Source organism: Pseudomonas sp. M5 (assembly GCF_016907075.1).
Classification (GTDB): domain Bacteria; phylum Pseudomonadota; class Gammaproteobacteria; order Pseudomonadales; family Pseudomonadaceae; genus Aquipseudomonas; species Aquipseudomonas putida_E.
Map to the genome: position 1 here is coordinate 4,597,924 of NZ_JAFBBH010000001.1, position 56,770 is coordinate 4,654,693.

The window sequence follows — 56,770 nt, forward strand, 5'->3', positions numbered from 1 at the left end:
TTAGGAATGTACGCCGGGCAGTGTAATGCAAGATCTGGGCGCGGCGTAGCGGAATGCGCCCACAACTACAAGAGAGCCTGCCTATTGCAGTTGCTTGCTCAGCCAGTCGTGGATATCGCTCAGCTCTGCCACCACCACCTCGTGTTCCATTGGGTATTCCTGCCACCGCGCGGCCACGCCCCAGGTGTTCAGGTACTCGAAGGCGGTGCGGCCCATGGAGGGGATCACCACCGGGTCGTGCACGCCGTGCAGGCACAGGGCGGGGGTACGTTGCTGGCAGGCGCTCAACTGATGGCCGTCGTTGAAGGTTGGTGCATAGGTAGACAGTGCGATCACGCCGCCCAGTGCTTCTTGCCACTTTATATAAGCAGTGTGCAGCACCACGGCGCCGCCCTGGGAGAACCCGGCCAGGATGATCCGTGCCAGGTCGATGCCTTTGGCCCGCTCGGCCTCGATCAGGGCAATGATCTGGTCAGCCGATTCTTCCAGCTGCGCTTCGTCTATGGCGCGGGCCGGGGTCATGGCCTTGATGTCGTACCAACTGGGCATTGCATAGCCGCCGTTGATGGTGACAGGCCGGGTCGGCGCCTGGGGCATGACGAACCGTGTGCTGAGCAGACGCTCCTGCATGAATTCGGCAACCGGTAGGAAGTCGTAACGGTCGGCGCCCAGGCCGTGCAACCAGATCACACAGGCGTCTGCGGTTTTCTGGGGTTCGAGAATCAACGGGTGGGTCATGACTGCTCCGAAAGTGTGCGAATCGTATGAAGGCATGCGCAAAAAGAAGGCGCTGGAAATGATTGTCGGAAAAAGAATGTCGCAACGATACAACTTTCCCTACTTGACGAGCGCTTAAACGCTTTAGCCGCCAACTGTGGTACGCCCCTTGCTATGAAACCTTCGATGCAAGGGTCGGGCCGGTACGGTAACACCCTTGTCACGCGAAGGCTGTCATAGAACAGCCCATTGCGCCATTGACCCAATAACAAGCCAACAAGGGTCGGATGCGCCTCATAAGGGTGCGGTGCAATTCCGGCTCGTACAACAAGAGCGATTTGGAGGTTGTGAATGAAGATGTTGAAAACCACCCTGGCAGTCCTCACCGCTGCCGCCGCGCTGGGCGCCGTGAGCAATGCCCAGGCCGGCGCCACCCTCGATGCGGTCAAGAAGAAGGGCTTCGTCCAGTGTGGCGTGAGCGACGGTCTTCCAGGCTTCTCGGTACCTGATGCGCAGGGCAAGATCGTCGGTATCGACGCTGATGTCTGCCGCGCCGTGGCCGCCGCCGTGTTCGGCGATGCCACCAAGGTCAAGTTCAGCCAGCTCAACGCCAAGGAACGCTTCACTGCGCTGCAGTCCGGCGAAGTCGACGTGCTGTCGCGCAACACCACCTGGACCAGCTCGCGCGATGCCGGCATGGGCCTGGTGTTCGCAGGCGTCACTTACTATGACGGCGTCGGCTTCCTGGTCAACAAGAAGCTGGGTGTTTCCAGTGCCAAGGAACTCGATGGCGCGACCATCTGCATCCAGGCAGGCACCACCACCGAGCTGAACGTGTCCGACTACTTCCGCGCCAACGGCCTGAAGTACACCCCGATCACCTTCGATACCTCCGACGAGAGCGCCAAATCGCTGGAGTCGGGCCGTTGCGACGTGCTGACCTCGGACAAGTCGCAGCTGTTCGCCCAGCGTTCCAAGCTGGCCGGGCCAACCGACTACGTGGTGCTGCCGGAAACCATCTCCAAGGAACCGCTGGGCCCGGTGGTACGCAAGGGCGACGAGGAGTGGTTCAGCATCGTCAAGTGGACCCTGTTCGCCATGCTCAATGCCGAAGAGGCGGGCGTCACTTCGAAGAACGTCGAAGCCGAGGCCAAGTCCACCAAGAACCCGGACACCGCCCGCCTGCTCGGCGCTGACGGTGAGTACGGCAAGGACCTGAAGCTGCCCAAGGACTGGGTAGTGCAGATCGTCAAGCAAGTGGGTAACTATGGCGAGGTGTTCGAGAAGAACCTGGGCCAGAGCACTGACCTGAAGATCGACCGTGGCATGAACGCCCTGTGGAACAACGGCGGCATCCAGTACGCGCCACCTGTGCGCTGATGGCTGCACCCTGCGGCGGCATTCCGCCGCCGCAGGCTGTTCGAATCCCTACTGTCCGGGGCACTTCATGCAAAATCGAATCGGCGCACAAAAGGGGCTGACCCTGAGCGATCCACGTGTGCGCGCGTGGTTGTTCCAGATTCTCACGATCATCTTCGTGGTGGGTCTGGGCTGGTACCTGTTCCACAATACTCAAACCAACCTGCAACACCGGGGCATTACGTCCGGTTTCGACTTCCTCGACCGCAGTGCCGGCTTCGGCATCGCCCAGCATCTGATTCCCTATGTGGAGTCCGACAGCTATGCGCGGGTGTTCGTGATCGGCTTGCTCAATACCCTGCTGGTCACCTTCATCGGCGTTATCCTGGCAACGATCCTGGGGTTCATCATCGGTGTGGCTCGCCTGTCACCGAACTGGATGATCAACAAGCTGGCGACCGTGTATGTCGAGACGTTCCGCAACATCCCGCCGCTGCTGCAGATCCTCTTCTGGTATTTCGCCGTGTTCCTGACCCTGCCGGGGCCACGGGGCAGCATCAGCTTCGACGATGCCTTCTTCATCAGCAACCGTGGCCTGAACATGCCCGGCGCCCTGATGGCCGACGGCTTCTGGCCGTTCGTCGCTGCCGTAGCCCTGGCGATCGTAGCCATCATGGCGATGGTGCGTTACGCCAACAAGCGCTTCAACGAAACCGGCGAGCCGTTCCATAAGTTCTGGGCAGGGCTTGCCCTGTTGGTGGTGATTCCAGGCCTCTGTGCATTGCTGTTCGGCAGCCCTGTGCAGTGGGAAGTCCCGCAGCTCAAAGGTTTCAACTTCGTTGGCGGCTGGGTACTGATCCCGGAACTGCTGGCGCTGACCTTGGCGCTGACCATCTACACCGCCGCGTTCATCGCCGAAATCGTGCGTTCGGGCATCCGTTCGGTCAGCCATGGCCAGACCGAAGCCGCCCGTTCGCTCGGGCTGCGCGAAGGCCCGACGCTGCGCAAGGTGATCATCCCCCAGGCACTGCGGGTGATCATTCCGCCACTGACCAGCCAGTACCTGAACCTGGCGAAGAACTCGTCGCTGGCGGCCGGTATCGGCTACCCGGAGATGGTCTCGCTGTTCGCCGGTACCGTACTCAATCAGACCGGCCAGGCCATCGAGGTGATCGCCATCACCATGAGTGTCTATCTCGCCATCAGCATCAGCATCTCGCTGCTGATGAACTGGTACAACAAGCGCATTGCGCTGATCGAGCGGTGAGGATACGCCCGTGAATGCTCATGTTTTCAAACCTGACATGCCGCCACCGGTCAAGACCGTCGGCGTGCTCGCATGGATGCGGGCAAACCTGTTCTCCAGCTGGCTCAACACCCTGTTGACCCTGTTCGCCGTGTACCTGGTATGGCTGATCGTGCCGCCGCTGCTGCAGTGGGCGTTGATCGACGCCAACTGGGTCGGCACCACGCGCGCCGACTGCACCAAGGAGGGTGCCTGCTGGGTGTTCATCCAGCAGCGCTTTGGCCAGTTCATGTACGGCTATTACCCGGCTGAGTTGCGCTGGCGCGTGGACCTGACCGTATGGCTTGCCGTGCTTGGCGCTGCGCCGCTGTTCATCAAGCGCTTCCCGCGCAAGGCCGTTTACGGCCTGGGCTTTCTGGTGGTGTACCCGTTCCTGGCCTACACGCTGCTGCATGGCGGCTACCTGGGCCTGGAAAGCGTGCCGACCAGCCAGTGGGGCGGGCTGATGCTGACCCTGGTGATCGCCACGGTGGGTATCGTCGGTGCCTTGCCGCTGGGCATCTTGCTGGCCCTGGGGCGGCGTTCAAACATGCCTGCGGTGAAGGTGGTCTGCGTGACCTTCATCGAGTTCTGGCGTGGCGTGCCGTTGATCACGGTGCTGTTCATGTCGTCGGTGATGCTGCCGTTGTTCCTGCCCGAAGGCATGAGCTTCGACAAGCTGCTGCGGGCCATGATCGGCGTGATCCTGTTCCAGTCGGCGTACATCGCCGAGGTGGTGCGCGGCGGCCTGCAGGCCATCCCCAAGGGGCAATATGAAGCCGCTGCGGCGATGGGCCTGGGCTACTGGCGCTCGATGGGCCTGGTGATCCTGCCGCAGGCCTTGAAGCTGGTGATCCCTGGCATCGTCAATACCTTCATCGCCCTGTTCAAGGACACCAGCCTGGTCATCATCATCGGCCTGTTCGACCTGCTCAACAGCGTCAAGCAGGCTGCCGCCGACCCGGCCTGGCTGGGCATGGCCACCGAGGGCTATGTGTTCGCAGCCCTGGTGTTCTGGATCTTCTGTTTCGGTATGTCCCGCTACTCCATGCACCTGGAGCGCAAGCTGGACACTGGCCACAAGCGTTAGGAGTTTCGAAATGAGTGAAGCGATCAAGCAGCCTGCCGGCCCCGAAGGCATCATCCAGATGCAGGGCGTCAACAAGTGGTACGGCCAGTTCCATGTACTGAAGGACATCAACCTGAACGTGCGCCAGGGTGAGCGTATCGTGCTGTGCGGGCCTTCCGGTTCGGGCAAGTCCACCACCATCCGCTGCCTCAACCGCCTGGAAGAACACCAGCAGGGGCGCATCGTGGTCGATGGTGTGGAGTTGACCAACGATCTCAAGCAGATCGAGGCGATCCGTCGTGAGGTGGGTATGGTGTTCCAGCACTTCAACCTGTTCCCGCACCTGACCATCCTTGAAAACTGCACCCTGGCGCCCATGTGGGTACGCAAGATGCCGCGGCGCAAGGCCGAGGAAATCGCCATGCACTATCTGGAGCGGGTACGTATCCCGGAGCAGGCGCACAAGTACCCTGGGCAGTTGTCCGGTGGCCAGCAGCAGCGCGTGGCGATTGCCCGGGCGCTGTGCATGAAGCCGAAAATCATGCTGTTCGACGAGCCGACGTCGGCGCTCGACCCGGAAATGGTCAAGGAAGTGCTCGACACCATGGTTGGCCTGGCCGAGGACGGCATGACCATGCTCTGCGTGACCCACGAAATGGGCTTTGCCCGCACTGTGGCGAACCGGGTGATCTTCATGGATAAGGGGGAGATCGTGGAGCAGGCTGCGCCGGATGACTTCTTCGACCGGCCACGCAGTGACCGGACAAAGCTGTTCCTAAGCCAGATCCTGCACTGATGCTGTAGGGGCACAAGGCCGCTCCTGCAGGGTCACGCGTTTTGCCTGCAGGAGCGGCCTTGTGTCGCGAAAGGGCTGCAAAGCAGCCCCGGATCTTGAAGCCTTACTTCTCTTCCTGAGCCGCAGCCGGCGCAGGCGGCGGCCGTAGCCCCACTTCGGCGATCAGCTTCAACTGCTGCCCGTTGCGCATCACCTCGATGGTGATCTTCTCGTTGGGCTTGATCCGCGCCACCTGGTTCATCGACTTGCGCCCGTCACCGGCCGGCTCGCCATTGATGCTCAGGATCACGTCACCCAGTTGCAACCCGGCCTTCTGCGCCGGGCCATCGCGGAAAATGCCCGCTACAACGATGCCTGGGCGCCCTTGCATGCCGAACGATTCGGCCAGTTCCTGGCTCAGCGGCTGAACTTCGATACCCAGCCAGCCACGAATCACCTGGCCATGCTCGACGATCGACTTCATCACTTCCAGCGCCAGTTTGACCGGTATGGCGAAGCCGATGCCCTGCGAGCCGCCCGATTTGGAGAAGATCGCCGTATTGATGCCGACCAGGTTGCCGTTGGCATCGACCAGCGCGCCGCCGGAGTTGCCCGGGTTGATTGCGGCGTCGGTCTGGATGAAGTCTTCGTAGTTGTTCAGGCCCAGCTGGTTGCGGCCAGTGGCGCTGATGATGCCCATGGTAACGGTCTGGCCGACGCCGAAGGGGTTGCCGATGGCCAGGGTGACGTCACCGATGTGGATGGTGTCGGAGCGGCCGATGGTGATGGCCGGCAGGTTCTTGAGGTCGATCTTCAATACCGCCAGATCGGTTTCGGGGTCGCTGCCGATCACCCGTGCCAGGGTTTCGCGGCCGTCTTTGAGCGCCACGACGATCTGGTCGGCGCCGCTGGTGACGTGGTTGTTGGTCAGCAGATAGCCCTCGGGGCTCATGATCACCGCCGAGCCGAGGCTCGACTCCCAGCGCCGTTGCTTGGGCAGGTTGTCGCCGAAGAAGCGGCGGAACTGCGGGTCTTCGAACAGCGGGTGGGCGCTCTTGTTCACCACCTTGGTGGTGTACAGGTTGACCACGGCAGGGGCGGCGAGCGTGACGGCATCGGCATAGGACACCGGGCCTTGCATGATCTGCGTGGTCTGTGGCGCTTGTTGCAGGTTTACATCCTGGCTGGGCAGGCCGACCCACTGCGGGAAGCGCTGGATGATCAGCATGGCGATCAGTATGCCGGTAAGCAGGGGCCAGCCAAAATAACGCAAAGCCTTGAACATGAACGAATCCTGGGAGTGGGCGAGGGCCATGGTGGCGCGGCGGGGCGCGAACGCGCGCGATCATACACCGGTTTCCCCAACGCCGGCGACGGCCCATAATGGCGGCCATTATACGGGCGTTGTTCCCGTTGAACGTGCAGATTTCGAGGAGATTTTCCATGGCCGTCGCCCTTGACACCCTGGTTGAAGAAGCCGAGCGTTACCTGGGTAGCGCGAAAATCCAGGATTACTGCCCCAACGGCCTGCAGGTCGAAGGCCGCCCGCAGGTCAGCCGCATCGTCAGCGGCGTCACCGCCAGCCAGGCATTGCTGGATGCGGCGGTCGAGGCACAGGCCGACCTGGTGCTGGTACACCACGGTTATTTCTGGAAGGGCGAGAACCCGTGCATTACCGGGATCAAGCAGCGGCGCTTGAAAACCCTGCTCAAGCACGACATCAGCCTGCTGGCCTTCCACTTGCCGCTGGATGTGCACCCTGAGGTCGGCAACAACGTGCAACTGGCCCGCCAGCTGGACATCACCGTCGAAGGGCCGCTGGACCCAAGCGACCCCAAGGTGGTCGGGCTGGTCGGCTCGTTGGCCGAGCCTGTGACGGCGCGCGATTTCGCCCGCCGTGTTCAGGAGGTCATGGGGCGCGAACCCCTGCTGGTCGAAGGTGACCAGGTGATCCGTCGCGTCGGCTGGTGTACGGGCGGTGGGCAGGGCTATATCGATACGGCGATTGCTGCCGGGGTGGACTTGTTCATCAGTGGTGAAGCGTCCGAACAGACCTACCACAGTGCCCGCGAGAATGGCGTGAGCTTCATTGCCGCCGGGCATCATGCCACCGAGCGCTATGGTGTGCAGGCGCTGGGCGACTACCTGGCGCGGCGCTTTGCTCTGGAGCACCTGTTCATCGACTGCCCGAACCCTATCTGAGGCCATCTTCGGCCTCATCGCCGGCAAGCTGGCTCCCATGGGGCGGTGGGGCCGGCTTGCCGGCGATTGGGCCGCAGAGCGGCCCTTTGATAGCCAAACCCCCAGTCATATCGTTAGACCTTTTCGATCTAGTCCGGCGCCTAAATAGAATCAGCCGCTGTGATAAAGTGGCTCGCTCGAACACGGCCCGAAGGCCGTCCATAAGATCGTTTTACGTGAGTAGCCATGGTCGACAAACTGACGCACTTGAAACAGCTGGAGGCGGAAAGCATCCACATCATCCGCGAGGTGGCCGCCGAGTTCGACAACCCGGTGATGCTGTACTCGATCGGCAAGGATTCCGCCGTGATGCTGCACCTGGCGCGCAAAGCCTTCTTCCCAGGCAAACTGCCGTTCCCGGTGATGCACGTCGACACCCAGTGGAAATTCCAGGAGATGTACCGCTTCCGCGACAAGATGGTCGAGGAAATGGGCCTGGAGCTGATCACCCACGTCAACCCCGAAGGTGTGGCGCAGGGCATCAACCCGTTCACCCATGGCAGCTCCAAGCACACCGACATCATGAAAACCCAGGGCCTCAAGCAGGCACTGGACAAGCATGGTTTCGACGCCGCTTTCGGTGGTGCCCGCCGCGATGAAGAGAAGTCACGTGCCAAAGAGCGCGTCTACTCGTTCCGTGACAGCAAGCACCGCTGGGACCCGAAGAACCAGCGCCCGGAACTGTGGAACGTCTATAACGGCAAGGTCAACAAGGGCGAGTCGATCCGCGTGTTCCCCCTGTCGAACTGGACCGAGCTGGACATCTGGCAGTACATCTACCTTGAAGGCATCCCGATCGTGCCGTTGTACTTCGCCGCCGAGCGTGAAGTCATCGAGAAGAACGGCACCCTGATCATGATCGACGACGAGCGCATCCTCGAGCACCTCTCCGAGGAAGAGAAAGCACGCATCGTCAAGAAGAAGGTGCGTTTCCGTACCCTGGGCTGCTACCCGTTGACGGGTGCTGTCGAGTCGGAAGCCGAGACCCTGACGGACATCATTCAGGAAATGCTCCTGACCCGAACGTCCGAACGCCAGGGCCGTGTCATCGACCACGATGGCGCCGGTTCCATGGAAGACAAGAAACGCCAAGGCTACTTCTAATTTCAGGGTTACTCCATGTCGCACCAATCTGATCTGATCAGCGAGGACATCCTCGCCTACCTGGCCCAGCACGAGCGCAAGGAACTGCTGCGTTTCCTGACCTGCGGCAACGTCGACGACGGCAAGAGCACCCTGATCGGGCGCCTGCTGCACGACTCCAAGATGATCTACGAGGACCACCTCGAGGCCATCACCCGTGATTCGAAGAAGTCCGGCACCACCGGTGAGGAAGTCGACCTGGCGCTGCTGGTCGATGGCCTGCAGGCCGAGCGTGAGCAGGGCATCACCATCGATGTCGCCTACCGCTACTTCTCCACTGCCAAGCGCAAGTTCATCATCGCCGACACCCCGGGCCACGAGCAGTACACCCGCAACATGGCCACCGGCGCGTCCACCTGCGACCTGGCGATCATTCTGGTGGATGCCCGCTACGGCGTGCAGACCCAGACCCGCCGCCACAGCTACATCGCTTCGTTGCTGGGCATCAAGCACATCGTCGTCGCGGTCAACAAGATGGACCTCAAAGGCTTCGATGAAGGCGTCTTCGAGGAAATCAAGGCCGACTACCTGAAGTTCGCCGATGCCATCAACCTGACCCCGAGCAGCCTGCACTTCGTGCCGATGTCGGCGCTCAAGGGCGACAACGTGGTCAACCGCAGCGAGCGTTCGCCGTGGTACACCGGCCCTGCGCTGATGGAAATCCTCGAAACCGTCGAGGTCGCGGCCGACCGCAACTTCACCGACCTGCGTTTCCCGGTGCAGTACGTCAACCGCCCGAACCTGAACTTCCGCGGCTTCGCCGGTACCCTTGCCAGCGGCGTTGTGCACAAAGGTGACGAAATCGTCGTACTGCCCTCGGGCAAGAGCAGCCGGGTCAAGTCCATCGTCACCTACGAAGGTGAGCTGGAGAACGCCGGCCCAGGCCAGGCTGTGACCCTGACCATGGAAGACGAGATCGACATCTCCCGTGGCGACCTGCTGGTGCATGCCGACAACGTCCCGCCAGTGACCGACCAGTTCGACGCCATGCTGGTATGGATGGCCGAAGAACCGATGCTGCCGGGCAAGAAATACGACATCAAGCGCGCCACCAGCTACGTGCCAGGCTCGATTGCCAGCATCACCCACAAGGTCGATGTGAACACCCTCGAAAAAGATGCAGCCAGCGCGCTGCAACTGAACGAGATCGGTCGCGTCAAGGTGTCGCTGGACAGCGCCATCGCCCTGGACGGCTACGACAGCAACCGCACCACCGGTGCGTTCATCGTCATCGACCGCCTGACCAACGGCACCGTCGGCGCCGGCATGATCATCGCTCCGCCTGTTCTGCCGCACGGCAGCACCGGCCAGCATGGCAAGCAGGCCCACGTGTCCACCGAAGAGCGCGCCCTGCGCTTCGGCCAGCAGCCAGCCACCGTGCTGTTCAGCGGCCTGTCCGGCGCTGGCAAGAGCACCTTGGCCTATGCCGTGGAGCGCAAGCTGTTCGACATGGGCCGTGCAGTTTACGTGCTCGACGGCCAGAACCTGCGCCACGACCTGAACAAGGGCCTGCCGCAAGACCGCGCCGGTCGCACCGAAAACTGGCGCCGCGCCGCCCATGTGGCGCGCCAGTTCAACGAAGCCGGCCTGCTGACCCTGGCCGCGTTCGTGGCCCCGGATGCCGAAGGCCGCGAGCAGGCCAAGGCGCTGATCGGCAAGGAGCGCCTGGTGACCGTTTACGTCCAGGCCTCGCCATTGGCCTGCCGTGAGCGCGACCCGCAAGGCCTGTACGCTGCCGGTGGAGACAACATCCCGGGTGAAAGCTTCCCGTTCGATGTGCCGCTGGATGCTGACCTTGTTATCGACACCCAGGACACTAGCGTGGACGAAGGTGTGAAACAGGTGCTGGACGTGCTGCGTCAGCGCGGCGCGATCTAAGCGCTGGCTGCTGCATCAAAAAACCCGCTTCGGCGGGTTTTTTGTTTATTGGAGGGCGCATGGCTAATCCGCTACATCCGGTGGAAAAGATGATGGCCAAGGCGCCGAAAGTGCCAAGAAGGCTTGGGTCTGGAGAGTGGGGTGCTGACAAGGTAGCGCCGATCAGCACTACCGAGTGTTGATGGCCAAGCTGCTGCCAGAGCGGTGACGATGAACTGAGGAGCAGCCGCAACGGTCACCGCCCCCATGCCAGCTACTGCTGCTTTGATAGCCTCCAGCATTACAGTGGACGCACTTTCCGCTAGTGCGAACGTTGCCGCGCCGATCGGAGTGATGGTGGGTACTGAGGATGCGGTTCGGGCATCGCTGATGTAGCTGATGCGTTGGCGTGCCGCTTCTTGGCGCTGACGTTCAGCGTGTGCTGCCAGTCGTTCGACTTCTGCCTGTTTTCGTGCAGCTTCCTCGGCAGCCAATCATTGCGTCTCGGCCTTCAGCCGCGCAGCTTCCTGTGCCGCAGCCTGTTCTGCCGCGTGCCTGGCTTGAAGTTGCTCCACCTCAATGGCGCGCTGAGCCAGGTTGCATCGCAGCGCTGAACCCTTGCAGGTAGCGAATGGATTCGGTCAGCGCGAGTGCGCGATGTTAGTCCGCCCACAGTTGTCCGGCTCGACGTGTGGCCTGCTCATAGACCAAATGTTGCAAGGCTTCGGTTTGCGGCTTGGACAGTGGCCCGATGATGTTCGGGTTGGATTCGCTGAATGCCGGTACTTGCGCCTTCTTGGCCTCAATCAGACCGTTGGCGGTATTCAAGTATGCCGACAGCCGCTGGGGCAGGGTATCGGTATCCTGAATGGACGTGGCCTGAACCACCTGATGCTGTACGAAGTTAGGCAGACAGTCGAAACAGATCTGCTGCTCCAATTGTATCTGCCGGATCCTGCGCTCGATTGCCTTTGGCAGGTCTGCATGAGGCTGCTGCAGTTCTGTGTTGTCGCGAAGCAAGCACATGGATTTCGAATTTCGAGTAATTACTCCGTAGGGTTGTTTTGTTTTGTGTTATCTATCCATCGGAAGTGTTCTTGGTAATCCTTCTGTCGTTCGCAGCCCTGCTTGTAGGGGTCCATGTCGCATTTAAAGTGGATTTCTTGTTTGTCAGGGAGAAGCATAGGCATTTCGCCGGTGCATCCACTTAGGAATAATAGGGTGGTGATCGCTAGCTTTTTCATGGGGTAGAGTTCGTTAAAGTAATTATTTGCTCGAGGGGTACACGTTGCTGTGCAGGGACTGGGTGAGCGGTTTGTTCTTGAATTATGCCTTGTTTTCGAGAATTAGTATGGCGCAATAGGTGTAGGAAATTCCGCCTTGATGCGTAGGAATTTGTTCCGGATTTGGTGGGGAGTAATTCTATGTGTTGTTTTGCGCGCTATGTACCCATGATGGCCATGGAGCGCTGCTTGAGCACTCCATGTGTATCCATAGGAATGAGGTGTGCAATGGGACGAAGTAAGTATCGGAAAATACGCTATCAGCCTTTCCTTGGTTCTGGTGGGATATTGCTACCTCCTAATCAAGCCATGCAGGCTGGGCAGTTTATAAAATCAGAGAATGGCCGGTTTATTCTGCGTCTTCGAAATGATGGAAATCTTGTGTTGGAAGATGGGGGGACCGTCGTATGGGTGGCAGACGAGAGTCAACCTCATAGCTCTACATTTCGGTTACGAACTCGCGAGTCACTCCAGTTCGTTGTCAGCAACTCCGGATTTTTATATGATCCTGTCCGACTGCGGATCTGGTCCGCACAGTCCACTGAAACACTGGATAGGTCCTACTGGGAAAACAACTATCTTGCGTTGACTGATACGGGAAATATCCTGATCTTTGACGGTCGTAATGGGGAGGTGCGATGGGCGCGCTATGGCTATGTGCCTGGACGGCTGCCGCGTAGAACCAAAATATATCCGGAGGTCTATCCACCAATCCCTCCGCCACTCATTAAGATTCCACATGACTATCCGTGATGCATAATCGCGTTTCGCTGAATGTAGACCACCAAACTTAATACGCTTGGTGGTTTTGTGTGGATTTAGATTTTAGTGCGCTCTTAGGTGACTTTTTGACTGGTTGTGTTATTGAGCAACTGCTCATTGGAGGAAATGGGGAAAGCTAGCCCTACTTCCGGCTTGAAAGGTCTCATTCAGATATGCGTTTCCGACACGGGGATCACGCGTTTTTCCTTAACTGCCTTGTAGGAAAAGCTCGAATAGATCTCCTTCACCCCGGGCAAGCGCTGCAGCACTTCGCGGGTAAATTCGCCGAACGACTCCAGGTCCCGTGCGAGGATTTCCAGCAGGAAGTCATAGCGCCCGGAGATGTTGTGGCAGGCGACGATCTCGGGGATTTCCATCAGCCGCTGTTCGAACGCCAGCGCCATTTCCTTGGTGTGCGAGTCCATCATGATGCTGACGAACGCAGTTACCCCAAACCCTAGCGATTTGGGCGAAAGAATAGCCTGGTAGCCGGTGATGTAGCCGTTGTCCTCCAGCAGCTTGACCCGTCGCCAGCAGGGCGAGGTGGTCAGGGCTACCTGGTCGGCGAGTTCGGCGACGGTGAGGCGGGCGTTGTCCTGTAAGGCGGCGAGTAGGGCGCGGTCGGTGCGGTCGAGGCTTGAAGGCATGTTTTGCCCTCCTGGTCCGTTAATTGTTGTTTTTGTTCCAGCAAGCACGCAGATGCGTGGGCTATTTTGGAAAAAATCGGGCAGCTCGGTGGCATAAGCTTATAACAAACCACAAGAGGCTGTTGCCATGCGCGACTCCCATAACAACACCGGTTTTTCCACACGGGCCATTCACCATGGCTACGATCCGCTTTCCCACGGTGGTGCCCTGGTGCCACCGGTGTACCAGACCGCTACCTATGCCTTCCCGACCGTCGAATACGGTGCTGCCTGCTTCGCCGGGGAGGAGGCGGGGCACTTCTACAGCCGCATCTCCAACCCCACCCTGGCCTTGCTTGAGCAGCGCATGGCCTCGCTGGAGGGCGCAGAGGCGGGATTGGCGCTGGCGTCGGGGATGGGCGCCATCACTTCGACCATCTGGACCCTGCTGCGGCCTGGTGATGAGTTGATCGTCGGGCGCACCTTGTATGGCTGCACCTTCGCGTTCCTGCACCATGGCATCGGCGAGTTCGGGGTCAAGATTCGCCATGTCGACCTTAACGATGCCAAGGCACTGAAAGCGGCGATTAACGGCAAAACGCGGATGATCTACTTCGAAACGCCGGCCAATCCCAACATGCAATTGGTGGATATAGCGGCCGTCGTCGAGGCAGTGCAAGGCAGTGATGTGTTTGTGGTGGTCGATAACACCTACTGCACGCCTTATCTGCAGCGGCCGCTGGAGCTTGGGGCGGACTTGGTGGTGCATTCGGCGACCAAGTACCTCAGTGGCCATGGCGACATTACCGCCGGCCTGGTGGTGGGGCGCAAGGCACTGGTCGACAGGATTCGCCTGGAAGGGCTCAAGGACATGACCGGCGCAGTGTTGTCGCCGCACGATGCTTCGCTGTTGATGCGGGGCATCAAGACCCTGGCTTTGCGCATGGACCGCCATTGCGCCAATGCCCAGCAGGTGGCGGAGTTTCTGGCGCGCCAGCCGCAGGTCGAAGTTATCCATTACCCTGGGCTGCCCACGTTCGCGCAGTATGAACTGGCGCAGCGGCAGATGCGTCTGCCTGGCGGGATGATCGCCTTCGAACTCAAAGGGGGAAACGAGGCTGGCCGGCGCTTCATGAATGCGTTGCAACTGTTTGCCCGTGCGGTAAGCCTGGGGGATGCCGAGTCGCTGGCGCAGCACCCGGCGAGCATGACCCATTCCAGCTACACACCGCAGGAGAGGGCGCATCACGGGATATCGGAGGGGCTGGTGAGGTTATCGGTGGGGCTGGAGGATGTGCAAGACCTGCTGGCGGACATCGAGCAGGCGCTGGGGCATCTGTAGGAGCGGCCTTGTGCCGCGAAAGGGGCGCGCAGCGGCCCCCGGATTTCAGCCATCCTGCAAGATTGCCGGGGCTGCTTTGCAGCCCGTTCGCGGCGCGAGGCCGCTCCTACACTGGGTCGTGCACGGGCAGGAAAACGGCATCCACAAAAAAGGCCTCTTACGAGGCCTTTTACGTGTTCAGCAGATCAACGCTTGAGCCCGTAGCTCTCGTCAAGCATGCCCGGCGAGTTCGGCGCTTTTGGCGCATAGTCGCGCGGTACTTCGGCGGTGTCCTTCGGCGGCGTCAGGCGGTCACGTGGTGCCTGGGCCGACTCGGAGTGCAGTGCAGCCAGCAGGCGCTGGCGAGTGACTTCATCAAGGGCCAAGCTATTGGCGCCTTCGGCCAGGTGATCCTGGACATCCTGGTAGCTCTGGGTCAGTTTCTTGACCAGCATTGCGGTGCTGTTGAAGTGGGTGACCACTTCGTTCTGGTAGCTGTCGAAGCGCTTCTGGATGTCGTCCAGTTGGCGCTGGGTGTTGGTCGGCGCAGCATTGGGCAGCAGGCGGGCCACGATGAAACCGACCGCCACACCGATGACCAGGGCCAGGGTTGGCAACAACCAAACAAGGAGCGAGAGTTCCACGAGTCCTTCCTCTATAAACGGCTTTGCTTTACGTTAACGGCTCAGACCTGCGCTGTATACCGCGAGCGATCGCAAATCAGAACAGAATTCCTACCCTAGACGAATCGACCCCCTTCGAGGTCACGGAGTGAGTGCCTTGCTTGTCCGCGAAACCCCCTTGTTCATCGATGGCCCCGTCGGCCAGCTGGAAGCCTTGTACCTGGACGTGGCCGACGCCCGTGGCGCGGTGCTGATCTGCCACCCCAATCCGGTTCAGGGTGGCACCATGCTCAACAAGGTGGTCTCGACCCTGCAGCGCACGGCACGCGACGCTGGCTACGTGACATTGCGTTTCAATTACCGCGGTGTTGGCCAGAGCGCGGGCAGCCATGACATGGGCGCTGGTGAAGTGGCCGATGCACAAGCTGCCGCAGCCTGGTTGCGCGAAAAACACCCGCACCTGCCGCTGGTGCTGATGGGCTTCTCGTTCGGCGGCTTTGTCGCCACCAGCCTGGCCGGGCGCCTTGAGAGCGCTGACGTCACGCTGCAGCACCTGTTCATGATTGCCCCGGCCGTGATGCGCCTGACTGCAGAGTTCCCCTTGCCGCAGCGCTGCCCGATCACCGTGGTGCAGCCAGATGCCGACGAAGTCGTTGCACCGCAGCTCGTTTACGAATGGTCTGACACGCTGCCGCGCCCCCATGAGCTGCTGAAAGTGGCAGAATGCGGACACTTCTTCCATGGCAAGCTGACCGATCTGAAGGATCTGCTGCTGCCGCGCCTTTCGAATTGAGCCAAGCCTGAATAAGCGAACACCCATGACCACGCGCATTCTCACTGGTATCACCACCACCGGTACCCCACACCTGGGCAACTACGCCGGTGCCATTCGCCCGGCGATCGTCGCCAGCCAGCAGCCGGGGGCCGACTCGTTCTACTTTTTGGCCGACTACCACGCCCTGATCAAGTGCGATGACCCGCTGCGCATTCAGCGCTCGCGTCTGGAAATCGCTGCTACCTGGCTGGCCGGCGGCCTCGACCCGGACAAGGTGACCTTCTATCGTCAGTCCGATATTCCCGAGATCCCCGAGCTGACCTGGCTGCTCACCTGCGTTGCGGCCAAGGGCCTGCTCAACCGTGCGCACGCCTACAAGGCTTCGGTGGACAAGAACCTCGAGAATGGCGAAGACCCGGACGCCGGCGTGACCATGGGCCTTTACAGCTACCCGGTGCTGATGGCGGCGGACATCCTGATGTTCAACGCGCACAAGGTGCCGGTCGGTCGCGACCAGATCCAGCACGTGGAAATGGCCCGTGACATCGGCCAGCGCTTCAACCACCTGTTCGGCCAAGGCAAGGATTTCTTCGCCTTGCCAGAGGCGGTTATCGAAGAAAGTGTGGCGACGTTGCCTGGCCTGGACGGGCGCAAGATGTCCAAGAGCTATGACAACACGATCCCGCTTTTCTCCAGCGCCAAGGACATGAAAGACGCCATTTCGCGCATCGTCACCGACTCGCGTGCACCTGGCGAAGCGAAAGACCCGGACAACGCGCACCTGTTCACCCTGTTCCAGGCCTTCTCGACGCCGGTGCAATGCGCCGAGTTTCGCGAAGAACTGCTGCAGGGCCTGGGCTGGGGCGAGGCCAAGCAGCGCCTGTTCCAGCTGCTTGACGGGCAACTGGCCGAGAAGCGTGAGCACTATCACCAACTGATTTCCCGCCCGTCGGACCTGGAAGACATCCTGCTGGCCGGCGCTGCCAAGGCCCGCAAGACCGCCACGCCGTTCCTCGAACAACTGCGCGAGGCCGTTGGCCTGCGCTCGTTCCGTAGCAGCGTGCAGGCCACTACAGAGGTGAAGAAGAAGGCCGTCAAGAGCGCACGCTTCGTCAGCTTCCGTGACGAGGACGGCAGCTTCCGCTTCCGCCTGTTGGCCGCTGATGGCGAGCAACTGCTGTTGTCTCGCAGCTTCGCCGACGGCAAGAGCGCGGGTGCGGTGAGCAAGCAGTTGCAGCAGGGCGGCGACGCCGATGTGCGTGTCGAAGGCCTGGGCTTCAGCTTGTGGCTGAACGGCGAGCAGGTTGCCGACGGGCCGCAGTTTGCCAGTGCCCAGGCCCGTGACGTGGCCGTTCAAAGCCTGCGTGAGGCCCTGGCGCCGCAGCAGGACTGAGACAGTTTGACGCAAGTCTGATTGCCATTAGGCGGGCCGGTCGCTACAGTGACGGCCCGTTTTTTGTTGCCTCGCTAACGAAATCATGACGCCCCTAGAACGATATCAAGCAGATCTGAAACGTCCCGACTTCTTCCATGATGCGGCGCAGGAAACTGCGGTGCGTCACTTGCAGCGCCTGTACGACGACCTGGTGCACGCGCAGAACAACAAGCCGGGCATGTTCGGCAAGCTGTTCGGCAAGAAGGAGCAGACGCCGGTCAAAGGCCTGTATTTCTGGGGCGGGGTAGGGCGGGGCAAGACCTACTTGGTCGATACCTTCTATGAAGCGCTGCCGTTCAAGCAGAAGATGCGTACGCACTTCCACCGCTTCATGAAGCGCGTTCACGAGGAAATGAAAACCCTCAAGGGCGAGAAGAACCCGCTGACCATCATCGCCAAGCGCTTCAGCGATGAAGCCAAGGTGATCTGTTTCGACGAATTCTTCGTCTCCGACATCACCGATGCCATGATCCTCGGTACTCTGATGGAAGAGCTGTTCAAGAACGGCGTATCGCTGGTGGCGACCTCCAACATCGTCCCCGACGGCCTGTACAAGGATGGCCTGCAGCGTGCGCGCTTCCTGCCGGCCATCGCCATGATCAAGCAGTATACGGACGTGGTGAACGTCGACAGCGGGGTCGACTACCGCCTGCGTCACCTGGAGCAGGCCGAACTGTTCCACTTCCCGCTCGACGAGGCTGCCGAGCAGAGCATGCGTGCGAGCTTCAAGGCGCTGACACCCGAGTGTACCCAGGCCGTCGACAATGACGTGCTGATGATCGAGAACCGCCCGATCCATGCGCTGCGTACCTGTGACGATGTCGCCTGGTTCGACTTCCGCGCCCTGTGCGACGGGCCGCGCAGCCAGAACGACTACATTGAACTGGGCAAGATTTTCCATGCCGTGCTGTTGAGCAACGTCGAGCAGATGGGCGTCACCACCGACGACATCGCCCGGCGCTTCATCAACATGGTGGACGAGTTCTACGACCGCAACGTCAAGCTGATCATTTCGGCCGAGGTAGAGCTGAAGGATTTGTACACCGGTGGGCGCCTGAGCTTCGAGTTCCAGCGCACCTTGAGCCGGTTGCTGGAGATGCAGTCGCACGAATTCCTGGCCCGCGCGCACAAGCCCTGAGGTCCTTGCGCTGTAGGAGCGGCCTTGCCGGGGCGCCGGACCGGTCGGAAAGGGGCGCGCAGCGGCCCCGATGTTTTTTGTGGCGCCACAGAACCTGGGGCCGCTGCGCGACCCTTTCCGACCGGTCCGGCGCCCCGGCAAGGCCGCTCCTACAGACGGTCGCTTGGGCTGAATTCAGGCTTCCTGCATAAACTGCTGCCGATACTGGTTCGGCGACAACTCCGTGTGCTGGCGGAACAGCCGCGCAAAGAAACTCGCATCGTCATAGCCGACTTCATAGCTGATGGTCTTGATGCTCTTGCGTGTGCTCGACAGCAACCCCTTGGCTGTTTCTATCCGTAGCCGCTGCAGGTAGTGCAGCGGCTTGTCGCCGGTCGCGCCCTGGAAGCGCCGCATGAAGTTGCGGATGCTCATGCCATGGTTGCGGGCCACATCCTCGAAGCGGAACTTGTCGGCGAAGTGCTCCTCGAGCCAGTGTTGAATCTGCAGGATGATCAGGTCCTGGTGCAGCTTCTGCCCACCGAAACCCATGCGCCCAGGGGTGTAGTTGCGCTGCACTTCGTAGAGGATGTCACGGGCCACGGCGCGGGCCACGTTGGCCCCGCAGAAGCGTTCGATCAGGTAGATGTACAGGTCGCAGGCCGAGGTGGTGCCGCCGGCGCAGTAAAGGTTGTCGGCGTCGGTCAGGTGCTTGTCCTGGTTCAGCCGGATCTTCGGGTAGCGCTCGGCGAAGCTGGTGAAGAAGCGCCAGTAGGTGGTCGCCTCCTTGCCGTCGAGCAGGCCGGACTCGGCCAGCCAGAATACCCCGCTGGCTTCAGCGCAGAGTACGGCGCCGCGGGCATGTTGCTCGCGCAACCAGGGCAGCACTTGCGGATAACGTTGCAGCAGGTTGTCGAAGTCTTCCCAGAAGGCTGGGAGGATGATCACATCGGCGTCGTCCAGGCCGCCATCGACCGGCAGCTGCACATTGCTGAAACTGTCCACCGGCCGGCCGTCGGGGCTCACCAGGCAGATCTCGAACATGGGCTGCAGGCCCAGGCCCAGCTGTTTGCTGTAGCGCAGGCTGGCGAGGTGGAAAAAGTCCTTGGCTTGCATCAAGGTCGAAGCGAACACCTTGTCAATGGCCAGGATGCTGACGCGCCGCAATGACGCGGAGGGTTGGGTAAACATCATTGTCATTGTTCTTATAGGGTAGAGTGGTCAATCACCGGCTGGATCGTCTTATGTTTTTTGTCGAGCTGCAAGCTTCAAGCTGCAAGCGGCAAGAAAAAAGCAGAGGCTGCGACACCGCTCTGCTTTTTCTTGCAGCTTTGTTCAAGGTGCCGGGTTGGGCTGCTCCTGATGAACGGCCTCGATCGCCGCCAGCAGCTCATCACTCAGGTTCAGCTCCAGGCTTTTGAGGTTGCTCTGAAGTTGTACCAGGTCAGTGGCACCGATGATGTTGCTGGTCACGAAGGGCTGGCGGGTGACGAATGCCAGGGCCATTTGTGCCGGGTCCAGCCCGTGTGCCTGGGCCAGTTGCACATAGCGGCTGCAGGCCGCCACGGTCTGCGGGTTGGAGTAGCGGGCGAAGCGGCTGAACAGGGTCAGGCGGCCTTTTTCCGGCCGGGCGCCGTTCTCGTATTTACCCGACAGCATGCCGAAGGCCAGCGGCGAGTAGGCCAGCAGGCCACACTGCTCGCGGATGGCCACTTCCGCCAGGCCCACCTCGAAGCTGCGGTTGAGCAGGTTGTACGGGTTCTGGATCGACACCGCCCGGGGCCAGCCGCGGGTTTCGGCCAGGTGCAGGAACTTCATGGTGCCCCACGGCGTTTCGTTGGAAAGGCCAATGTGGCGGATCTTGCCTGCCCGCACCTGCTCGTCGAGCACCTCGAGGGTTTCTTCCAGGGGGGTGAACAGGTCATGCGGCAGGTGCTGGTAACCCAGCTTGCCGAAGAAGTTGGTGCTGCGCTCCGGCCAGTGCAGCTGATACAGGTCGATACGGTCGGTTTGCAGGCGCTCAAGGCTCGCATCCAGCGCCGCCACGATGTGCTGGCGGTTGTGCTTGAGCTGGCCGTCGCGGATGTGGCTGATACCGTTGCCGGGGCCGGCGACCTTGCTGGCGAGAATCCAGTCATCACGGTCGCCGTGCTGGCGGAACCAGTTGCCGATGATGCGCTCGGTGGCGGCATAGGTCTCGGGGCGTGGCGGCACCGGATACATTTCGGCGGTGTCGATAAAATTGACCCCGCTGGTTTTGGCCAGTTTGATCTGGGCGAAGGCCTCGGCCTCGTCGTTCTGCTCGCCCCAGGTCATGGTGCCCAGGCACAGGGCGCTGACATCGAGATCGGTACGGCCGAGCTTGCGGTATTCCATCGGGAAAACACTCCTTGGCAAAGACACCCATAAAAGCAGGTTGAAATTTTTCGCGCAATCTGGATAATTCGGCCCCTCTCCGTGTGGCGGAAGTGATGCACCACCACGCAGGAAGAACCCCGTCGAACATTGGCGTGCCCGACCCGAGCCCCCAAAAGCGTCTGTGTTCGGCTGCGCGCTTGCCCTTGGCAAGCTGTGCACTATCCAGTAAGATTCGCCGTCTATTTTTCGCTGGGCGGCCTCTGAGGCTTTAGAGAATGAAAACTTTTACTGCTAAACCGGAAACAGTAAAGCGCGAGTGGTTCGTAGTCGACGCCGCTGGCCAGACCCTGGGTCGTCTGGCTACCGAAATCGCTAGCCGTCTGCGTGGCAAGCACAAACCAGAATACACTCCTCACGTTGACACCGGCGACTACATCGTCGTCATCAACGCCGAGCAAATCCGTGTAACTGGCGCCAAGTCTTCCGACAAGATGTACTACTCCCACTCCGGCTTCCCGGGCGGTATCAAGGAAATCAACTTCGAGAAGTTGATCGCCAAGGCCCCTGAGCGTGTTATCGAAACCGCGGTCAAAGGCATGCTGCCGAAGAACCCGCTGGGTCGCGACATGTACCGTAAGCTGAAAGTGTACGCGGGTGCTGCTCACCCACACACTGCTCAGCAGCCTCAAGAACTGAAGATCTAACGGGATAGTTCATTATGTCGGCGACTCAAAATTACGGCACTGGCCGTCGCAAGACCGCAACCGCTCGCGTTTTCCTGCGTCCGGGTACTGGTAACATCTCCATCAACAACCGTCCTCTGGACACCTTCTTCGGCCGCGAAACCGCTCGTATGGTTGTTCGCCAGCCGCTGGAGCTGACCGAGACCACCGCGAAGTTCGACATCTACGTCACCGTTGCCGGTGGTGGTGTCAGCGGTCAAGCCGGTGCGATCCGTCACGGTATCACCCGCGCTCTGATGGAATACGACGAAACCCTGCGTGGCGCTCTGCGTCGTGCTGGCTACGTCACCCGCGACGCTCGTGAAGTCGAGCGTAAGAAAGTGGGTCTGCGTAAAGCGCGTAAGCGTCCTCAGTACTCCAAGCGTTAATACCGCTTCGGCAGTCGAAAAAAGCCCGGTTCTTTGGAACCGGGCTTTTTTTATGGCTTGAACTAACCTGTCAGCATGTCCGTGGTGTCCTGTCGCATAGACGCAGATCAAGCAAAGCGAGGGTTGTAGCCCAGACCTGGGTTAATCACCTTGTCACTGTGTGGATTTGTTTCTTACCATGGCGGCCAATTTGGGGTGCCACAGACATTACCTAAGTACAGGCCTGATCCAACAGGCCAAGCAAGCTGATGGGAGAGGACTGAATGAGCAATGACGGCGTCAACGCAGGCCGGCGCCGCTTCCTCGTAGCCGCGACATCCGTGGTCGGGGCAGCGGGGGCAGTGGGGGCTGCGGTACCGTTCGTGGGGTCATGGTTTCCCAGCGCCAAGGCGAAGGCGGCCGGGGCACCGGTGAAGGTCAACATCGCCAAGGTTGAGCCTGGGCAGCAGATGGTTGCGGAATGGCGTGGCCAGCCTGTGTTCATCGTGCGGCGAACGGATGAGATCCTCGGTAACCTGAAAAAAGTCACTGCCGAGCTCGCCGACCCTGAATCGAAGGCCTCCGTACAGCCGGAGTACGTCGACCCCCAGGTACGCTCGATCAAGCCGGAAATCCTCATTCTCGTGGGCCTGTGCACTCACCTTGGGTGCTCACCGACCTTCCGCCCGGAAGTCGCGCCCGCCGATCTGGGGCCCAAGTGGGTGGGCGGCTATTTCTGCCCCTGCCATGGTTCCCACTACGACCTGGCGGGGCGTGTCTACAAATCGCAGCCAGCGCCTCTCAACCTGCCAGTGCCGCCGCACTCTTACGAGTCGGATGACATCGTCGTCATCGGCGTCGACCAGGAGAAAGCATGATGAGCAAGTTCATGGACTGGATTGATGCTCGCTTCCCCGCCACCAAGATGTGGGAAGAGCACCTGAGCAAGTATTACGCGCCCAAGAACTTCAACTTCCTGTATTTCTTCGGCTCGCTGGCCCTGCTGGTGCTGGTCAACCAGATTGTCACCGGTGTATGGCTGACCATGAGTTTCACGCCCTCGGCGGAGGAGGCCTTCGCTTCGGTCGAGTACATCATGCGTGACGTGGAGTACGGCTGGATCCTGCGCTACCTGCACTCCACCGGTGCTTCGGCGTTCTTTGTCGTGGTCTACCTGCACATGTTCCGCGGCCTGCTCTATGGCTCCTATCAGAAGCCACGTGAACTGGTCTGGCTGTTCGGCATGCTGATCTACCTGGCGCTGATGGCCGAGGCCTTCATGGGCTATCTGCTGCCGTGGGGTCAGATGTCTTACTGGGGGGCGCAGGTGATCATCTCGCTGTTCGGTGCCATTCCGGTGATCGGCGACGATCTCACCCAGTGGATTCGTGGTGACTACCTTATTTCCGGCATTACCCTGAACCGCTTCTTCGCGCTGCACGTCGTGGCCCTGCCGATCGTCATTCTCGGGCTGGTCGTGTTGCACATTCTGGCCCTGCACGAGGTGGGTTCGAACAACCCGGACGGGGTCGATATCAAGAAGAAAAAGGACGAAAACGGCATCCCGCTGGATGGTATTCCGTTCCACCCTTACTACACCGTCAAGGACATTGTCGGCGTGGTGGTGTTCCTGTTCGTGTTCTGTGCGGTAGTGTTCTTCTTCCCGGAAATGGGCGGTTACTTCCTGGAAAAACCCAACTTCGAACAGGCCAATGCGTTCAAGACGCCTGAGCATATTGCGCCGGTCTGGTACTTCACGCCGTTCTACGCGATTCTGCGTGCGGTGCCCGACAAGTTGATGGGCGTAATCGCCATGGGGGCGGCGATCGCCGTGCTGTTCGTATTGCCTTGGCTCGATCGAAGCCCGGTACGCTCCATGCGCTACAAGGGCTGGATCAGCAAGGTCTTCCTGCTGGTGTTCTGCATTTCCTTCGTCATCCTCGGCATTTTGGGGGTGCTGGCACCTACGCCAGGTCGCACGCTGCTGTCGCAGGTGTGCACCGTGCTGTACTTCGCCTACTTCCTGCTGATGCCGTTCTACACAAGGCTTGAGAAGACCAAACCGGTTCCGGAAAGGGTGACTGGCTGATGAAAAAGTTGATTGCAGTATTTTTGCTGGCAGTGATGCCTGCCTTTTCCTTTGCTGCCGGACCGGGGCTGGAGCTGGACAAAGTCGATATCGACCTGACGGACAAGGCTGCGATGCAGGATGGCGCACGGACTTTCGCCAACTATTGCATGGGTTGCCACAGTGCCAAGTTCCAGCGTTACGAGCGCGTAGCCGATGACTTGGGAATACCCCATGAGTTGATGCTGGAGAAGCTGGTATTCACGGGTGCCAAGATCGGCGACCACATGAACATCGGCATGAAGCCCGATGACGCCAAGACCTGGTTCGGTGCTGCGCCACCGGACCTTACCCTGGTTGCCCGGGTGCGTGGTACCGACTGGCTGTACACCTACCTGCGCAGCTTCTATGAGGACAAGTCGCGACCTTACGGGGTTAACAACAAGGTGTTCCCGAATGTCGGTATGCCCAATGTGCTGGTCGGGCTGCAGGGCAATCAGGTGATCGGGTGCAAGCAGGTGCAGATGGTGGTCGATGGCAAGAAGCAATTCGACCCCTTGACCGGCAGCCCTTTGACCCATGAAGCGTGTGACCAGCTGACCATCACGCCGAATTCCGGTACCCTGACGCCTGAGCAGTTCGACGAGAAGGTCAAGAACCTGGTGACCTTCCTGGCCTATTCGGCCAACCCGGTCAAACTGGAAAGCCAGCGCATCGGCACGTATGTGTTGCTGTACCTGGCCTTCTTCTTCGTGTTCGCCTACTTGCTCAAGCGCGAATACTGGAAGGACGTGCACTGATCACGCAGTAGTTTCTGGTAGTTGAACGCGCCCTGGGCGCTCCCTCGTGTATGCGAAGGGGCCTCCAGGGCGCGTTTGCATTTGCAGTTTCACAAGCATCCCCATGCGAGGAGGCGCTACATGGGCGCGACCATCAGGTTAGCCTGCTATTCCGACCCCGCTGACCATTATTCTCATCGGGTACGCCTGGTTCTCGCCGAGAAAGGTGTCAGCGTGCAGATCATCGACGTCGATCCCGGTCGTCTGCCACCCAAGCTGGGTGAAGTGAACCCTTACGGCAGCGTGCCGACCCTGGTCGACCGCGATCTTGCGTTGTATGAATCGACCGTGGTGATGGAATACCTCGAGGAGCGTTATCCGCATCCGCCCCTGATGCCGGTGTATCCGGTGGCGCGTGGTAACAGCCGCTTGTTGATGCATCGCATTCAGCGTGACTGGTGCGCGCTGGCCGATACCGTGCTCGATTCGCGCAGCAGTGATGCCGCTCGTGCCGAGGCGCGCAAGGCACTGCGTGAGAGCCTGACGGGCGTCTCGCCATTGTTCAACGAGTTCGCTTGTTTCATGAGCGATGAGCAAAGCCTGGTCGATTGTTGTCTATTGCCCATACTCTGGCGTTTGCCGGTACTGGGTATCGAATTGCCGCGGCAAGCAAAGCCGCTGCTGGATTATATGGAGCGGCAGTTCGCCCGTGAGCCTTTCCTGGCGAGCCTGTCCTCCGTTGAACGTGAAATGCGCAAGCTTTAAGGAGCCGTTGATGAACTCCAGTCGCCCCTATCTGGTTCGAGCACTGTACGAGTGGATCGTCGACAACGATTGCACGCCCCATATGCTGGTCAATGCCGAATATCCGGCAGTCCAGGTGCCGCAAGGTTTCGCCAGTGACGGCCAGATCGTCCTGAACATTTCCCCAAGTGCCGTGCGCAGCCTGCACATGGACAACGACGCGGTGAGCTTCGAGGGGCGCTTCGGTGGCGTTGCCCACTCGTTGTTCGTGCCGGTCGGCGCGATTCTGGGCATTTATGCCCGGGAGAACGGCCAAGGCATGGTCTTCGAGCTGGAGCCTCCGTTGATGGAGGGTGAAGAGCTGGAAGACGAGGGTGTCGAGCCGGATGATGATGGCCCGCCGGAAGGTGGGGGGCAGCCGCCGCGCCCGAGTGGTCGGCCGAGCCTGAAGGTGGTCAAGTAACAAAAAAGGCGATCCGGTTGGGTCGCCTTTTTCTTTGCAGCACGGTGGTGGTTACAGGTCGCTGATGGTGCGAATCTGGTCACGGTTAACGCGGGTCTGTTTACCGTCGAGCTGCTGGAACTCGTAGAAGCCGGAGTCCTGATCAAACTGTGGTTCGTCAACGGTCTGGAATTCGCGACCGTCGTTCAGGGTGATCAGGCTAGGGGTGGAGCAGCCGGCCAGGGTGGCGAAGGCGCCGATCAACAGGGCGGGCAGCAGAAGCTTTTTCATGCGGTGTTTCCTGAAGTTCTGAAGGTGGAGCCATTAGGATGCCTGTGCCGGTATGCGAGGGCCGGTGCAGGCAAGCGTATCAGTCGATGTACTCGAACAGCTTGACGATCTTTTGCACGCCCGACACGCCCTGTACCACGGCAGTGGCGGAGTTGGCTTCCTGCCGGGTAACCAGGCCTAGCAGGTAGACGATACCGTTCTCGGTGATGACCTTGATGCGTGAGCTGGGCACGGCATTGTCGGTGAGCATCTGGGTCTTGATCTTGGTGGTCAGCCAGGCGTCGTTATTGCGCGCAAGGATGGAGGAGGGTTGCATCACCTGCAGCTCGTTATGCACCCGCTTGACCCGCTGCACCTGGCTGGCAGTCTGCTCGGCCAGGCTCTTCAGGTCGGCGCGCGGGGTTTGGCCGGCGAGCAGGACAATGCCGTTGTAGCTGCTGACGACAATGTGCGAACCCTTGTCCAGATCAGGGTTGGCCTTGGAGATGTTTACAGCGGCCTTGGTTTCGATCAGCGAGTCGTCGATCTTGCTGCCGATGGTGCGAGTGCCGCGATCATCCTCGATCGGCGAATTGCGGGTCGAGGTCAGTACCGAGCTGCAGCCGGTGACGCTCAGGCACAGGGTCAGGGCCATCAGGCCGAGGCGCTTGGGGATCATTCTTCACTCCCGAACAGTTGGCTGTCGATCAGATCACACAGGCAGTGGATCGCCAGCAGGTGGACTTCCTGGATGCGTGCAGTGACCGTCGAGGGTACGCGGATCTCCACGTCCTCGGGCAACAGCAGCGAAGCCATGCCGCCACCGTCACGCCCGGTCAATGCTACGACAATCATTTCGCGATCATGTGCCGCCTGGATCGCTTGAATCACGTTTGCCGAGTTGCCGCTGGTCGAAATCGCCAGCAGGACGTCGCCGGGCTGGCCCAAGGCGCGAATCTGCTTGGAAAAGATTTCGTTGTAGCTGTAGTCGTTGGCAATCGAGGTCAGTGTCGAGCTGTCGGTGGTCAAAGCGATTGCCGGCAGGCTCGGACGCTCGCGCTCAAAGCGGTTGAGCAGCTCCGAAGAGAAATGCTGGGCGTCGCCGGCCGAGCCGCCGTTGCCGCAGGCGAGCATCTTGCCCTCGTTGAGCAGCGCATTGACCATGACCAGGCTGGCCTGCTCGATGTGCGGTGCCAGGATGTCCATTGCCTGTTGCTTGGTATCGATGCTGGCCTGGAACAGCCGGCGAATTCGGGATTGCATGTCCATCTGGTGACCTTAAGTGGGGCGGTGGCCTTTGCTACGCGCAACAGGGACCAGCCCGCGAAACATAGAGCAAAAATAGGGGAGTGGGTTCAGCATTCGAAGGCGTTTTTCAGCCATTGAAGCGGCCTGCCTGCATGGTGGCTACCCTGCAAGGCGACAACATCGAAGCGGCAAGGGTGGTTGGCCCAGCAAGACTCCTTCAGCAGAAAAAGGCTGGCGGCATGCACCAGCCGCTTCTGCTTGCGCCCGTCGATACTGCCAAGGGCGCCACCGAAGCCCGCGTGCAACCGATAGCGGACTTCGACGAATACTACTGTATCGGTGTCGAGCATGACCAGATCAAGCTCGCCGCCTTTGCATCGCCAATTGCGCGTCAGCAGTTGCAGGCCTTGCCCTTGAAGAAACTCAAGGGCTTGGTTCTCTGCGGCATGGCCGGCGCTGGTTGGTGATGCTTGGGGCATTAGCGGATGGTATCGGGCAGGCGTTTGACCTGGCCGCCAGAGAATTCAGCCCACGGCAGCTGGCGCTCGATGCGCTGGCTGGCGCTCATGCTCAGGCTGCCGGAAAGGCCCTGTACACGGTTGTCCGGCAATGCTTTGAGCTGACCCAGGCGTGGTGCCAGGCTATAGGCGTCTACACCCATCGCATACAGGCGGCCGAGACTGCCAGCGGCTTGTGGCCACTGCTGAACCACCTGCTGGCGCAGGCTGTTGGTGGTGTCGAGCAGCCACGGGGTTTCGCAGAAGCGAATGCCGTTCATGTCTTTGTACTGGTTGACGTCACCGCTGGCGCTGTAAAGGTTCGAGGTGGCGTAGACCGGAACGTCGCCAGCGTACTGGAAGTTCAGGGTCGGTTTGATCTGCTGCGCCTGTTGCGGGGTCGAGGCGAGGAAGATGAAGTCGATGTCCTGGCGACGCGATGGTTGTGCGGCAATGGTGCCGCCCACGGTGCTCTGCAGGCTCTGTGCGCGGCCTTCGCTCTGGCGCAGCTGGAACAGGTTGGCGATCTGCTGGGCCAGGGCGACCGGCTGGGCGATGCGTTCGGCGGCGATGATGGTGCCGCCATTGCCTTCCCAGTCTTGGCGGAACGCGGCAAGCACGCGGTCGCCCCATTCACCGCTCGGCACCAGGGCCACCGCGCGAACCATGCCGTCGGCGCGGGCGCGGCGCGAGACTTCGCGGGCTTCGTCTTCGGCCGCCAGGCCGAACTGGAAAAGCTGTGGCGGGGCGTTCTGGCCGGCGTCGGCGTAATTCAGGGCGAGAGTCGTGATAGGCAGCTGCGCATTGGCGGCCAGTTTTTTTACCAGCGCTTTTTCCAGCGGGCCGACTACCAGTTGCACGCCATCGGCCTGGGCCTGACGATAGAAGTCGTCCAGCGAGCCGATGCGTGAGCTGTCGTACACCTGTACGGCCGGCGCTTGCTGGCCAGCCTGCTGGGCCTGGAAGTGCGCGGCCATGAAGCCGTCACGCAGGGCGCGGGCGACACCGGCAAGCGGGCCTTCCTGGGGCAGCAGCAGACCGATCTTGGTCAGCGGCTGGCTTGCCAGTTCCTTGAGCTTGACCAAGGCCGATGGCAGTTGCTGTGCCGCGGGGTGGTCGGGGTGCTGCTTGCGCCAGGTTTCGATGGCGGCCTGCTGCTGCTCCAGGGTGCCGGCGCTTTTCACGGCCAGGGCCAGGCTGGTCCAGCCGGCCAGGGTCTGGTCGCCGGCGGGCTGCTGCAGTTGCTCTGCCGGCAGCGAGGCGACCAGGGCCCAGATCGCGTCATTGTTGGCGCTGGCAGCCTGGCCGCTGAGCAGTGGGCCCAGCATTACGCGCTGTTGTGCAGCGGCCAGGGCCTGGCCGTCGGCTTCAAGGGCGGCGGCGTGGACGCCATAGGTGCGCACCTGCTGCTCTGCCGGCAATTGGGCGAGGTGCTGCAGGCTGCTGTGCGAGAGGGCGCTGAGGGCGGCTTTGGGCTGGTTGCGGCTCATGGCCAGTTCGGCGCCAAGTGTGGCGGCGAAGATTTGTTGGGCGGGCTTGAGCGTATCCATGGGGACCTGCTCGAGAATGCGTGCGGCGCGCGGGTAATCCTTCTGCTTGTAAGCCAGGTCGGCAGCGCTCAGGCGCAGCAGGGCGGCATCTTCGGCAGACGTGCTGGCCGCCGCTTTTTCGAGCAGTTGCTCGATGCTGGCGTCCGGCGTGCGTGGCAGCTCTCCGAGGCTGGATGAGGGCGAGCTGGCGCAGGCTGCCAGCAGGGCAGCGAGGCAGAGGGCTGTGAGCAGCCGCAGGCAAGCGATCATGTAAAGGTCCTGTTACTCGATCAAGTTGGCCGGCAATTGTACCCAAGCGTTGGCCGGGGCGCGATGTTGCTGAACGGGAACCTTCACTATAGGTGTACTTGACGTGGCCGCAGGTGAAGTTCTTTGCGCCCTGTTACCGGCGCTCGGGCTACAATGGCGCCTTTGATCCGAAAGGCAGGTGTGCGCAGTGACTGATGTGGCAGGGGCTTCGAAATCCACCGTGGGGACGCTGTATGTGGTCGCAACCCCCATTGGCAACCTCGACGACATGAGCGCCAGGGCATTGAAGGTGCTGGCCAACGTCGCCTTGATCGCTGCCGAGGACACCCGGCACTCGATCCGCCTGCTGCAGCATTTCGGCATCGATACGCCGCTAGCAGCCTGTCACGAGCACAATGAGCGGGACGAAGGCGGGCGATTCATCACCAAGCTGTTGGCCGGTGAGGATGTGGCGTTGGTTTCCGATGCCGGTACACCGTTGATTTCCGATCCTGGCTACCACCTGGTGCGTCAGGCGCGAGCCGCAGGTGTCGATGTGGTGCCTGTGCCTGGCGCCTGCGCGCTGATCGCCGCGCTTTCGGCGGCCGGGCTGCCCTCCGATCGGTTCATTTTCGAAGGTTTCCTCCCCGCCAAAAGCGCCGGTCGCCGTGGCCGGCTCGAGCAGGTGAAGGAAGAGCCGCGCACGTTGATTTTCTACGAAGCGCCTCATCGTATTCTTGAGTGTCTGGAGGATATGAAGCTGGTGTTCGGTGCCGAGCGCCCGGCGTTGCTCGCACGTGAGCTGACCAAAACCTTCGAGACCCTCAAAGGGTTGCCGCTCGCAGAGTTGTGCGAGTTCGTGGCGGGTGACAGTAACCAGCAGCGCGGCGAGTGCGTGGTGTTGGTCGGTGGCTGGAGTGCGCCGGAAGGTGAGGCGGCGATCAGTGTCCAAGCGCAGCGTGTGCTGGACCTGCTGCTGGCCGAGTTGCCGCTCAAGCGTGCGGCGGCCTTGGCGGCCGAGATCACCGGTGTGCGCAAGAACCTGTTGTATCAGGCGGCACTGGAAAAGCAGAAACCGCAGTAGTGGCAATTTGATATAGTTGCGGTATTGCTTGTTCTTGAGCGCAGCTGCCGTTAACCTTGGCGCCGGAGAGTCGATCGGACAGTCGCTGCCTGCTTTTGTTCCGCAACTTTTGTTGCGTAACGGCGGGGGGAGGAAAGTCCGGGCTCCATAGGGCAGAGTGCCAGGTAACGCCTGGGAGGCGCGAGCCTACGGAAAGTGCCACAGAAAATAACCGCCTAAGCACTTCGGTGCCGGTAAGGGTGAAAAGGTGCGGTAAGAGCGCACCGCACGTCTGGCAACAGTTCGTGGCTAGGTAAACCCCACTCGGAGCAAGACCAAATAGGGTTCCATCAGGCGTGGCCCGCGTCGGAACCGGGTAGGTTGCTAGAGGCGTCCAGTGATGGCCGTCGTAGAGGAATGACTGTCCTCGACAAAACCCGGCTTACAGATCGACTCTCCACCTCTCCTCCCTTCTGCTCGATCGATAGCAGAGCGCGTTTGTAATACCGAAAAGATCTTACTCTTAATAAATCACTTTAAGTTCAAACGGTATCCGTTTGAGTGGGTTTGATTTTTCACGTTTTTTTTTGCCCCCAGTACTCCTTCCTTCTTCCTTTATTGAGCTAAATCTCGGTCCTGTAAGGGTTTTCCCTATGAACGCGCCTTGACGGTGCAGCGGACGGATTCCTATAGTGTGCGCAAGTGGCAGAAAGTGGGATGAAGTGGGTTTTCTGGCACAAAAAAGCTACCATTGTGGGGAATCGCAGCCGTGTTCCGCGGAGCCAACGCCGTCAGCCTCGATGCAAAGGGCCGTCTCGCCATGCCGAGCCGGTACCGTGACGAGCTCGATTCGCGTTGCAATGGTCAGCTGATCGTGACCATCGACGCCGTCGACCCCTGCTTGTGTGTTTATCCCCTCGATGAGTGGGAGCAGATTGAAGCCAAGTTGCGTGCCTTGCCGTCGTTGCGTGAGGAAAACCGCCGCCTGCAGCGTTTGCTGATCGGTAATGCGGTGGACCTGGAGCTCGACGGCAGTGGCCGTTTCCTGGTACCGCCCCGCCTGCGGGAGTACGCCAAGCTGGACAAGAAGGCGATGCTGGTGGGGCAGTTGAACAAATTCCAGCTGTGGGATGAGGATGCCTGGAACGCAGTTTCGGCAGCCGACCTTGCAGCTATCCAACAACCGGGCGCCATGCCCGACGATTTACGTGACCTGATCCTGTGACCATAGATAGCGGCTTCAACCACATCACCGTCCTGCTCGACGAAGCTGTCGAGGCATTGGCCCTGCGCGCCGACGGTTGCTATCTCGACGGCACCTTCGGCCGCGGCGGGCACAGCCGTCTGATCCTCAGCAAGCTCGGGCCGCAAGGGCGGCTGCTGGGCTTCGACAAAGATCCTCAAGCGATTGCCACGGGGCAAGCGCTGGCGGCCGAAGACGGCCGCTTTGTCATTGTGCAGCGCAGTTTTGCCGAACTGGGCGCGGAAGTGGCCGAGCGCGGGCTGGCTGGCAAGGTCAGCGGTATCCTGCTTGATCTGGGCGTGTCCTCGCCCCAGCTGGACGACCCCGAGCGCGGTTTCAGTTTCCTCAATGACGGCCCGCTGGACATGCGCATGAACCCCGACCAGGGCATCAGTGCTGCCGAGTTCATCGCCACCGCGCCGGTTGAGGAAATTGCCCGCGTTTTCAAAGAGTACGGCGAGGAGCGTTTTGCCGGGCGCATGGCGCGTGCCGTGGTAGAGCGCCGCGAAAAGCAGCCGTTCACGCGTACTGCGGACTTGGCCGAAGTGCTCAAGGTCGCCAACCCTGCCTGGGAAAAAGGTAAAAATCCGGCTACCCGTGCCTTCCAGGGCCTGCGCATTCACGTCAACAACGAGTTGGGCGACCTTGAGGCCGGCCTTGAGGCTGCGCTCGATGCGCTGGAAGTCGGCGGCCGTCTGGCGGTGATCAGCTTCCACTCGCTGGAAGACCGTATCGTCAAGCTGTTCATGCGCAAACTGGTCAAGGGTGAAGCGGACAACCTGCCGCGCAACCTGCCGGTTCAGCACAAGGTCTTCGAGCCGAAAATCCGTCTGATCGGCAAGGCCCAGTTTGCTTCCGAAGCCGAGCTCAAGGCCAACCCGCGGTCGCGCAGCGCCGTGATGCGGGTGGCGGAGAAGCTTCGGTGAGCCGGCTATTTGCCAAACCTTTGCCAGGCGGAAGCTTCCTGATGCTTCTGCTGTTCGTTGGCGTGCTTGTTTCGGCCATTGCCGTATCGTACAGCGCCCACTGGAATCGCCAGTTGCTCAACACCCTGTACGGCGAGTTGAATGAGCGCGACAAGGCCCAGGCCGAGTGGGGCCGGCTGATCCTCGAACAAAGCACCTGGACCGCTGCCAGCCGCATCGAGAACCTGGCTTCCGAGCAGCTGAAGATGCACGTGCCTGCCGCCGACGAAGTACGGATGGTGGCGCCATGATGAAGCTCGAAGGCGCGCTCTACCCCTGGCGCTTCCGCGTGGTGATCGGCTTGCTGGCGTTGATGGTCGGTGCCATCTGCTGGCGCATCATCGACCTGCAGGTTGTCGACCGTGACTTCCTCAAGGGCCAGGGCGATGCCCGCAGCCTGCGTCATATCCCTATTCCGGCACACCGTGGTCTGATTACCGATCGCAATGGTGAGCCTCTGGCCGTCAGTACGCCTGTCACCACCTTGTGGGCCAACCCCAAGGAAATGCAAGCCTCCAAGGAGCGCTGGCCGCAACTGGCCGCAGCACTGGGGCAAAACGCCCAACAGCTGAGCGAGCGCCTGACCCAGCAGGCCAGCAAAGAATTCATCTACCTGGTCCGCGGCCTGACCCCGGAGCAGGGGCAGCATGTGCTCGACCTGAAAGTGCCGGGTGTATACGGCCTTGAAGAATTCCGCCGCTTCTATCCCGCCGGTGATGTCACCGCGCACATGGTCGGTTTCACCGACCTGGATGACCATGGCCGCGAAGGGGTGGAACTGGCCTACGATGAATGGCTGGCCGGGGTGCCCGGCAAGCGGCAAGTGATCAAGGACCGGCGCGGCCGCTTGATCAAGGACATTCAGGTAACCAAGAACGCCAAGGCCGGCAAGACCTTGGCGTTGTCCATCGACCTGCGCCTGCAATACCTGGCCACTCGCGAACTGCGTAACGCAATCGCCGAACAGGACGCCAAGGCCGGCAGCCTGGTGATCATGGATGTCAAGACCGGTGAGGTCCTGGCGATGGTCAACCAGCCGACCTACAACCCGAACAACCGTCGCACCATGTTCCCGGCGGCGATGCGTAACCGGGCGATCATTGACGTGTTCGAGCCAGGCTCCACGGTCAAACCGATCTCCATGAGCGCCGCATTGGAGAGTGGGCGCTGGAAGCCCACCGACAAGGTCGAGGTGTACCCGGGCAGCTTGCAGATCGGCCGCTACACCATCAAGGACGTGTCCAGGAGCGAGGGGCCGATCCTCGACCTGACCGGCATCCTGATCAACTCCAGTAACGTCGGCATGAGCAAGATCGCCTTCGATATCGGCGGCGAAGCCATCTACCGGGTCATGTCCCAGGTCGGCCTTGGCCAGTACACCGGCCTTGGGTTCCCGGGTGAGCGCGTTGGCAACCTGCCCAACCATCGCGAGTGGCGCAAGGCCGAAACCGCGACCTTGTCCTATGGCTACGGCGTCTCGGTTACCGCCCTGCAGCTGGTGCATGCCTACGCGGCGCTGGCCAACGACGGCAAGATGGTGCCGCTGTCGATCCTCAAGGTCGACAAGGCGCCCGAGGCAGTCCAGGCCATTCCAAAGGACACTGCCGAGACCGTGCAAGGCATGTTGCAGCAAGTGATCGAGGCGCCGCGCGGGGTATTCCGTGCCCAGGTGCCGTTCTATCACGTGGCCGGCAAGTCCGGTACCGCACGTAAAGCCACAGTTGGCGCCAAGGGCTACACCGAAAACGCCTACCGCTCGCTGTTCGCCGGCTTCGGCCCGATGAGCGACCCGCGTTACGCCATTGTCGTGGTCATCGACGAGCCGAGGAAAGGCGGTTATTTCGGTGGTCTGGTATCGGCGCCGGTGTTCAGCAACGTCATGTCGGGCACCCTGCGGCTGATGAATGTGCCGCCAGACAACCTGCCACCGCCTGCCGACCCGCAACAAGTCAATGCAGTACCCGCCAAGGGAGGGCGTGGATGATGACAATGCCACTGAGCAAGCTTTTCGCCCACGCCAGTCGCGACCCGCTGATCCGTGAGCTGACCCTGGACAGCCGTGCTGTGCGCGCAGGTGACCTGTTCCTGGCCGTGCCGGGGGCCAAGGTCGATGGCCGTGACCATATCAGCGACGCGCTGGCCCGTGGTGCCGCCGCAGTCGCTTACGAACAGCAGGGCACCCATGTGCTGCCGATCACCGATGTGCCGCTGATCCCGGTCAAAGGCCTGATCGCCCAGCTGTCGGATATTGCCGGCCGCTTCTATGGCGAGCCGAGCCGTCAGCTGAACCTGGTCGGGGTTACCGGCACCAACGGCAAGACCAGCGTCACTCAGCTGGTGGCCCAGGCGCTCGATGCACTTGGCCAGCGGTGCGGCCTGATCGGCACCCTGGGTACCGGGTTTCATGGTGAGTTGCAGAGCGGTCGGTTGACCACGCCAGACCCGATTGCGGTGCAGTCGACCCTTTATGATCTGAAAAAGGCTGGCGCCAAGGCTGTGGCGATGGAAGTATCCTCGCACGCCCTGGAACAGGGTCGTGTTGCTGCGCTGGAATTCGATATCGCGGTGATGACCAACCTGTCCCGTGATCATCTGGACTATCACGGCAGCATGGAGGCCTATGAGGCCGCGAAGGCCAAGCTTTTCGCCTGGCCTGGCCTGCGTTGCCAGGTGGTCAACCTGGATGACGGATTCGGGCGTCGCCTGGCGGCTGATTTTGCCCGTCGTCCGAGTGTCGATCATATCGAGACCCGTTTGCTCAGCTATAGCCTGGAAAACTCCGACGCTTCCTTGTATTGCCGTGAAGCCAAATTCGACGACGATGGCGTACGCGCCATCATCGTCACTGCCCAGGGTGAGCGCACCTTGCGCAGCCAGCTGCTGGGCCGCTTCAACTTGAGCAACATGCTCGCGGCCGTGGCCACTCTGATGGCTCTGGATTATTCGCTGGATGAAATCCTCAAGGTCACCCCGCAATTGCAGGGCCCGGTGGGCCGCATGCAGCGCCTTGGCGGTGGTGAGAAGCCGCTGGTGGTGGTCGACTACGCGCACACTCCTGACGCCCTGGAAAAAGTACTCCAGGCCCTGCGCCCGCACGCCCACGGCCAATTGCTGTGCCTGTTCGGTTGTGGCGGCGATCGCGATCGTGGCAAGCGTCCGCTGATGGCCGAGGTGGCCGAGCGCCTGGCTGACCGTGTACTGGTCACTGACGATAACCCACGTACCGAAGACCCGCAGGCCATCTTCAACGACATTCGCCCTGGTTTTGCCCGGCCCGCCGAGGTCGAGTTCATCGCTGGCCGTGGCGAGGCCATTGCACACCTGATCGCTTCTGCTGCCGCCTCGGACGTCATCGTCCTGGCCGGCAAGGGGCACGAGGATTACCAGGAAATCAATGGCCAGCGCCATGACTTCTCCGACTTGGTCGAAGCCGAAAAGGCACTTGCAGCCTGGGAGGCTCCACATGCTTAAGCCCATGACACTCAGCCAGCTGACCGCAGCACTGAGCGCTCGCCTGGTCGGCGCAGACGCCAGCTTCAGCGGTGTCAGCATCGACAGCCGCAGCGTCGGCGCCGGGCAGTTGTTCGTCGCCCTGGCGGGGCCGCGTTTCGATGGCCACGACTACCTGGCCGATGTGCAGGCCAAGGGGGCTGTGGCAGCGCTGGTGGAGCGTGAAGTGGCCGATGTCGACCTGCCGCAACTGGTGGTTGCCGACAGTCGTCTGGCCCTCGGCCAGCTTGGTGCGCTGAACCGTGCCGGCTACGACAAACCTGTGGTAGCGATCACCGGCTCCAGCGGCAAGACCACGGTCAAAGAGATGCTTGCCTGCATCCTGCGTACCCGTGGCCCTGTTCATGCCACCCGTGGCAACCTGAACAACGACCTGGGTGCACCGCTGACCCTGCTGGAAATTGCCCCGCAGCACAGCGCCGCCGTCATTGAGCTGGGCGCTTCGCGCATTGGCGAGATCCGCTATACCGTGGGCCTCACCCAGCCACAGGTGGTCATCATCAACAACGCAGGTACTGCCCACGTCGGCGAGTTCGGCGGGCCAGAGAAGATCGTTGAAGCCAAGGGCGAGATTCTCGAAGGGCTGGGCGAGGGTGGCACGGCCATCCTCAACCTGGACGACAAGGCCTTTGCCATCTGGAAGGCGCGTGCGGGTGCGCACAAGGTCATCAGCTTTGCCCGCAGCGACGCCCGCGCCGACTTCCATGCCACCGACATCGGGCGCGACGCGCGGGGTTGCCCGTCGTTCACACTGCATGGCGCCGGCGCATCGGTGGCCGTGCAGCTCAATGTGCTCGGTGAGCATAACGTCAGCAACGCCTTGGCCGCCGCCGCCGCCGCCCATGCCGTTGGTCTGAGCCTGAGCGGCATTGCCGCCGGCCTGAACGCCATGCAGCCGGTCAAGGGCCGTACCGTGGCGCAAATCGCCCCGAATGGCGTGCGCGTGATCGATGACAGTTACAACGCAAATCCCACCTCGATGTGCGCGGCCATTGATATACTCGCCGGCTTTTCCGGTCGCACCGTTCTGGTGCTGGGGGATATCGGCGAGCTGGGGCAGTGGGCCGAAGAAGGCCACCGTCAGGTGGGCGATTACGCGCGCGGTAAGGTCGATGCCCTGTATGCAGTGGGTACCAACATGACACATGCGGTCAAGGCGTTCGGCGCCAATGGCCGTCATTTCGCAACTCAAGCTGAGCTGATCGAGGCCGTTCGTGCCGAAACTGCCAGCAACACCACTATCTTGATCAAGGGCTCGCGCAGCGCTGCGATGGAAAACGTCGTGGCTGCATTGTGCGGTGCCAGCGGGGAGAAACATTAATGCTGCTGCTGTTGGCTGAGTATCTGCAACAGTTCCACAAAGGCTTCGCGGTCTTCCAGTACCTGTCCCTGCGCGGGATCCTTGGCGTACTGACCGCGTTGTCGCTGGCGCTGTGGCTGGGCCCGTGGATGATCCGTACCCTGCAGATCCGCCAGATCGGTCAGGCCGTCCGTAATGACGGCCCGCAATCGCACTTGTCCAAATCCGGCACGCCAACCATGGGTGGTGCCTTGATCCTGTCCGCCATCGGCATCAGCACCCTGCTGTGGGCCGACCTGTCGAACCGCTATGTGTGGACGGTACTGATCGTCACGCTGCTGTTCGGCGCCATCGGATGGGTCGACGACTACCGCAAGGTGATCGAAAAGAACTCGCGCGGCCTGCCTAGCCGCTGGAAGTACTTCTGGCAGTCGGTGTTCGGCCTGACGGCGGCGATCTTCCTGTACCAGACGGCCCCGACCACTGTCGAAACCACCCTGATCGTGCCGTTCCTCAAGGACGTCACCATCCCGCTGGGCATCGGCTTCGTCGTCCTCACCTACTTCGTCATCGTCGGGTCGAGCAATGCGGTCAACCTGACCGATGGCCTCGATGGCCTGGCGATCATGCCGACGGTGATGGTTGGCGGTGCGCTGGGCATCTTCTGCTACCTGTCGGGTAACGTGAAGTTCGCTGAGTACTTGCTCATTCCTTATGTGCCGGGTTCAGGTGAGCTCATCGTGTTCTGCGGCGCGCTGATCGGCGCCGGCCTGGGCTTTTTGTGGTTCAACACCTATCCGGCCCAGGTGTTCATGGGTGACGTCGGCGCGCTGGCGCTGGGCGCTGCACTGGGCACCATCGCCGTAATCGTGCGCCAGGAAATCGTGCTGTTCATCATGGGCGGCATCTTCGTGATGGAAACCCTGTCGGTGGTGATCCAGGTGGCTTCCTTCAAGCTGACCGGCAAGCGCGTGTTCCGCATGGCACCGATCCACCACCACTTTGAACTCAAGGGTTGGCCTGAACCACGGGTGATTGTCCGTTTCTGGATCATCACCGTGATTCTGGTGCTGATCGGCCTTGCAACCCTGAAACTGAGGTAGACGAGCGTGTCACTGATCGCTTCCGACCAATTCCGCATCGTTGTCGGCCTCGGCAAGAGCGGCATGTCCCTGGTTCGCTTCCTGGCGAACCAGGGCATTGCCTTTGCGGTCGCCGACACCCGCGAGCAACCGCCGGAACTGGACACCCTGCGCCGTGATTACCCGCAGGTGGAAGTACGCTGTGGTGAACTGGACGTGGACTTCCTGTGCCGCGCCAACGAGTTGTATGTGAGCCCAGGCCTGGCACTGGCCACGCCGGCCCTGCAGCAGGCGGCGGCGCGTGGCGTGAAGCTGTCCGGTGACATCGAACTGTTCGCCCGCCATGCCAAGGCGCCGATCGTGGCGATCAGTGGCTCCAATGCGAAAAGCACGGTAACCACCCTGGTCGGCGAGATGGCCGCCAAGGCCGGCAAGCGCGTGGCCGTCGGCGGCAACCTGGGTACACCGGCCCTGGACCTGCTCAGTGATGATGTCGAGTTGTATGTCATGGAGCTGTCGAGCTTCCAGCTGGAAACCACCGACCAGCTCAATGCCGAAGTTGCCACGGTGCTGAACATCAGCGAAGACCACATGGACCGCTACAGCGGCCTGCCGGCCTATCACCTGGCCAAGCACCGGATATTCCGTGGCGCCCGCCAAGTGGTGGTGAACCGCCAGGATGCCCTGAGCCGGCCGTTGCCGGTCGAAAATCGCCCGTGCTGGAGCTTTGGCCTGAATCAGCCGGACTTCAAGGCCTTCGGCTTGCGTGAAGTCGAGGGCGAGAAGTACCTGGCTTTCGAGTTCCAGGCACTGATGCCGGTCCGTGACCTGAAAATTCGGGGTGCCCACAACCAGAGCAACGCCCTGGCGGCCCTGGCCCTCGGGCATGCCGCCGGTCTGCCGTTCGAGCCGATGCTCGAAGCCCTGCGCGAATTCGGCGGCCTGGCCCATCGTTGCCAATGGGTGCGTGCGCGCAACGGTGTGAGCTGGTACGACGATTCCAAGGCGACCAACGTCGGTGCTGCCCTGGCCGCCATCGAAGGCCTGGGCGCGGATATCGACGGCAAGCTGGTGCTGATCGCCGGCGGCGACGGCAAGGGTGCCGATTTTGCCGCCCTGCGTGAGCCGGTGGCACGTTTTTGCCGCGCCGTTGTGTTGCTCGGCCGTGATGCCGAACGCCTGGCCGAGGTGCTAGGTGATGCCGTGCCGCTGGTGCGGGTCAAGACGCTGGACGAGGCCGTGCAGCAATGCGCCGAGCTGGCTCTGCCGGGTGACGCCGTGTTGCTGTCGCCGGCGTGCGCCAGCCTCGACATGTTCAAGAACTTTGAAGAACGCGGGCGGCTGTTCGCCCAGGCGGCGGGAGGGCTGGCATGATCTTCGGCATCCTCAAGCCGTACCCGTCGCCGCTTATCAGCGGCCGTGGCATCGACCTCGACTTCGCCTTCCTGGCCGGCTGCCTGGCGCTACTCGGCCTGGGCCTGGTGATGATCACCTCGGCGTCGTCGGAGGTGGCCGCAGTACAGTCAGGCAACCCGCTGTACCACATGTTCCGCCATCTGGTTTACGTGGCCATTGGCCTGGTCGCCTGTGGTGCGACCCTGCTGGTGCCGATCGCCACGTGGCAGCGCATGGGCTTCATGATGCTGGTTGGCGCCTTTGGCCTGCTGGTACTGGTGCTGGTGCCTGGCATTGGTCGGGAAGTGAACGGCTCGATGCGCTGGATCGGCTTCAGCTTCTTCAACGTCCAGCCTTCGGAGATCGCCAAGGTCTTCGTGGTCATTTATCTCGCCGGCTACCTGGTACGTCGGCAGACCGAAGTGCGCGAAAGCTGGATGGGCTTTTTCAAACCGTTCATCGTGCTGCTGCCGATGGCCGGCCTGCTGCTGATGGAGCCGGACTTCGGTGCCACCGTGGTCATGATGGGCGCTGCCGCAGCCATGCTGTTCCTCGGCGGCGTAGGGTTGTTCCGCTTCAGCCTGATGGTGGTGCTGGCGGTGGTCGCAGTGTTCGTGCTGGTGCAGGCGCAGCCCTACCGGATGGCGCGCCTGATCACTTTTACCGACCCCTGGTCCGACCAGTTCGGCTCTGGTTACCAGTTGACCCAGGCATTGATCGCCTTCGGCCGCGGCGAGTGGCTGGGCGTAGGGCTGGGCAACAGTGTGCAAAAGCAGTTCTACCTGCCTGAAGCGCACACCGACTTCGTGTTCTCGGTACTCGCCGAGGAGTTGGGCGTGGTCGGTTCGCTGGTGACCATCGCGCTGTTCGTATTCGTGACCGTGCGCGCCCTCTACATCGGCCTGTGGGCCGAGAAGGCCAAGCAGTACTTTGCCGCCTACATGGCATTTGGCCTGGCGTTCCTGTGGATTGGCCAGTTCCTGATCAACATTGGCGTGAACGTCGGCTTGCTGCCGACCAAGGGCCTGACCTTGCCCTTCCTCAGTTACGGGGGCAGCTCCCTGGTGATCTGCTGTGCCTGCGTCGGCTTGTTGCTGCGTATCGAATGGGAAAGCCGCACGCACCTGGGCAGCGAGGAACACGAATTCAGCGAAAGCGATTTTGCCGAGGAGACCAGTCATGGCCGCTGACGGCAAAAACGTACTGATCATGGCGGGTGGCACCGGAGGCCATGTGTTCCCGGCCCTGGCCTGCGCACGTGAGTTCCAGGCGCGCGGCTATACCGTGCACTGGCTGGGCACCCCCCGTGGCATCGAGAATGAGCTGGTCCCCCAGGCCGGCCTGGCGCTGCACCTGATCCAGGTCAGCGGCTTGCGTGGCAAGGGCAAGCTGTCGCTGCTCAAGGCACCGTTTACCCTGGTCAAGGCCGTGCTCCAGGCGCGGCGTATCATTGGCCAGCTCAAGCCGGTCTGCGTGATCGGCTTCGGTGGCTATGTGACCGGCCCTGGCGGCGTCGCCGCGCGTCTGTGCGGTGTGCCGCTGGTGATTCACGAACAGAACGCCCGCGCCGGTACCGCCAATCGCCTGCTGGTGCCGTTGTCGGCGCGTGTCTGCGAGGCTTTCCCAGGCACGTTTGAAGCTGGCGAAAAGCTGCGTACCACCGGCAATCCGGTGCGCCCTGAGCTGTTCATGGACGCGCAGCGTGCGCCCTTGGGCGAGCGCCGTGCCCGCCTGTTGGTCATGGGTGGCAGCCTGGGTGCGGAACCATTGAACAAATTGTTGCCTAAGGCCCTGTCCGAGGTGCCCGCTGACCTGCGGCCCGAGGTGTTCCATCAGGCCGGCAAGCACCACGCGCCGATCACCGCCGAGCGTTATCAAGAGGCGGGTGTCGAGGCTCAGGTAGAGCCGTTCATCAAGGACATGGCCCACGCCTATGGCTGGGCCGACCTGGTGGTGTGCCGGGCCGGTGCCCTGACCGTCAGCGAGCTCGCGGCGGCCGGCCTGCCTTCGATGCTGGTGCCTTTGCCCCATGCCATCGACGACCACCAGACCCATAACGCCCAATATCTGGCTCGGGAAGGCGCCGCCTTCCTCATGCCACAAGCGACAACTGGCGCAGCGCAACTCGCTGAACGCCTGAACGAGGTGCTGATGCAACCCGAGAAACTCAACACCATGGCACGCACCGCACGGGGCCTTGCCAAACCTTCCGCAACCAGCACCGTGGTCGATATCTGCCTGGAGGTGGCCCATGGTTGAAAGCCAGAAAGCCATGCCCCAGCCGAAGATGGGCCGTATTCATCGCATCCACTTCGTCGGTATCGGCGGCGTGGGCATGTGCGGTATTGCCGAAGTGCTGCTGAACCTGGGCTATGAAGTGTCCGGCTCCGACCTCAAGGTGTCGCCGGTTACCCAGCGCCTGGAGTCGTTCGGTGCCGAGATCTTCGTTGGCCACCGTGCCGAAAACGCCGCCAATGCCGATGTACTGGTGGTGTCCAGCGCCATCAACCCGGCCAACCCGGAAGTCGCCACTGCGCTTGAACGGCGCATTCCCGTGGTGCCGCGTGCCGAAATGCTCGCTGAGCTGATGCGCTACCGCCATGGTGTGGCGGTTGCCGGTACCCATGGCAAAACCACCACCACCAGCCTGCTGGCCTCTGTATTTGCGGCCGGTGGCCTGGACCCGACGTTCGTCATCGGTGGCCGCCTGACCGCTGCCGGCACCAATGCGCAGTTGGGTACCAGCCGTTACCTGATCGCCGAAGCCGACGAAAGCGACGCCAGCTTCCTGCACCTGCAGCCGATGGTTGCTGTGGTCACCAACATCGACGCCGACCACATGGCCACCTACGAGGGTGACTTCAACAAGCTGAAGAAAACCTTCGTCGAGTTCCTGCACAACCTGCCGTTCTACGGCCTGGCCGTGATGTGCCTGGACGACCCGGTGGTGCGTGAGATCCTGCCACAGGTCAAGCGCCCGACCGTGACCTACGGTTTCAGCGAAGAGGCCGACATCCGCGCGATCAACGTCAGTCAGAAGGGCATGCAGACCCACTTCACCGTGCTGCGCCGTGATCGTGAGCCGCTGGAAGTGTCGGTCAACATGCCGGGTAACCACAACGTGCTCAATGCCCTGGCCACCATCGCCATCGCCACCGACGAAGGCATCAGCGACGAAGCCATCGTGCAGGGGCTTTCCGGCTTCCAGGGTGTCGGTCGACGCTTCCAGGTGTACGGCGAACTGCCGGTTGAAGGCGGCAGCGTGATGCTGGTCGACGACTACGGCCACCACCCGACCGAAGTGGCGGCGGTGATCAAGGCTGTGCGCGGTGGCTGGCCAAGCCGTCGCCTGGTCATTGTCTACCAGCCACACCGTTACAGCCGCACCCGTGACCTGTACGACGACTTCGTGCAGGTGCTGGGCGATGCCAACGTGCTGCTGCTGATGGAGGTGTACCCGGCCGGTGAAGAGCCGATACCCGGTGCCGACAGCCGTCAGCTGTGCCACAGCATCCGCCAGCGCGGCAAGCTGGACCCGATCTACATCGAACGCGGCGCCGAGCTGGCACCGCTGGTCAAGCCGCTGCTGCGTGCCGGTGACATCCTGCTGTGCCAGGGTGCCGGCGATGTCGGTGGCCTGGCCCCGCAATTGATGAAAAGCCCGCTGTTCGCTGGCGCCAAGCAGGAGAAGTCGAAATGACCAGCGCCTACGAGAAACTGCATTCGACCCTGGACGTCAACGCGTTCGGTCGTGTCGCTGTACTGTACGGCGGCAAGAGCGCCGAGCGTGAAGTCTCGCTCAAGTCGGGCGCTGCCGTGATCGAGGCGCTGCGCAGCGCCGGTGTCGACGTGGTCGCCATCGACGTGGGCGACGACCTGCTGGCCCGCCTGCAAAGCGAGAAGATCGACCGTGCCTTCATCATCCTGCACGGCCGCGGCGGTGAGGACGGCAGCATGCAAGGCCTGCTGGAGTGCCTGGGCATTCCCTACACCGGCAGTGGCATCCTCGCCTCGGCCCTGGCCATGGACAAGCTGCGGACCAAGCAGGTATGGCAAAGCCTGGGCATTCCGACCCCGCGTCATGCTGTGCTGGCCAGCGAAGAAGATTGTGTTGTAGCTGGTACGGAACTGGGCTTCCCGCTGATCGTCAAACCTGCCCATGAAGGCTCTAGCATCGGCATGGCCAAGGTGAACAGCGAGCAGGAACTGGTCGCTGCCTGGCAAGACGCCGCCAAATACGATTCTCAGGTGCTGGTCGAGCAATGGATTCACGGCCCGGAGTTCACCATTGCCGTTCTGCGTGGCCAGGTGCTGCCGCCGATCGCCCTGGGCACTCCGCACGTGTTCTACGACTACGACGCCAAGTACATCGCCAATGACACCCAGTACCGCATTCCGTGCGGGCTGGACAGTGCCAAGGAGCAGGAGCTTATCGACCTGACCGCGCGCGCCTGCGATGCCATCGGCATTGAAGGGTGGGGCCGTCTGGACGTGATGCAGGACGAGCAGGGCCGGTTCTGGCTGCTCGAAGTAAACACCGCGCCGGGCATGACTGATCATAGCCTGGTGCCCATGGCGGCCCGCGCGGCCGGTCTGGACTTCCAGCAACTGGTGCTGGCGATCCTGGCCGACAGCGTAGCGACGCGAGGTTAACAAACCATGCAAGGCGCAATGATACGTCAGCAGCAACCCGTTACCGGCCGTAGCAAGCCGGTGCCGCGTGGTGCCAGCCGACTGGTGGCCGACGAGCCCGTATCGGCGCGCCTGCCGCGGCCCAGCCTGGGCGGCCTCAAGCGCCTGCTGTGGCCGGTGTTGCTGGTGGCCGCAGGCTTTGGCGCCTACGAGGGCGCCATTCGCCTGATGCCGTACGCCGACCGGCCGATCACCAAGATCGACGTGCAGGGCGACCTCAGTTACATCAGCCAGCAGTCGGTGCAGCAGCGGATCGCGCCATACGTGGCAGCGAGTTTCTTCAGCGTCGACCTCACGGCGATGCGAGCCGAGCTCGAACAGATGCCATGGATCGCCCACGCCGAAGTACGCCGGGTTTGGCCGGACGAGGTGGTGATTCGCCTGGAAGAACAGTTGCCGGTGGCACGCTGGGGTGAGGAAGCCTTGCTCAACAACCAGGGCCAGGCCTTCACCCCGCGCGAGCTGGCCAACTACGAGCATCTGCCGCAGTTGGCCGGGCCGCAGCGTGCCCAGCAGCAAGTCATGCAGCAGTATCAGGTTTTGAGCCAGATGCTGCGCCCCTTGGGCTTTTCCATCGCTCGCCTGGAGCTGCGCGAGCGTGGCAGCTGGTTCCTGACCACCGGTGCGGGCAGCACCGGGCAGGGCGTCGAGCTGCTGCTGGGGCGCGATCATCTGGTGGAGAAGATGCGCCGTTTCATTGCCATTTACGACAAGACACTCAAAGAGCAGATCACCAACATCGCCCGCATTGATCTGCGTTATTCCAACGGACTTGCCGTTGGTTGGCGGGAACCGAACGCACCGACGACGGCCCAACCCGCCGTTGCGAAGAATTAGAGAGAGGCAGGACCATGGCAAACGCGCATAGCGGCAAAATGATCGTCGGGCTGGACATTGGCACCTCCAAGGTGGTGGCGCTGGTGGGTGAAGTAGGCGAAGACGGTACCCTGGAGATCGTCGGGATCGGTACTCACCCTTCCCGCGGCCTGAAGAAGGGCGTGGTGGTGAACATCGAGTCCACCGTGCAGTCGATCCAGCGCGCAGTGGAAGAAGCGCAGCTGATGGCTGGCTGCCGCATCCACTCGGCGTTCGTCGGCGTGGCCGGCAACCATATCCGCAGCCTGAACTCCCACGGCATCGTCGCCATTCGCGACCGCGAGGTCAGCCTTGCCGACCTCGAGCGTGTGCTTGACGCTGCCCAGGCCGTGGCCATTCCGGCTGACCAGCGCGTGCTGCACACCCTGCCGCAGGACTACGTGATCGATAACCAGGAAGGTGTGCGCGAGCCGCTGGGCATGTCTGGCGTGCGCCTGGAAGCCAAGGTTCACGTGGTCACTTGCGCGGTCAACGCGGCGCAGAACATCGAGAAGTGCGTGCGCCGTTGTGGCCTGGAAATCGACGACATCATCCTCGAGCAACTGGCCTCGGCCTACTCGGTGCTGACCGACGATGAGAAAGAGCTCGGTGTGTGCCTGGTGGACATCGGCGGCGGCACCACCGACATCGCCATCTTCACCGAAGGCGCGATCCGTCACACTGCGGTCATCCCGATTGCCGGCGACCAGGTCACCAACGACATCGCCATGGCCCTGCGTACACCCACCCAGTACGCCGAGGAAATCAAGATCCGTTACGCCTGCGCCTTGGCCAAACTGGCCGGCGCCGGCGAGACCATCAAGGTGCCGAGCGTGGGCGACCGCCCACCGCGCGAACTGTCGCGCCAGGCCCTGGCCGAGGTGGTAGAGCCCCGTTACGACGAGCTTTTCACGCTGATCCAGGCCGAGCTGCGCCGCAGCGGTTACGAGGACCTGGTGCCGGCCGGCATCGTCCTCACCGGCGGCACCGCGAAGATGGAAGGCGCCGTGGAACTGGCCGAAGAAATTTTCCACATGCCGGTACGCCTGGGCGTACCGCACAGCGTTCGGGGGTTGAGCGACGTGGTGCGCAACCCGATCTATTCCACCGGCGTGGGCTTGCTCGCTTACGGCCTGCAGAAGCAGTCCGAAGACTTGCCCCTGACCGGTAACAGCAGCAGCAACAGCTATGGCGATGAACCGAAGGCCCCAGTGCTTGAGCGCTTCAAGCGGTGGGTTCAGGGCAACTTCTAAGTTTCAAAGCAGTAGTGGTAGGCGCGACAACTAGAGAACTGAAAGGAGAGGGAAAATGTTCGAGCTCGTAGACAACGTCCCGCAAAGCCCGGTCATCAAAGTGATCGGTGTCGGCGGTGGCGGCGGCAACGCCGTCAACCACATGGTGAAAAGCAGCATCGAAGGCGTCGAGTTCATCTGCGCCAACACCGATGCTCAGGCGCTGAAAAACATCGGCGCGCGCACCATCCTGCAACTGGGTACCGGGGTCACCAAGGGCCTTGGTGCAGGTGCCAATCCGGAAGTCGGCCGTCAGGCTGCTCTGGAAGACCGTGAGCGCATCGCCGAGGTGCTGCAGGGCACCAACATGGTGTTCATCACTACCGGCATGGGCGGCGGTACCGGTACCGGTGCAGCGCCGATCATCGCCGAAGTGGCGAAGGAAATGGGCATTCTCACGGTTGCCGTGGTAACCCGCCCGTTCCCGTTCGAAGGTCGCAAACGTATGCAGATCGCCGATGAAGGCATCCGCATGCTGGCCGAGAGCGTCGACTCGCTGATCACCATTCCCAACGAGAAGCTGCTGACCATCCTGGGCAAGGATGCCAGCCTGCTGTCCGCCTTTGCCAAGGCTGACGATGTACTGGCCGGTGCCGTTCGCGGTATTTCCGACATCATCAAGCGCCCGGGCATGATCAACGTCGACTTCGCCGACGTGCGCACCGTGATGGGCGAGATGGGCATGGCGATGATGGGTACCGGTTGCGCCAGCGGCCCGAACCGTGCTCGCGAAGCCACCGAGGCGGCAATCCGCAACCCGCTGCTCGAAGACGTCAACCTGCAGGGCGCCCGCGGCATCCTGGTGAACATCACCGCAGGCCCTGACCTGTCGCTGGGCGAGTACTCCGATGTGGGTAGCATCATCGAAGCCTTCGCCTCCGACCACGCGATGGTCAAGGTGGGCACCGTGATCGACCCGGACATGCGCGATGAGCTGCACGTGACCGTGGTGGCCACTGGCCTGGGCGCGCGTATCGAGAAGCCGGTCAAGGTGGTCGACAACACCCTGCAGACTGCCCAGCAGGCGTACGAGGCCTCCAACCCGGCCCCTGTTCGTCAGGAGCAGCCAGCGGTCAACTACCGTGACCTGGAGCGTCCGACCGTGATGCGCAACCAGGCCCACGCAGGCGCTGCCGCAGCAGCTAAACTCAACCCTCAGGATGACTTGGACTACCTGGATATCCCGGCCTTCCTGCGTCGTCAGGCCGATTAATGGAATTTATCAGGGGTATAAGGGTGATTGGTGTTCAGCAAAGGCCGGGTCTGTTATCATCCTCAGCCTTTGTTGATACCTGTTCGCAATTTGCGCTGAAGCGGCCAATGCCATGATTAGACAACGCACCCTGAAGAATACCATCCGTGCCACAGGCGTCGGCCTGCACTCCGGGGAGAAGGTCTATCTGACCCTCAAGCCTGCGCCTGTCGATACCGGCATCGTCTTCCGTCGCGCCGACCTCGACCCTGTGGTCGAGATCCCGGCACGTGCGGCCAACGTCGGTGAGACCACCATGTCCACCACGCTGGTCAACGGTGACGTCAAGGTCGATACCGTCGAGCACCTGCTTTCCGCCATGGCGGGGTTGGGCATCGATAACGCCTACGTCGAGCTCTCCGCCTCGGAAGTTCCGATCATGGATGGCAGCGCCGGTCCCTTCGTATTCCTGATTCAGTCTGCCGGCCTGGAAGAGCAGGACGCAGCCAAGAAGTTCATCCGCATCCTGCGTGAAGTGACAGTGGAGGAGGGCGACAAGCGCGCTACCTTCCTGCCTTTCGAAGGGTTCAAGGTGAGCTTCGAGATCGACTTCGATCACCCGGTCCTCAAGGGCCAGACCCAGAGCGCCGTCGTCGACTTCTCCAGCACTTCGTTCGTCAAGGAAGTCAGCCGCGCCCGTACTTTCGGCTTCATGCGTGACATCGAGTACCTGCGCAAGCACAACCTTGCGCTGGGTGGCAGTGTCGAGAACGCCATCGTTGTCGATGAGACCGGTGTCCTTAACGAAGACGGCCTTCGCTCCGAAGACGAGTTCGTCAAGCACAAGATCCTCGACGCCATCGGCGACCTTTACCTGCTGGGCAACAGCCTGATTGGCGAGTTCAAGGGCTACAAGTCCGGGCACGCGCTGAACAACCAGCTGCTGCGCAAGCTGATCAATGAAACCGATGCCTGGGAAGTGGTCACTTTCGAAGATGCCAGTACGGCACCGATCTCTTATATGCGCCCTGTTGCGGCCGTGTAAGTTCGAACACTCTCTCTAGTGATTAAGGCCACCTTTGGGTGGCCTTTTTTATGGGTTGTGCTCAGGCCTGCTGACTCAACCCTTGCCCTTGGCGTGACTGGCCAGGCGTTCCAGTGCTTCACGCAGTTTGGGGTCGGTGATGCCTTCGGCGGAACCCCGAATGCCTTCGGCGGCATTGGTCGACAGCTCGGTCATGTTACCGCCGCGCTTGGCCGGAACCAGCGGCGGCTGCACCTTGTAAAGGATGCGCTGAAGGTTGCCGAACGCTTCCAGCGCCTGCAGCTGACGCATCAGGCGCTTCTGCTGATAGCGCAGGCGGGTGGCCCAGTGCCCGTCCGTGACCACCAGCAGCAGCGTGCCGTCGCGCCACGAAGCCACGTGGCAGTGCTCGCGGGCTGCCGGTTGCAACTGGCTTTCCAGCAGGCGCTGCAGGTGCGCCAGGCGTTCGGCCTGGTTCAGCAACAGGCGCAGCGGGCGCACCTGGCGCAGCAGTGCCGAAGGAGGCTGGGCGGGGGAGGGTTTGTAGGCCATGGGGGGTCGCATCAGGTTACAAGATTGGCAGTCTAACACCTCTATCGGCCCCACTGACGGCGTCAGCGCCATCGCACACAGACAGCATACGAGTCATTCTCGATACGTTTCATGATGCTCCGGGTTGAACTCAGCGAAAATGCCCTTATCTTAGAAACGCCCCCGCCAAAGCGCTGTGCCAGCATCGTGGAAATCCACCACTTTCCTCACCATCGTTTCCGGGTAGAATGCTCGTTCGCATGCGGCCCAAGGGCTGCACGGGCGACTCATGGGGCCGCCCTCCATCCCTACGTGTGGAAGATCCTGCCGATATGTTTGCGCCTTTGTTAAAGAAACTTTTTGGAAGCAAGAACGAGCGTGAAGTCAAACGCATGCTCAAGACGGTGAACATCGTCAATGCCTTCGAAGAGAAAATGGTCGCCCTCTCCGATGAGCAACTGCGCGCCAAAACCGCAGAGTTCAAGGAGCGTCTGGCCAAAGGCGAGACACTGGACCAACTGCTGCCTGAAGCCTTCGCCGTGGCCCGTGAAGCCGGCAAGCGCGTGATGGGCATGCGCCACTTCGATGTGCAGCTGATCGGCGGCATGACCCTGCACGAGGGCATGATCGCAGAAATGCGCACCGGTGAAGGCAAGACCTTGGTCGGTACCCTGGCCGTTTACCTCAACGCCCTTTCCGGCAAAGGGGTGCACGTGGTCACGGTCAACGACTACCTGGCCCGCCGTGACGCCAACTGGATGCGCCCTTTGTACGAATTCCTCGGTCTGTCCGTAGGCATCGTCTCGGCCTTCCAGCCGCCAGAGGAAAAGCGCGCTGCGTATGCCTCCGATATCACCTACGGCACCAACAACGAGTTCGGTTTCGACTACCTGCGCGACAACATGGCTTTCAGCCTGGAAGAGAAATTCCAGCGTGAACTGAATTTCGCCGTGATCGACGAAGTCGACTCGATCCTCATCGACGAAGCCCGTACGCCGCTGATCATCTCCGGCCAGGCAGAAGACAGCTCCAAGCTGTACATCGAGATCAACCGCCTGATCCCGCGCCTGACCCAGCACATCGAAGAAGTCGAAGGCCAGGTCACCCAGGAAGGTCATTTCTCCATCGACGAGAAGAGCCGCCAGGTCGAGCTCAACGAAGCCGGTCACCAGTTCATCGAAGAGATGCTCACCCAGTCCGGCCTGCTGGCTGAGGGCGAGAGCCTCTACTCGTCGCACAACCTGGGCCTGCTGACTCATGTCTATGCCGGCCTGCGTGCGCACAAACTGTTCCACCGCAATGTCGAGTACATCGTTCAGGACGGTCAGGTCCTGCTGATCGACGAGCACACCGGCCGTACCATGCCTGGCCGTCGCCTTTCCGAAGGCTTGCACCAGGCCATCGAGGCGAAAGAGAACCTGAACATCCAGGCCGAGAGCCAGACCCTGGCTTCGACCACCTTCCAGAATTATTTCCGTCTGTACACCAAACTGTCCGGCATGACCGGTACCGCCGACACCGAAGCGTTCGAGTTCCAGTCGATCTACGGCCTCAACGTGATGGTGATTCCGCCGAACAAGCCGCTGGCGCGTAAGGACTTCAACGACCTGGTGTACCTGACCGCGGACGAGAAGTACGCCGCGATCATTGCCGACATCAAGGAAAGCATGACCCAGGGCCGTCCGGTTCTGGTGGGTACTGCGACCATTGAAACCTCCGAGCACATGTCGAACCTGCTGAAGCAGGAAGGCATCGAGCACAAGGTCCTGAACGCCAAGTACCACGAAAAGGAAGCCGAGATCATCGCGCAAGCGGGGGCTCCGGGTGCACTGACCATCGCCACCAACATGGCCGGTCGTGGTACCGACATTCTTCTGGGCGGTAACTGGGAAGCCGAAGTGGCCGCCCTGGAGAACCCAAGCCCCGAGCAGATCGCCCAGATCAAGGCTGACTGGCAGAAGCGTCACCAGCAGGTGATCGAGTCCGGTGGCCTGCACGTGATCGCCTCCGAGCGCCACGAATCGCGCCGTATCGACAACCAGCTGCGTGGCCGTTCCGGCCGTCAGGGCGACCCGGGTTCCAGCCGCTTCTACCTGTCGCTGGAAGACAGCCTGATGCGTATCTTCGCCTCCGATCGGGTGAAGAACTTCATGAAAGCACTGGGCATGCAGTCCGGTGAGGCCATCGAACACCGCATGGTCACCAACGCCATCGAAAAGGCGCAGCGCAAGGTCGAAGGGCGCAACTTCGATATTCGTAAGCAACTGCTCGAATACGATGACGTGGCCAACGAACAGCGCAAGGTGATCTACCACATGCGCAACAGCCTGCTGGCTGCCGAAAACATCGGTGACACCATCGCCGAGTTCCGTCAGGAAGTGCTCGATGCCACCATCAGCCAGCACATCCCGCCGCAGTCGCTGCCCGAGCAGTGGGACGTTGCCGGCCTGGAGGCTTCGCTGGCCAGCGACTTCGCCATCAAGCTGCCTATCCAGCAGTGGCTCGACGAGGACGATCACCTCTACGAGGAGACCCTGCGCGAGAAGCTGCTGAAGGAAATCACCGACGCCTACAACGAGAAGGAAGACCAGGCCGGCATCGACGCCCTGCGTACCTTCGAGAAGCAGATCCTGCTGCGCGTGCTGGACGACCTGTGGAAAGACCACCTGTCGACCATGGACCACCTGCGCCACGGCATTCACCTGCGTGGTTATGCGCAGAAGAACCCGAAGCAGGAGTACAAGCGCGAATCCTTCACCCTGTTCCAGGAATTGCTCGAGTCGATCAAGCGCGACACCATCCGCGTGCTGTCGCACGTTCAGGTACGCCGCGAAGACCCGGTCGAAGAAGAGGCCCGCCTGCGCCGCGAAGCCGAAGAACTGGCCAGCCGCATGCAGTTCCAGCACGCCCCTGCGCCAGGCCTTGAGAGCGAGCAACTGAGCGAAGAAGGTGCCGAAGTGGCAGTCGCCGTTGCCCCGGTGCGCAACGATCAGAAGCTGGGCCGCAACGAGCCGTGCTGGTGTGGTTCGGGCAAGAAGTTCAAGCATTGCCATGGTCAGATCGAGTGATCTGAACAGACGTTTGTAAAAGCCTGGGGCCGCATTGCGGCCCTTTCGCGACACAAGGCCGCTCTCACATATCGCGCTCGCCCACCGGTTGGCGCGGTCCCTGTAGGAGCGGCCTTGTGCCGCGAATGGGGCGCGAAGCGGCCCCGCTCTTTCCTCATCACTTCACCGTTTTTCTAGGAGCGCTCTAATGGCTGTTGGTCTTGGTCCTTTGCCCACCCTGCACCCGGTTCCGGGTTTTGAACTCGGCATCGCTTCTGCCGGCATCAAGCGCCCAGGGCGCAAGGATGTGGTGGTCATGCGCTGCGCCGAGGGCTCCAGTGTGGCAGGCGTGTTCACCCTCAACGCCTTTTGCGCAGCACCGGTGATCCTTGCCAAGCAACGCGTTCAGGGCACTGTGCGTTACCTGCTGACCAACACTGGCAACGCCAACGCGGGCACCGGCGCGCCGGGGCTGGCCGCCGCTGAGCGCACTTGCGCCAAGCTTGCGGAGCTGACCGGCGTGCCTGCCGAGTCGGTGTTGCCATTCTCCACCGGTGTGATCGGTGAGCCGCTGCCGGTCGAAAAGATCGAAGGTGCCCTGCAGGCCGCTTTGGACAACCTGTCGGAAAACAACTGGGCTGAAGCCGCCACCGGCATCATGACCACCGACACCCTGCCCAAGGGCGCCAGCCGCCAGTTCCAGCACGAAGGCGTGACCGTCACCGTTACCGGTATCAGCAAAGGCGCCGGCATGATCCGCCCGAACATGGCCACCATGCTCGGCTACATCGCTACCGACGCCAAAGTTGCCCCGGCCGTGCTCAAGGACCTGATGCTCGACGGCGCCAACAAGTCGTTCAACCGCATCACCATCGATGGCGACACCTCGACCAACGACTGCTGCATGCTGATCGCCACCGGCAAAGCGGGCCTGCCGGAAGTCACCGAGGCCAGCGGCGCGCTGTTCGAAGCGCTGAAGAAGGCGGTGTTCGAAGTGTGCATGGAAGTGGCCCAGGCCATCGTCCGTGACGGCGAAGGCGCTACCAAGTTCGTGACCGTGCAGGTCAATGGCGGTGGCAACCATCAGGAGTGCCTGGATGTCGGTTACGCTGTCGCTCACTCGCCGCTGATCAAGACCGCGCTGTTCGCCTCCGACCCGAACTGGGGCCGTATCCTTGCTGCCGTAGGGCGCGCAGGGGTGCCTGCGCTGGATGTAAGCCTGATCGACGTGTACCTCGACAATGTGTGTATCGCCAGCAAAGGCGGCCGCAGCCCGAGTTATACCGAAGAGCAGGGCTCGGCAGTGATGGCTCAGGAAGAGATCACCATCCGTATCGAGCTGGGCCGTGGCCAGTGCAGCGAAACCATCTGGACCACCGACCTGTCCCACGAGTACGTGAAGATCAACGCCGAATACCGTACCTGATCCAATGGCCTAATCGCCGAAAAGCCTGCTCGCAGCCACCTGTGGAAGCCGGCTTGCCGGCGATGGGCTGCACAGCAGCCCCAAGGCCACAGACATTGCCACATCATCGGAGCCGACCCATGAGCTATTACCTGATCATCGGCGACAAGCTGTATTCTTCCTGGTCGCTACGCGGCGCCCTGGCCCTTGAGCTGGCCGGCGTTCCCTACGAAGAAACCCTGATCAAACTCAACCAGCCCGACACCCGTCAGCGCATTCTCGCGTTCTCCTCCACCGGCAAGGTGCCGCTGCTCAAGACCGAGCACGGGGTGATCGCCGACTCCCTGGCCATCGCTGAATACCTTAACGAGCGCCACCCCGAGGCCCACTTGTGGCCTGTCGATGTGGCAGCCCGTGCCCAGGCCCGTTCGGCCTGTGCGCAGATGCACAGCGGTTTTTTCGCCCTGCGTGGCGCCATGCCCTTCGATCTGTCCCGGGACGAAGCGCTGGAAAACATCCCGCTGGATGTGCAAGTGGATATCGACCGTATCGTCGCGCTGTGGTCCGAATGCCGCCTGGTGGCCAAGGACAGCGGCCCGTTCCTGTTCGGCAAGCCGACCCTGGCCGATGCCTTCTTCGCCCCGGTTGCCGTGCGCCTGCGTACTTACCGTGTAGAGGTGCCAGCGCAGGCTGCGAGCTATATCGAAACCATTTACCAATGGCCGGCCTTCAAGGCCTGGCAGCAAGCAGGCCTGGCGGAGCGTGAAGGGTGAAACGGATTCATGTAGCAGCAGCGGTGATTCGCGGTACAGACGGCCGCATCCTCATTGCCCGACGGGCCGACAGCCAGCATCAGGGTGGCCTGTGGGAATTCCCTGGCGGCAAGGTGGAGGAGGGCGAAAGCGTCGAAGCGGCGCTGGCTCGCGAGCTTCGCGAAGAGCTGGGTATCGAAGTGACCCGTTCACGGGCGCTTATCAAAGTCAGCCACGACTACCCGGACAAACAGGTGTTGCTCGATGTCCGTGAGGTCGAAGCGTTCACCGGTGAACCCCACGGGGCTGAAGGGCAGCCGCTGGCCTGGGTGTCGCCGAGGGAATTGCCACAGTATGAGTTCCCCGAGGCCAACAAGCCGATCGTGGCCGCCGCGCGCTTGCCCGATCAGTACCTGATCACCCCGGACGGCCTGGACGTGCCCGAGATGCTTAAGGGCATCCAGAAGGCTGTCGCCGCCGGCATCCGCCTGATCCAGTTGCGTGCGCCGGACATGTACGACCCCAAGTACCGCGATGTGGCGGTGGATGCGGTGGGGCTATGTGCGGGCAAGGCACAGTTGATGCTCAAGGGGCCGCTGGAGTGGTTGGGCGACTTCCCCGCGGCGGGCTGGCACCTGACGGCAGCGCAACTGCGCAAATACGCCGCCAAGGGCCGGCCTTTCCCTAAAGATCGTTGGCTGGCAGCGTCCTGTCACAGTGCTGAAGAGCTGGCACTGGCTGAGCAGATGGGTGTGGATTTCGTCACGCTCTCGCCAGTGCAGCTGACGCAGACGCATCCTGAGGCCTCGCCGCTGGGTTGGGATGAGGCTCAGCGCTTGATTGCCGGGTTCGGCAAGCCGGTGTTCCTGCTCGGTGGTGTTGGGCCAGGCGAGCGTGAGCGGGCCTGGCAAACCGGGGCGCAAGGTGTTGCCGGGATTCGGGCCTTTTGGCCTGAGGCCTGAGGCGGCCGTCGCAGGGGGCTGCCAGGCAGCCCCTTTGCGGTGTCAGCCTGCTGGCTTGTCCGCAGCCTGCCACAACACCTCGGCAACCCCCTGCCGCCGCCCGATGATCCGCGCCGCCACAAACAGCAGATCGGAAAGGCGATTGATATACGCCAGCCCCACGCCTTCCAGCGGCTCAACCGCATTCAGTTGCTGGCAGCGTCGTTCCGCACTGCGTGCCAGGCTTCGGCAGACGTGCGCCTGGGCGATCAGCGCCGATCCACTGGGCAGGATAAAGTTCGTCAACGGCCCCAGTTCCTCGTTCCACCCATCGATGGCAGCCTCAAGCCGTTCCACCTCGGCCTCGTTCAGTGCCTTGTAACTGGGCATCGCCAGCTCGCCGCCCAGGTCGAACAGGCGGTGCTGGCATGGCGCCAGAACCTCGCTGACCTCATCCAGACCTTGCTCTGCAAGGCCGGCCAGCAGCAGCCCAAGCTGGCTGTTAAGGCTGTCCACCTCGCCAATTGCCTCGATCCGCGGGTGGTCCTTGGGCACTCTGCGCCCATCGCCCAGGCCGGTTTCACCTGTGTCACCGGTGCGGGTGTAAATCTTCGACAGGCGATAGCCCATGTCATGTCTCCGTCTGGTTCGGGGCCGCTGCCGACGGCTGGCCGAGGGGCAGGCGCAGGGTGAAGCAGGTGCCCTGGCCGGGCGTGGACTGCACTTCCATCTGCCCCTTGTGGTTATTGGTGATGATGAAGTAGGAAACCGACAAACCGAGCCCGGTGCCCTGGCCGATTTCCTTGGTGGTGAAGAAGG

54 protein-coding genes and 1 other RNA gene (1 of these 55 cut by a window edge) are annotated in these 56,770 nt (G+C 61.6%); 40 read left to right on the top strand and 15 right to left on the bottom strand.

The annotated features are described in order from the left end of the window. Positions 1–81 precede the first annotated feature (81 nt). Entirely contained in the window at positions 82–738 is a 657-nt protein-coding gene (locus JOE27_RS20920; protein WP_046784828.1) for an alpha/beta fold hydrolase, read from the bottom strand. A gap of 330 nt (positions 739–1,068) precedes the next feature. Here JOE27_RS20920 and JOE27_RS20925 point away from each other — a divergent pair, with 330 nt between their 5' ends. From JOE27_RS20925 to JOE27_RS20940, 4 genes are all read left to right on the top strand, one after another. Then, positions 1,069–2,097, top strand: coding sequence for an amino acid ABC transporter substrate-binding protein (locus tag JOE27_RS20925; RefSeq protein ID WP_046784829.1), 1,029 nt, complete (start codon positions 1,069–1,071; stop codon positions 2,095–2,097). Between the two features lie 67 nt (positions 2,098–2,164). After that, positions 2,165–3,343 (top strand): amino acid ABC transporter permease, encoded by a 1,179-nt coding sequence (locus JOE27_RS20930; protein WP_119688313.1) that lies wholly within the window; start codon positions 2,165–2,167, stop codon positions 3,341–3,343. A 10-nt stretch (positions 3,344–3,353) separates the two neighbouring features. After that, complete coding sequence (locus JOE27_RS20935; protein ID WP_046784831.1) at positions 3,354–4,451, top strand: amino acid ABC transporter permease; 1,098 nt, start codon at positions 3,354–3,356, stop codon at positions 4,449–4,451. A gap of 10 nt (positions 4,452–4,461) precedes the next feature. Further along, positions 4,462–5,226, top strand: a complete 765-nt coding sequence (locus tag JOE27_RS20940; protein ID WP_012312835.1) for an amino acid ABC transporter ATP-binding protein — start codon at positions 4,462–4,464, stop codon at positions 5,224–5,226. Between the two features lie 103 nt (positions 5,227–5,329). Here the strand turns inward: JOE27_RS20940 and algW are convergent, their stop codons facing one another. Then, positions 5,330–6,490, bottom strand: coding sequence for a Do family serine endopeptidase AlgW (gene algW / locus JOE27_RS20945; RefSeq protein WP_115273626.1), 1,161 nt, complete (start codon positions 6,488–6,490; stop codon positions 5,330–5,332). A 158-nt stretch (positions 6,491–6,648) separates the two neighbouring features. On the opposite strand from algW, the gene JOE27_RS20950 reads away from it, so the two are divergent. From JOE27_RS20950 to cysN, 3 genes are all read left to right on the top strand, one after another. Beyond that, the gene (locus tag JOE27_RS20950; protein ID WP_012312837.1) at positions 6,649–7,407 is read left to right on the top strand and encodes a Nif3-like dinuclear metal center hexameric protein; all 759 of its coding nucleotides are present in this window, start codon (positions 6,649–6,651) and stop codon (positions 7,405–7,407) included. A gap of 225 nt (positions 7,408–7,632) precedes the next feature. Then, positions 7,633–8,550, top strand: a complete 918-nt coding sequence (gene cysD, locus JOE27_RS20955) for a sulfate adenylyltransferase subunit CysD (protein WP_009684445.1) — start codon at positions 7,633–7,635, stop codon at positions 8,548–8,550. A gap of 15 nt (positions 8,551–8,565) precedes the next feature. Further along, complete coding sequence (gene cysN / locus JOE27_RS20960; RefSeq protein ID WP_204919836.1) at positions 8,566–10,467, top strand: sulfate adenylyltransferase subunit CysN; 1,902 nt, start codon at positions 8,566–8,568, stop codon at positions 10,465–10,467. A 639-nt stretch (positions 10,468–11,106) separates the two neighbouring features. Here the strand turns inward: cysN and JOE27_RS20965 are convergent. Next, a complete protein-coding gene (locus JOE27_RS20965) occupies positions 11,107–11,466 on the bottom strand; it encodes a hypothetical protein (protein WP_147405238.1) in 360 nt (119 codons plus the stop codon). Positions 11,467–12,658: 1,192 nt separating this feature from the next. Beyond that, entirely contained in the window at positions 12,659–13,138 is a 480-nt protein-coding gene (locus tag JOE27_RS20970) for an Lrp/AsnC family transcriptional regulator (protein WP_039604488.1), read from the bottom strand. 127 nt (positions 13,139–13,265) lie between these two features. Between JOE27_RS20970 and JOE27_RS20975 the strand changes: the two genes are divergently transcribed. After that, positions 13,266–14,459 (top strand): methionine gamma-lyase, encoded by a 1,194-nt coding sequence (locus JOE27_RS20975; protein WP_204919839.1) that lies wholly within the window; start codon positions 13,266–13,268, stop codon positions 14,457–14,459. 185 nt (positions 14,460–14,644) lie between these two features. On the opposite strand, the gene JOE27_RS20980 is transcribed toward JOE27_RS20975, so the two are convergent. Continuing rightward, positions 14,645–15,082, bottom strand: coding sequence for a DUF1043 family protein (locus tag JOE27_RS20980; RefSeq protein ID WP_012312843.1), 438 nt, complete (start codon positions 15,080–15,082; stop codon positions 14,645–14,647). 136 nt (positions 15,083–15,218) lie between these two features. Between JOE27_RS20980 and JOE27_RS20985 the strand changes: the two genes are divergently transcribed. The 3 genes from JOE27_RS20985 (at position 15,219) to zapE (ending at position 18,409) form a co-directional block, all read left to right on the top strand. Next, on the top strand, positions 15,219–15,854 hold the full coding sequence (locus JOE27_RS20985) for an alpha/beta fold hydrolase (RefSeq protein ID WP_115273633.1): 636 nt from the start codon (positions 15,219–15,221) through the stop codon (positions 15,852–15,854). Positions 15,855–15,879: 25 nt separating this feature from the next. Then, on the top strand, positions 15,880–17,229 hold the full coding sequence (locus tag JOE27_RS20990) for a tryptophan--tRNA ligase (protein ID WP_012312845.1): 1,350 nt from the start codon (positions 15,880–15,882) through the stop codon (positions 17,227–17,229). An 85-nt stretch (positions 17,230–17,314) separates the two neighbouring features. Then, positions 17,315–18,409, top strand: coding sequence for a cell division protein ZapE (gene zapE, locus JOE27_RS20995; RefSeq protein WP_042111177.1), 1,095 nt, complete (start codon positions 17,315–17,317; stop codon positions 18,407–18,409). Between the two features lie 174 nt (positions 18,410–18,583). On the opposite strand, the gene JOE27_RS21000 is transcribed toward zapE, so the two are convergent. Together JOE27_RS21000 and JOE27_RS21005 are read right to left on the bottom strand one after the other, a co-directional pair. Then, a complete protein-coding gene (locus JOE27_RS21000; RefSeq protein WP_174142280.1) occupies positions 18,584–19,504 on the bottom strand; it encodes a GlxA family transcriptional regulator in 921 nt (306 codons plus the stop codon). A gap of 219 nt (positions 19,505–19,723) precedes the next feature. Continuing rightward, positions 19,724–20,764, bottom strand: a complete 1,041-nt coding sequence (locus JOE27_RS21005) for an NADP(H)-dependent aldo-keto reductase (RefSeq protein WP_119688319.1) — start codon at positions 20,762–20,764, stop codon at positions 19,724–19,726. Positions 20,765–21,021: 257 nt separating this feature from the next. On the opposite strand from JOE27_RS21005, the gene rplM reads away from it, so the two are divergent. The 7 genes from rplM (at position 21,022) to JOE27_RS21040 (ending at position 25,890) form a co-directional block, all read left to right on the top strand. Beyond that, positions 21,022–21,450, top strand: a complete 429-nt coding sequence (rplM, locus tag JOE27_RS21010; protein ID WP_008097538.1) for a 50S ribosomal protein L13 — start codon at positions 21,022–21,024, stop codon at positions 21,448–21,450. A 14-nt stretch (positions 21,451–21,464) separates the two neighbouring features. Further along, positions 21,465–21,857 (top strand): 30S ribosomal protein S9, encoded by a 393-nt coding sequence (gene rpsI, locus JOE27_RS21015; protein ID WP_046784841.1) that lies wholly within the window; start codon positions 21,465–21,467, stop codon positions 21,855–21,857. A 263-nt stretch (positions 21,858–22,120) separates the two neighbouring features. Further along, positions 22,121–22,714: a ubiquinol-cytochrome c reductase iron-sulfur subunit gene (gene petA, locus JOE27_RS21020; RefSeq protein ID WP_039604011.1), complete on the top strand. Its 594-nt coding sequence runs from the start codon at positions 22,121–22,123 to the stop codon at positions 22,712–22,714. Next, entirely contained in the window at positions 22,714–23,925 is a 1,212-nt protein-coding gene (locus JOE27_RS21025; protein WP_042111179.1) for a cytochrome bc complex cytochrome b subunit, read from the top strand. The genes petA and JOE27_RS21025 overlap by 1 nt, the downstream gene beginning before the upstream one ends. Continuing rightward, positions 23,925–24,704, top strand: a complete 780-nt coding sequence (locus JOE27_RS21030; RefSeq protein WP_012312852.1) for a cytochrome c1 — start codon at positions 23,925–23,927, stop codon at positions 24,702–24,704. The genes JOE27_RS21025 and JOE27_RS21030 overlap by 1 nt, the downstream gene beginning before the upstream one ends. Positions 24,705–24,824: 120 nt before the next feature. Further along, positions 24,825–25,448 carry a glutathione S-transferase N-terminal domain-containing protein gene (locus JOE27_RS21035; protein WP_046784843.1) on the top strand — a complete coding sequence of 208 codons (624 nt, stop codon included), beginning with the start codon at positions 24,825–24,827 and terminating at the stop codon, positions 25,446–25,448. A gap of 10 nt (positions 25,449–25,458) precedes the next feature. After that, positions 25,459–25,890: a ClpXP protease specificity-enhancing factor gene (locus JOE27_RS21040; protein ID WP_046784844.1), complete on the top strand. Its 432-nt coding sequence runs from the start codon at positions 25,459–25,461 to the stop codon at positions 25,888–25,890. A gap of 51 nt (positions 25,891–25,941) precedes the next feature. Here the strand turns inward: JOE27_RS21040 and JOE27_RS21045 are convergent, their stop codons facing one another. From JOE27_RS21045 to JOE27_RS21065, 5 genes are all read right to left on the bottom strand, one after another. After that, on the bottom strand, positions 25,942–26,160 hold the full coding sequence (locus JOE27_RS21045; protein WP_046784845.1) for a YgdI/YgdR family lipoprotein: 219 nt from the start codon (positions 26,158–26,160) through the stop codon (positions 25,942–25,944). A 79-nt stretch (positions 26,161–26,239) separates the two neighbouring features. After that, positions 26,240–26,818 (bottom strand): BON domain-containing protein, encoded by a 579-nt coding sequence (locus JOE27_RS21050; RefSeq protein ID WP_115273637.1) that lies wholly within the window; start codon positions 26,816–26,818, stop codon positions 26,240–26,242. Next, the gene (locus JOE27_RS21055; RefSeq protein ID WP_008097558.1) at positions 26,815–27,408 is read right to left on the bottom strand and encodes a phosphoheptose isomerase; all 594 of its coding nucleotides are present in this window, start codon (positions 27,406–27,408) and stop codon (positions 26,815–26,817) included. The genes JOE27_RS21050 and JOE27_RS21055 overlap by 4 nt, the downstream gene beginning before the upstream one ends. A gap of 86 nt (positions 27,409–27,494) precedes the next feature. Further along, positions 27,495–27,866, bottom strand: coding sequence for a YraN family protein (locus JOE27_RS21060; protein WP_039605078.1), 372 nt, complete (start codon positions 27,864–27,866; stop codon positions 27,495–27,497). Further along, a complete protein-coding gene (locus JOE27_RS21065; protein WP_119688320.1) occupies positions 27,866–29,683 on the bottom strand; it encodes a penicillin-binding protein activator in 1,818 nt (605 codons plus the stop codon). Before JOE27_RS21065 ends, JOE27_RS21060 begins: the two co-directional genes overlap by 1 nt. A gap of 187 nt (positions 29,684–29,870) precedes the next feature. On the opposite strand from JOE27_RS21065, the gene rsmI reads away from it, so the two are divergent. From rsmI to lpxC, 18 genes are all read left to right on the top strand, one after another. After that, positions 29,871–30,746: a 16S rRNA (cytidine(1402)-2'-O)-methyltransferase gene (gene rsmI, locus JOE27_RS21070; RefSeq protein ID WP_046784848.1), complete on the top strand. Its 876-nt coding sequence runs from the start codon at positions 29,871–29,873 to the stop codon at positions 30,744–30,746. A gap of 66 nt (positions 30,747–30,812) precedes the next feature. After that, positions 30,813–31,186, top strand: an RNA gene (gene rnpB, locus JOE27_RS21075) — RNase P RNA component class A. A 308-nt stretch (positions 31,187–31,494) separates the two neighbouring features. Beyond that, positions 31,495–31,950, top strand: coding sequence for a division/cell wall cluster transcriptional repressor MraZ (gene mraZ, locus JOE27_RS21080; RefSeq protein WP_011535546.1), 456 nt, complete (start codon positions 31,495–31,497; stop codon positions 31,948–31,950). 2 nt (positions 31,951–31,952) lie between these two features. After that, the gene (gene rsmH, locus JOE27_RS21085) at positions 31,953–32,894 is read left to right on the top strand and encodes a 16S rRNA (cytosine(1402)-N(4))-methyltransferase RsmH (RefSeq protein WP_174142281.1); all 942 of its coding nucleotides are present in this window, start codon (positions 31,953–31,955) and stop codon (positions 32,892–32,894) included. Beyond that, positions 32,891–33,184, top strand: coding sequence for a cell division protein FtsL (ftsL, locus tag JOE27_RS21090; protein ID WP_012312861.1), 294 nt, complete (start codon positions 32,891–32,893; stop codon positions 33,182–33,184). Before rsmH ends, ftsL begins: the two co-directional genes overlap by 4 nt. Beyond that, positions 33,184–34,917 carry a penicillin-binding protein 2 gene (locus JOE27_RS21095; protein WP_161872110.1) on the top strand — a complete coding sequence of 578 codons (1,734 nt, stop codon included), beginning with the start codon at positions 33,184–33,186 and terminating at the stop codon, positions 34,915–34,917. The genes ftsL and JOE27_RS21095 overlap by 1 nt, the downstream gene beginning before the upstream one ends. After that, positions 34,914–36,404, top strand: coding sequence for a UDP-N-acetylmuramoyl-L-alanyl-D-glutamate--2,6-diaminopimelate ligase (murE, locus tag JOE27_RS21100; protein WP_182445246.1), 1,491 nt, complete (start codon positions 34,914–34,916; stop codon positions 36,402–36,404). Before JOE27_RS21095 ends, murE begins: the two co-directional genes overlap by 4 nt. After that, positions 36,397–37,764 (top strand): UDP-N-acetylmuramoyl-tripeptide--D-alanyl-D-alanine ligase, encoded by a 1,368-nt coding sequence (murF, locus tag JOE27_RS21105; RefSeq protein ID WP_115273639.1) that lies wholly within the window; start codon positions 36,397–36,399, stop codon positions 37,762–37,764. The genes murE and murF overlap by 8 nt, the downstream gene beginning before the upstream one ends. Continuing rightward, positions 37,764–38,846: a phospho-N-acetylmuramoyl-pentapeptide-transferase gene (gene mraY, locus JOE27_RS21110; protein WP_012312865.1), complete on the top strand. Its 1,083-nt coding sequence runs from the start codon at positions 37,764–37,766 to the stop codon at positions 38,844–38,846. The genes murF and mraY overlap by 1 nt, the downstream gene beginning before the upstream one ends. Before the next feature lie 6 nt (positions 38,847–38,852). Beyond that, a complete protein-coding gene (gene murD, locus JOE27_RS21115; protein ID WP_046784851.1) occupies positions 38,853–40,199 on the top strand; it encodes a UDP-N-acetylmuramoyl-L-alanine--D-glutamate ligase in 1,347 nt (448 codons plus the stop codon). Then, entirely contained in the window at positions 40,199–41,410 is a 1,212-nt protein-coding gene (gene ftsW, locus JOE27_RS21120) for a putative lipid II flippase FtsW (protein ID WP_174142282.1), read from the top strand. The genes murD and ftsW overlap by 1 nt, the downstream gene beginning before the upstream one ends. Next, a complete protein-coding gene (gene murG / locus JOE27_RS21125) occupies positions 41,400–42,479 on the top strand; it encodes an undecaprenyldiphospho-muramoylpentapeptide beta-N-acetylglucosaminyltransferase (RefSeq protein ID WP_119688321.1) in 1,080 nt (359 codons plus the stop codon). Before ftsW ends, murG begins: the two co-directional genes overlap by 11 nt. Further along, the gene (gene murC / locus JOE27_RS21130) at positions 42,472–43,920 is read left to right on the top strand and encodes a UDP-N-acetylmuramate--L-alanine ligase (RefSeq protein ID WP_046784854.1); all 1,449 of its coding nucleotides are present in this window, start codon (positions 42,472–42,474) and stop codon (positions 43,918–43,920) included. The genes murG and murC overlap by 8 nt, the downstream gene beginning before the upstream one ends. Continuing rightward, complete coding sequence (locus tag JOE27_RS21135; protein WP_046784855.1) at positions 43,917–44,873, top strand: D-alanine--D-alanine ligase; 957 nt, start codon at positions 43,917–43,919, stop codon at positions 44,871–44,873. The genes murC and JOE27_RS21135 overlap by 4 nt, the downstream gene beginning before the upstream one ends. Before the next feature lie 6 nt (positions 44,874–44,879). Beyond that, complete coding sequence (locus JOE27_RS21140; protein WP_012312871.1) at positions 44,880–45,749, top strand: cell division protein FtsQ/DivIB; 870 nt, start codon at positions 44,880–44,882, stop codon at positions 45,747–45,749. A gap of 14 nt (positions 45,750–45,763) precedes the next feature. Beyond that, complete coding sequence (ftsA, locus tag JOE27_RS21145) at positions 45,764–47,020, top strand: cell division protein FtsA (RefSeq protein WP_012312872.1); 1,257 nt, start codon at positions 45,764–45,766, stop codon at positions 47,018–47,020. Between the two features lie 55 nt (positions 47,021–47,075). Then, a complete protein-coding gene (gene ftsZ, locus JOE27_RS21150; RefSeq protein ID WP_003251871.1) occupies positions 47,076–48,272 on the top strand; it encodes a cell division protein FtsZ in 1,197 nt (398 codons plus the stop codon). 112 nt (positions 48,273–48,384) lie between these two features. After that, on the top strand, positions 48,385–49,296 hold the full coding sequence (gene lpxC, locus JOE27_RS21155; RefSeq protein ID WP_039603495.1) for a UDP-3-O-acyl-N-acetylglucosamine deacetylase: 912 nt from the start codon (positions 48,385–48,387) through the stop codon (positions 49,294–49,296). A gap of 75 nt (positions 49,297–49,371) precedes the next feature. Here the strand turns inward: lpxC and JOE27_RS21160 are convergent, their stop codons facing one another. Beyond that, on the bottom strand, positions 49,372–49,827 hold the full coding sequence (locus JOE27_RS21160; RefSeq protein WP_115273642.1) for a DciA family protein: 456 nt from the start codon (positions 49,825–49,827) through the stop codon (positions 49,372–49,374). Between the two features lie 311 nt (positions 49,828–50,138). On the opposite strand from JOE27_RS21160, the gene secA reads away from it, so the two are divergent. From secA to JOE27_RS21180, 4 genes are all read left to right on the top strand, one after another. Further along, complete coding sequence (gene secA / locus JOE27_RS21165; protein WP_046784858.1) at positions 50,139–52,874, top strand: preprotein translocase subunit SecA; 2,736 nt, start codon at positions 50,139–50,141, stop codon at positions 52,872–52,874. 187 nt (positions 52,875–53,061) lie between these two features. Further along, positions 53,062–54,279 carry a bifunctional glutamate N-acetyltransferase/amino-acid acetyltransferase ArgJ gene (argJ, locus tag JOE27_RS21170; RefSeq protein ID WP_125923880.1) on the top strand — a complete coding sequence of 406 codons (1,218 nt, stop codon included), beginning with the start codon at positions 53,062–53,064 and terminating at the stop codon, positions 54,277–54,279. A 119-nt stretch (positions 54,280–54,398) separates the two neighbouring features. Further along, entirely contained in the window at positions 54,399–55,031 is a 633-nt protein-coding gene (locus JOE27_RS21175) for a glutathione S-transferase family protein (protein WP_204919842.1), read from the top strand. Beyond that, complete coding sequence (locus tag JOE27_RS21180; protein WP_125923881.1) at positions 55,028–55,972, top strand: Nudix family hydrolase; 945 nt, start codon at positions 55,028–55,030, stop codon at positions 55,970–55,972. Before JOE27_RS21175 ends, JOE27_RS21180 begins: the two co-directional genes overlap by 4 nt. 42 nt (positions 55,973–56,014) lie before the next feature. Here JOE27_RS21180 and JOE27_RS21185 read toward each other — a convergent pair whose 3' ends face one another. Both JOE27_RS21185 and JOE27_RS21190 read right to left on the bottom strand, forming a co-directional pair. Next, positions 56,015–56,581, bottom strand: coding sequence for a cob(I)yrinic acid a,c-diamide adenosyltransferase (locus JOE27_RS21185; protein ID WP_115273646.1), 567 nt, complete (start codon positions 56,579–56,581; stop codon positions 56,015–56,017). A 1-nt stretch (position 56,582) separates the two neighbouring features. Then, on the bottom strand, positions 56,583–56,770 hold the end of the coding sequence (locus JOE27_RS21190) for an ATP-binding protein (RefSeq protein WP_115273647.1). It continues 1,843 nt past the right edge of the window; only the last 188 of its 2,031 coding nucleotides appear in the window; its start codon lies beyond the right edge, outside the window; its stop codon occupies positions 56,583–56,585.

Bases quoted from the DNA above. Each gene is read 5' to 3' on its own strand.
- JOE27_RS20920 (WP_046784828.1), bottom strand. From the start codon at position 738: ATGACCCACCCGTTGATTCTCGAACCCCAGAAAACCGCAGACGCCTGT.
- JOE27_RS20925 (WP_046784829.1), top strand. From the start codon at position 1,069: ATGAAGATGTTGAAAACCACCCTGGCAGTCCTCACCGCTGCCGCCGCG.
- JOE27_RS20930 (WP_119688313.1), top strand. From the start codon at position 2,165: ATGCAAAATCGAATCGGCGCACAAAAGGGGCTGACCCTGAGCGATCCA.
- JOE27_RS20940 (WP_012312835.1), top strand. From the start codon at position 4,462: ATGAGTGAAGCGATCAAGCAGCCTGCCGGCCCCGAAGGCATCATCCAG.
- algW (WP_115273626.1), bottom strand. From the start codon at position 6,490: ATGTTCAAGGCTTTGCGTTATTTTGGCTGGCCCCTGCTTACCGGCATA.
- JOE27_RS20950 (WP_012312837.1), top strand. From the start codon at position 6,649: ATGGCCGTCGCCCTTGACACCCTGGTTGAAGAAGCCGAGCGTTACCTG.
- cysD (WP_009684445.1), top strand. From the start codon at position 7,633: ATGGTCGACAAACTGACGCACTTGAAACAGCTGGAGGCGGAAAGCATC.
- cysN (WP_204919836.1), top strand. From the start codon at position 8,566: ATGTCGCACCAATCTGATCTGATCAGCGAGGACATCCTCGCCTACCTG.
- JOE27_RS20970 (WP_039604488.1), bottom strand. From the start codon at position 13,138: ATGCCTTCAAGCCTCGACCGCACCGACCGCGCCCTACTCGCCGCCTTA.
- JOE27_RS20975 (WP_204919839.1), top strand. From the start codon at position 13,266: ATGCGCGACTCCCATAACAACACCGGTTTTTCCACACGGGCCATTCAC.
- JOE27_RS20990 (WP_012312845.1), top strand. From the start codon at position 15,880: ATGACCACGCGCATTCTCACTGGTATCACCACCACCGGTACCCCACAC.
- zapE (WP_042111177.1), top strand. From the start codon at position 17,315: ATGACGCCCCTAGAACGATATCAAGCAGATCTGAAACGTCCCGACTTC.
- JOE27_RS21000 (WP_174142280.1), bottom strand. From the start codon at position 19,504: ATGCAAGCCAAGGACTTTTTCCACCTCGCCAGCCTGCGCTACAGCAAA.
- JOE27_RS21005 (WP_119688319.1), bottom strand. From the start codon at position 20,764: ATGGAATACCGCAAGCTCGGCCGTACCGATCTCGATGTCAGCGCCCTG.
- rplM (WP_008097538.1), top strand. From the start codon at position 21,022: ATGAAAACTTTTACTGCTAAACCGGAAACAGTAAAGCGCGAGTGGTTC.
- rpsI (WP_046784841.1), top strand. From the start codon at position 21,465: ATGTCGGCGACTCAAAATTACGGCACTGGCCGTCGCAAGACCGCAACC.
- petA (WP_039604011.1), top strand. From the start codon at position 22,121: ATGAGCAATGACGGCGTCAACGCAGGCCGGCGCCGCTTCCTCGTAGCC.
- JOE27_RS21025 (WP_042111179.1), top strand. From the start codon at position 22,714: ATGAGCAAGTTCATGGACTGGATTGATGCTCGCTTCCCCGCCACCAAG.
- JOE27_RS21030 (WP_012312852.1), top strand. From the start codon at position 23,925: ATGAAAAAGTTGATTGCAGTATTTTTGCTGGCAGTGATGCCTGCCTTT.
- JOE27_RS21035 (WP_046784843.1), top strand. From the start codon at position 24,825: ATGGGCGCGACCATCAGGTTAGCCTGCTATTCCGACCCCGCTGACCAT.
- JOE27_RS21040 (WP_046784844.1), top strand. From the start codon at position 25,459: ATGAACTCCAGTCGCCCCTATCTGGTTCGAGCACTGTACGAGTGGATC.
- JOE27_RS21045 (WP_046784845.1), bottom strand. From the start codon at position 26,160: ATGAAAAAGCTTCTGCTGCCCGCCCTGTTGATCGGCGCCTTCGCCACC.
- JOE27_RS21050 (WP_115273637.1), bottom strand. From the start codon at position 26,818: ATGATCCCCAAGCGCCTCGGCCTGATGGCCCTGACCCTGTGCCTGAGC.
- JOE27_RS21055 (WP_008097558.1), bottom strand. From the start codon at position 27,408: ATGGACATGCAATCCCGAATTCGCCGGCTGTTCCAGGCCAGCATCGAT.
- JOE27_RS21060 (WP_039605078.1), bottom strand. From the start codon at position 27,866: ATGCCCCAAGCATCACCAACCAGCGCCGGCCATGCCGCAGAGAACCAA.
- JOE27_RS21065 (WP_119688320.1), bottom strand. From the start codon at position 29,683: ATGATCGCTTGCCTGCGGCTGCTCACAGCCCTCTGCCTCGCTGCCCTG.
- JOE27_RS21095 (WP_161872110.1), top strand. From the start codon at position 33,184: ATGAAGCTCGAAGGCGCGCTCTACCCCTGGCGCTTCCGCGTGGTGATC.
- murE (WP_182445246.1), top strand. From the start codon at position 34,914: ATGATGACAATGCCACTGAGCAAGCTTTTCGCCCACGCCAGTCGCGAC.
- murF (WP_115273639.1), top strand. From the start codon at position 36,397: ATGCTTAAGCCCATGACACTCAGCCAGCTGACCGCAGCACTGAGCGCT.
- mraY (WP_012312865.1), top strand. From the start codon at position 37,764: ATGCTGCTGCTGTTGGCTGAGTATCTGCAACAGTTCCACAAAGGCTTC.
- murG (WP_119688321.1), top strand. From the start codon at position 41,400: ATGGCCGCTGACGGCAAAAACGTACTGATCATGGCGGGTGGCACCGGA.
- murC (WP_046784854.1), top strand. From the start codon at position 42,472: ATGGTTGAAAGCCAGAAAGCCATGCCCCAGCCGAAGATGGGCCGTATT.
- JOE27_RS21135 (WP_046784855.1), top strand. From the start codon at position 43,917: ATGACCAGCGCCTACGAGAAACTGCATTCGACCCTGGACGTCAACGCG.
- JOE27_RS21140 (WP_012312871.1), top strand. From the start codon at position 44,880: ATGCAAGGCGCAATGATACGTCAGCAGCAACCCGTTACCGGCCGTAGC.
- ftsA (WP_012312872.1), top strand. From the start codon at position 45,764: ATGGCAAACGCGCATAGCGGCAAAATGATCGTCGGGCTGGACATTGGC.
- ftsZ (WP_003251871.1), top strand. From the start codon at position 47,076: ATGTTCGAGCTCGTAGACAACGTCCCGCAAAGCCCGGTCATCAAAGTG.
- lpxC (WP_039603495.1), top strand. From the start codon at position 48,385: ATGATTAGACAACGCACCCTGAAGAATACCATCCGTGCCACAGGCGTC.
- JOE27_RS21160 (WP_115273642.1), bottom strand. From the start codon at position 49,827: ATGGCCTACAAACCCTCCCCCGCCCAGCCTCCTTCGGCACTGCTGCGC.
- secA (WP_046784858.1), top strand. From the start codon at position 50,139: ATGTTTGCGCCTTTGTTAAAGAAACTTTTTGGAAGCAAGAACGAGCGT.
- argJ (WP_125923880.1), top strand. From the start codon at position 53,062: ATGGCTGTTGGTCTTGGTCCTTTGCCCACCCTGCACCCGGTTCCGGGT.
- JOE27_RS21175 (WP_204919842.1), top strand. From the start codon at position 54,399: ATGAGCTATTACCTGATCATCGGCGACAAGCTGTATTCTTCCTGGTCG.
- JOE27_RS21185 (WP_115273646.1), bottom strand. From the start codon at position 56,581: ATGGGCTATCGCCTGTCGAAGATTTACACCCGCACCGGTGACACAGGT.